Origin of the sequence: Chryseobacterium sp. KLBC 52, assembly GCF_003347605.1 — a bacterium.
Classification (GTDB): Bacteria; Bacteroidota; Bacteroidia; order Flavobacteriales; family Weeksellaceae; genus Chryseobacterium.
In genome coordinates this window covers 229807-287477 of the sequence record NZ_QDFZ01000002.1, presented here as the reverse complement: position 1 = coordinate 287477, position 57671 = coordinate 229807, and the positions used below count along the sequence as shown (strand labels likewise).

Here is a 57671-nt window from a genome sequence, read left to right as displayed (position 1 = left end):
TCCGGGATCTGCCCCAATGGGAAATCTCATTACCCAGGCTTCTATTTTAGCTACTTTCCAGAAACTAACTACAGCTGAAGTTTTGGCAGGGATGACTTTCCGTGCTGCTTATGCCCTTAATCTTGAAGACAGAGGACAATTGGAAGCAGGAAAAAAGGCAGATTTTGTCACTTTCAAAACCAACAATTTCCAGAATGTACTTTACAATCAGGGAAGCTTGAACGCAGAACATGTGTACATTGATGGTAGTCAGATTTAAAATTATAAATTAACCATACTTTGTTATTGAATGAGAAGATCATAACTATTTCATTCAATGACATACAATAGGCAAATGACTGAATAATGAGTAATATTTGGCAAGGCAGATTGGACGGAGAAGAACTTCTCTATCACAGATTATTTCAAAGAGTAAAAGAAGAACGTAATTACGACAATATTTCTACAGGAGATTTTGCATTGCATGGTTTTGCTGTAGATGAAGGAGTAAGGAGAAATAAAGGCCGTCAGGGAGCGAAAGATGCTCCGGATGTGATCAGGAAAAATATGTCTAATTTTCCGGTAATTCTTCCTGACTTTTCAATGCTTGACTTTGGGAATCTTACCTGTGAGGATGGTAATCTTGAAAATACCCAGAATAATCTTGCCAAAAATGTCTCAAAAGTACTTTTGAAAGGAGGAAAATCTCTTGTTTTGGGTGGAGGTCATGAGGTAACTTACGCTCATTATCTAGGTGTTAAAACAGCCTTTCCGGAACAAAAAATTGGCATTATTAATATCGATGCTCATTTTGATAACAGACAGCCGGAAAATGGAGTAGGACCAAGCTCAGGAACCGGATTCTGGCAGATTGCTCAGGAAGGTCCTATCAATTCTTTACATATTGGAATTCAGAGAAACTCCAATACTTTGAAACTTTTTGATACGGCTCATCAGTATGGGATGAAATATATCCTGGCAGACGAATTATTTTTTGAAAATCTTACATCTATCTATCAACGTATTGATGAGTTGCTGGAGAGCGTAGATTATGCCTATCTTACCATTTGTATGGACGTCTTTAATGCTTCCGTGGCTCCCGGAGTCTCAGCTGCAGCATATAATGGTATCTTTGCAGATGCAGCCTTTATGCATTTTTACAAACATATCTTAAAAAATAAAAAATTGGTGGCACTGGATGTGGCAGAAGTTAACCCTTCTTTTGATATCCAGGACAGAACAGCAAGACTGGCAGCATGTCTTGTGAATGAATGGCTAATGATGTAAGATAAAGTTATATTCTTCCGATAGAGAAAATCATTATTTTATTGACCCTTAAGGAATGGAATTTGCTCATTTCACCGTGCTTTTAAAATAAAAGCGCTCATAAATTCATTAGCTGAATTTAAAACAGAAATTTATATTATGGAACAATTAATTGAAAGCAAGCTTATTAAAGCAGATAAAGCGTTTTCAGTGTGGAGAAAAGTGCCGTTTGAGGAAAGGCAGAAGTTAATTGCAAAAGCAGCGGAAATTTTAAAGAATAATTCGGAGAAATTTGGGAAAATAATTACTACAGAAATGAATAAACCCATTTCAGAATCTATTGCTGAAGTGGAAAAGTGTGCTTTAATGATGAATTATTATGCTACTGCTGAAAATATATTAAAACCAGAAAAAGTTGATTCAGAATTTGCTTATTCTGAAGTTCATTATGCTCCGAAAGGGGTAATCTTAGGTGTAATGCCGTGGAACTTTCCTTTTTGGCAGGTGCTGAGATTTGCTACTCCTGCAATTTTAGCTGGAAATACAATCGTTTTGAAACATGCTTCAATTTGTTTCGGAAGTGGAAATGCCATTGAAGAAGTTCTTCTGGAAGCTGGTTTTCCTGAAGGTATTTTTCAAAATCTTGAAGTAGGACATAAAGCGGTAAAAGAAATCCTTGAACATGATGCTGTAAAAGGAGTAAGCCTTACAGGAAGTGGAAAGGCAGGAGGTGAAGTGGCTTCAATTGCTGGTTTAAATATTAAAAAATCTTTACTTGAATTAGGAGGAAGTGATGCTTTCATCATTTTTGATGATGCAGATCTTGAAGCTGCAGCAAAAGCAGGAGCAAAGTCCAGACTTCAAAACTGTGGACAAACCTGTACTGCAGCAAAAAGATTTATCATTGATGAAAAGATTGAAGATGCATTTTTACCTATATTCATTGAAGAATATAAGAAATATGAGATCGGAGATCCTTTGGATAAAGAAACCAAACTGGCAGGGATGGCAAGACCGGATCTTGCTGATGAATTGGAAGCTCAGTTCAACAGAGCATTGGAAAACGGTGCTGAAATCATTATTCCTTTAGAAAGAGTTTCTGAAAATGAATTTAAACCAGGTTTAATCAGAGTTCAGGAAGGAAATCCAATTTTAAAAGAAGAACTTTTCGGACCTCTTGGAATGGTTATGACTGCAAAAACTAATGACGAGGCTTTACAGATGGCCAATGATATTCCTTTTGGACTTTCCAATTCTGTATGGACTAAAGATAGAGACCGTCAGTTATTCTTCATTGAAAATCTTGAATCTGGAACAGTCAATATCAACCGTATGACAAGTTCTGATCCACGTTTTCCATTTGGAGGATCAAAAGCTTCAGGATATGGAACAGAACTATCCTTATTAGCTTTAAAAGAATTTGTTACAGCTAAGACTATTGTTGGTAACTAAATTAGGTATCATGTCATTCCGGGGAAACGAGGAATATCTGAGATTCTTCACTTCACTCCGTTTCGTTCAGAATGACAAACTACCGTTTAAAAGTTAACAGTGTACTTTTACATAATAAATAAAAACTCCCGAAAATCAATTTTCGGGAGTTTTTTTATGCTTTGACAAAAAGTAATTTTGCTTATTGCTTATTGCTTATACCGTAGTCAATCTCAATGTATTCGTTTTTCCACCTTCATAGGATGGAGTAGCATTGATGTTGATTACGAAGTCTCCGGTTTCAATATAACCATAGTTGTGCGTCAGCATATTGACCTGAATGATCGTTTCGTCAGTAGATTTTTTCATATCATAGTAATAGGCATGTACACCCCAAAGAAGGTTCAGCATGGTAATTACTCTTCTGTTACCACTATATACAATGATGTGAGAGTTTGGTCTGTGTGCTGCAAGCTGGAAGGCTGTATATCCTGAATGAGTAAGGGTTACAATAGCAGAAACGTTGGTTGTTTTAGCAATTCTTACTGCTGCAAGACAAACCCTGTTGGTAATGAATCTTTCATCAATACAGTTATAATCTTTCTCGATAGGCTCATTTTTGTGTTGGTAGAAATGAGTAGTTTCGATATTCTTTACAATTTTAGCCATGTTTTCCACAACCTGTACCGGATATCTCCCTACAGAAGTTTCTCCGGAAAGCATTACGGCATCAGCTCCATCCAATACAGAGTTCGCAACGTCATTTACTTCCGCTCTTGTTGGCGTTAAGCTGTTGATCATGGTTTCCATCATCTGGGTAGCAATAATTACCGGCTTGGAATAGAATCTTGCTTTTTCTACCAGGTTTTTCTGGATCGCAGGAACTTCTTCCATTGGAACTTCTACTCCAAGATCTCCACGTGCAACCATTAATCCGTCGCATTCAAGAAGGATTTCATCAATATTTTTAACACCTTCAGGTTTTTCAATCTTCGCAATAATAGGAGTCTTGAATTTACCGTTCGGATGGTTGGCAATTAATTCTTTCAGGTCAATAATGTCCTGTGCGTGACGTACAAAAGAAAGAGCAATCCAGTCTACCTCCATGTCAAGCATGAAATTAGCATCCTGAACATCTTTTTCTGTCAATGCAGGAAGAGAAACATTTGTATTAGGAAGATTAACTCCTTTTTTAGAACTCAACGGACCTCCCTGAATAGTTTTTGCTTTTACAGTATCTTTTTCATTGGTTTCGATAACCTCCAGCATGAGTTTCCCATCATCAATAAGGATTCTTTCCCCTACTTTTACATCCTGCGGAAACTGTTGGTACGTCATATACACCTTGGTGGAATCTCCCTCCATCTTTTCATTGGTGAAAGTAAGAATATCACCCGGATTCAGGTAAGACCCTTCTTTTACAACTCCCACTCTCAGCTTAGGTCCCTGAAGGTCTCCAAGAATTCCTACAGAATAACCATACTCATTGTTTAGCTCTCTAATTATTTCAATATTTTTTCGAACTAAGTCGTAATCTGCATGTGAAAAATTTATTCTGAAAATATCAACACCCGCTTTCATTAAATCTAACATTACCTCCTTCGACGATGAAGCAGGCCCTAGTGTTGCGATAATTTTTGTCTTCTTTAAATACTTATTCATAATACTGGATAATTTGATAAAGTTCCTCATCAGAACTCAGTGTATAATCTTGAATTGGAAACACAAGATTTTCAGGGAGCAAAATTACGGAAAAATCAGGAAACTGTTCCGAACTATGCAGAATATATTCCACATCTACCTGATTATTTAATAAAAATTTAATGTTTTCTTCTTCTGTAAAGAGTTCTGTCTGAATTTTTTTTTGCTTACTTTCAGAAGATTTATTGGAAATGAAGGTAAAACAGGTCTTCGTATACTTGTGGTACGCTTCAAATCTTGGAAAAAAATAATCATAATAACCTCCATGAAAGACAAGATCTTTCTTCCTTGAAAAATTGAGGTTGTTGATTTGATTTATTTTGTAGAAAAACTCGTGAGCAGGTACATCTTTGGCTAATCTTACCAATCCTATGGCAATATCTTCAAATTCTATATCATCAAGATCATAAAGTTTTTGAATTTCCAAGTATATTTTCTTTTTTGTTTAAAATATAAAATGCCCTCTGTGCTGCTTTTTCCTCTGCTTTCTTCTTGGAAGTCTCTGTTGCATTAGCAATTTTCTCGTCTCCCAGCCATACATGGCACCTGAATACGACAGATTTATTAGCCTGTATTTCCTCGCAGGTTTCGTATTTTATATTGACCTTCTTCTTTTGGCTCCATTCGAGCAGGAGACCTTTATAACTTACAATTTTGTTTTCAAGCTTATTGATCTCGGAAGGGGTCAGCAATTTTTCCAAAATAATCCTTTTGCAGGCATCATAATGGAAGTCTAAATAAACGGCACCGATTAAGGCTTCAAACAAATTTCCAGAGATATTTTCTCCCAAAGCTGATGAGCTGTTTTGCTTTTGCAAAAGGCTGGTAAGCTTGAGATCTTCTCCTAATTTATTGAGGTTTTTCCTATTAACAATCTTAGATTTCATTTGTGTCAGATATCCCTCATTGGCTTGAGGATAAGTCTGGAACAAATGACAAGAAATAATTGTACCCAAAACAGAATCTCCCAAAAATTCAAGTCTTTCGTAATTGCTGTCTTGATTTTTAGAAGAATTTTTCAAAGAAAAAGCTTCGCGGTAAAGAGCGATATTCTGTACCTCTGTACCCAAAACTTTTCTAAGCTCGGTACTGAGAAAATATTCTCTCTCCGTTAATTGTCTTTTTCTTTTTTTGAGAAGGAATTTAGAAAAGTATTTCTGTAACTCCATTCATTGAATTTAGATTTTCTTAAATAGAACGCAAGCGTTGTGCCCGCCAAATCCAAAAGTATTGCTCATGGCTACTTTTACATCTTTCTTAACAGCTGTATTGAACGTAAAGTTCAGTCGGCTGTCAATATTTTCATCATCAGTAAAATGGTTGATGGTTGGAGGAACAGTACCATGAATAATAGTTCCCAATGCAGCGATAGCTTCAATAACACCTGCAGCACCTAAAAGGTGGCCTGTCATTGATTTTGTAGAATTAATCTGAATGTCATAAGCATGCTCGCCTAATAATTTTGAAATTGCATTGGATTCTGCGATGTCTCCTAATGGAGTAGATGTACCATGCATGTTGATATGATCTACTTCATCAGCAGTTAAGCCTGCATCTTCCAAACAGTTTTTCATTACCAGATAAGCACCAAGACCTTCAGGATGTGGAGCTGTCATGTGATGTGCATCAGCACTCAGACCTCCTCCCAGTAATTCTGCATAAATTGTAGCACCACGTTTTACAGCGTGCTCGTATTCTTCAAGAACGATACATCCTGCTCCTTCTCCTAATACAAATCCATCTCTGTCTTTGTCAAAAGGTCTTGAAGCTGTTTTAGGATCATCATTTCTTGTAGAAAGTGCCATCATTGCGTTGAATCCACCGACACCACTTGCTGTAACGGCTGCTTCAGAGCCTCCGCATACAATCACGTCTGCTTTTCCTAACTGGATCAGCATTTTGGAATCAATTATAGCATTTGCTGAAGATGCACACGCAGATACAGTCGTATAGTTTGGCCCGTGGAATCCATATTCGATTGAGATATGTCCGGGAGTGATATCTGCAATCATTTTTGGGATAAAGAAAGGATTGAACCTCGGAATTTCCGTATTGGCCCATCCTAAAACTTCCGTTTCAAAAGTCTCTAATCCTCCGATTCCGGAACCCCAGATTACACCAACTCTGTTTTTATCTACATTGTCTTCAATAATGCCGGAATGCGTTACAGCTTCTCTTGCTGCAACAAGTCCCAATTGAGTATTTCTATCCATTTTTTTAGCCTCTTTCTTATCGAAATGCTGTAACGGATCGAAATTTTTTACCTCGCAAGCGAACTTTGTTTTAAAGTTTGTGGCATCAAAAAGAGTAATCGGAGCGGCACCGCTCTCACCTTTCACAAGATTTTCCCAGTATTCTTTTGCATTATTTCCTATTGGTGTTATTGCTCCAAATCCGGTTACAACTACTCTTTTTAATTCCATAAACTTTGTTTAATTTCTTTTGTTGAAGAATATTATTTATTTACTACTTCTTCGATGTAAGCGATAGCGTGTCCTACAGTAGTAATTTTTTCAGCTTGATCATCAGGGATCTGAATGTTAAATTCTTTTTCAAATTCCATGATTAACTCAACTGTATCTAGTGAATCAGCTCCTAAATCGTTAGTGAAGCTAGCTTCAGGAGTTACTTCTGTTTCTTCAACGTCAAGCTTATCAGCGATGATAGCTTTTACTCTTGATGCAATGTCTGACATAGTAAATTATTTTTTTAATTGTTAGATGGTGCAAATATATAAAATTCTTTACGATAAAACATTTTTTTAGTCTTTTTTGTGGACCAGAAGCTTTTATTTTAGATTGTTTTGCTTTAGTCTTTTCGTTTTCAGGTGGTTATATTGCTGTTGCTGCAAAGGTGTAAATTGTCATGGTGAACTAAGAGATATATCACACAAATTTCATTATTAATAGCTTTGTATTCTATGGAGGGTAGTGTATTTATGTATAGTTATCACCGAAAAGGTCTTAAATCTGTGGCTTATGGTCAATTTTTGTAATTTTTTTTAACCATAATATAATATTAGGCACATTGTTGTATAATGTTGATTTTAGTGTTTCCTTTATTATATAAGCTCTAACAGTACTTGTCGTTGCAGGACTACTCCCATTAAAGGTCTTCTTCTAAATGTATTTGAATATATCCTCCTTACTGTAGACAATACACAGATTCAAAATAAAATTTAATGATTATAGAGTTTTTGATAAGAGTTGAATTCCCAAATACAAGTGTGTTTATTTTCTTTCTGTTGCATTCTATTCAGATATATATCTGCTATTATTTGTACCTCGATTTATCTGCTTTTTTTGACACATTTTACATTGAAATTTTAAATTATTTCTATAGACGTAGATATAATTAATTTTTAATTCTGTAATTTTTTTTCTGAGAGATAATTTCAGAATTTGTCTAATATTCCCAAAGCCTTTGCAGATACTTGACGGTTTAAAATTTTAATTCACATAAATGAGAGTACGTTTGTAACAAATGTATTTAATTGTTATTTTTATTAAAAAAAAACTCACAATCAGTGGAATACTTTAATTTTTTTTTAATACTTTTAGAAAAGTTTTGATTTAAGTTAAATTTTTAATTGTGATTGAGTGCACGCAGTTTAAATTAAGAATGATCTTTAAAGAAAACTAAAAAACATTACAAAATATTAAATTTTTACACTATGAAATTAGAAAGTTTAAACAGCGAGAAATTTGGTAAGTATTCAAAAAACACTTTGGAAATCACTGAATTAATTAAAGGAGGTTTAGCAGGCAACACGAGCACATCAAGTTCTGTAACCAATGAGAGTACTTTTGATACTGATAGCGCATGCCCAGATTGTGAAAAGGATCCAAATGGAGGAACAAATGTTGGCTTAGAACCTGGCTTCGGTCTTGGTAGGTCAGCTAAATAATTTTTAAATTATCCAGCCTTAAATATCTAGCTTATTTAATATAGTTAGTATTTAAGGCTTTTTATTTTTAATAGTAAAAATAATTTTAAGTTGAAAAAAACTATTTTAATATTAAGTCAAAAATCTGATATCTCTACTAATAGAGTAATTGATTATCTGATAGCTTCTCAAAAAGACTTTTACAGGGTAAATGTAGATTCCGACAGGCTGATTGATGTACGATTGGATTTCGAAAACGGAGAAGTGACAAAATTTATACTTTATTTTGAAAACAAAGAACCTCTGGATTTAAATGATGTCTATTCATGTTGGTACAGGAGAGGCGGTATTCCCATGTTTCCTTTACCGGAAATGAAAGATATATATGAGTTATTTAAAAGTGAAAAAGTATCACTTAAATCAAGAGAACATCTGTATGCAGAGTCCCGTGAATTGCATGAATATATACATTGGTATATAGAGAACAATACAGAGAAGATTATTGGAAGTCAGTCAACCGCTCATATTAATAAATTAAAGCAGCTTAGCCTGGCGAGCAGCTGTGGCTTGCCAATTCCTGAAACTAAGATTTTAACCAATTTTAAAAATACAGCGAGAGCTAAACTTATAACTAAAAGTATCCAAGACATTCTTCATGCCCAGGATGAAGTCAATAGATATATGTATTTTACTGAAGATGTTCCGGCAGATGATATGAATGATTCTATCCAATTTTATCCTAGCTTATTTCAACACAAGATTGAAAAGGAATATGAAATCAGGATTTTTTATCTTCATGGAACTTGTTATAGTATGGCTATTTTTAGCCAGTCTGACGCTAAGACCCAAACTGATTTCAGAAAATACAACTTCGAAAAACCCAATCGGAATGTTCGCTATAAATTACCTGTTGATGTGGAAGAAAAAATAATTTCATTCATGCATAAGATAAATTTAAATTGTGGTTCACTCGATTTAATATATACAAAAGGACAATATTATTTTTTAGAGGTAAATCCAGTAGGGCAGTTTGGAGCAGTGTCTCAATCATGTTCTTATAATCTGGAATCAAAAATAGCAGAGTATCTATCTAATTAATTTTCAAGATGACAAAACTACCATACGTATATAAATATTTAACCAAAATAAAATTAAATATTGATAAGAAAAAACAAGAAGCATTTCCAATAAATGATTATGATAGCACCTATTGTGTGCCCGAAGGAGGGGCAAACAAACCTATCAGTAAAATTATTGATTTAAAAAAACTAAATGAAGACATCAACCTGAAAACTAAATAATGGATTATACAATTTTAAAGGATAAATTTTTACAATTATACTCAGTATGTCTTATGACAAAAGGTGTGAAAAGATCTGTGATCGTAGATACCCAAAGAGAAGAATGGTATCATATCCCAAATTCTTTACATACTATTCTTTTAACCTATAATAACCAAAAACTAGAAAAGCTATTCGATGATTTCAAAGGGGAAGAAGAGGTTTTAGTGGAGTACTTGGATTTTTTATATGAAAATGATTTGATATTTTATTCTGATTTCGCAGATAACTTCCCATTGCTGGATAATTATATTGAAAGTCCTTCAATCATAGAAAGTGCTATTATTGATTTTGACAGCAGTTCGCAAAATTTACAGCATCTTGAGGAAATATTTTCTGATCTGGAATTGCTTGGGTGTAAAAACTGTCAGTTCAGATTTTTTCATTCCCCATCAAAAGCAGAAATAATTAAAATTGTGACACTTCTTAGCCACTCAAGAATTACTTCTCTGGATTTTATTATCAAATATGATGAATCCTATAATGTTGACTTTTTAATAGATTTAACTAAACAGCACTTAAGAATTAAAAGTGTTTTTATTCATTCAACTCCTTTTAATAAAATAGAAGTCATTAATTCTGAATATTTCTCATACATGGGAAATGTGGTTTTTATTATGCAGGAAATTAAAGATGAGACGCACTGTGGTAAAATCTCTACTGAATATTTTACGACAAACTTTAGGATGTTTAATGAATCCATAAAATACAATTCATGTCTGTACAAGAAAATTGGTGTAGATACCAAAGGTAATATTAAGAATTGTCCAACATTGGCATCGTCTTATGGTAATATAAAACAAGAGAGATTAACTGAAATTGTAATTAAAGAATCATTTTCTGATATCTGGAATATTAATAAAAACCAATTGAATACTTGTAAAGATTGTGAATACAGAAATATATGCAGTGACTGTAGAGGGTTTTTAGATGAAAGCCAAATTCACAGCGCAAAACCTGCTTTATGTAATTATGATCCTTACCATAATGTCTGGCACGAATAATGAAAAAAATAGCACTTAATTTTATTTTTAAAAATGAGGAGCATGTTATCGAACGAATGTTAAACAGTAATTTATATTTAGCAGATTTGGTAGTGTGTGTAGATACGGGATCAACAGATAATACGGTAGAGGTGATTCAGCGGTGGGCGGAAGCAAATAAAAAACAATTGTTTATATTTTATAAAGCTTTTGATTACTTTGACAGTTGCCGCAATTTCGCTTTACATAAATTAAAAGAAGTTATTAATACACTGGGATGGGACGAAAAGAAAACTTATGGATATTGGCTGGATTGTGATGAAGTTGTGGTACATAAAGATTTTAATAAAAATGAGCTGACGGAAGACTCATACCTGAGCAAAGCGCATTTAAATGGTGACGTCTTTTCAAGATTAACATTTTTCAGAACAGATATTCCTTTCTTTTGGGATGGCCCTGTTCATGAATATTTAAAGTGTGATTCAGCATTTACGTGTGCCGTAATTGAAAACTTTGAAATCAACGTTTATAACGATGGTAACTCATGGCAAAGCAATTTGACAGGAAAATATTTAAATCACGCAAATATATTAGAAAGACATCTGGAGAAAAGTGATATAAGCGATAGTGCGCGATGGCTTTTTTATTTGGCTCAAAGCTACTATTTTTCAGCATTGTTTACATTTAATAATGATGACCGTATCGATAAATTAAATAAGGCATTAAAAGCATATCAAGAGAGAATTGCTATTGCAGATAGCGGGTACAGTGAAGAAATATTTTATTCACATTATACGATAGGGCGTATCTTGAGCTTATTAGAAAAAGATTGGGATATTGTCTTACAGGAATATACAAAAGCTTATGATATTGATCCTGTAAGAGCTGAGCCTGCATACAAAATCATTTGTCATTATTATGACAATGAGGACTATGCGTTAGCTTACAAGTATTCGAAAAAGTTTCTAAACTTATATCATGGTAAAAGTCCATTTCCTCAAAGATTATTATTTGTTGAATTAGAATTGTATAACTGGAAATTACTATATAAACATTTGAGAATTTGCATAAAAATAAGCCATATGGATGAAGCAAAAATTGTTGCTGAAAAGCTGAATGTGCTAATTGATGATAATCCGGAATGGTTTGATTCAGAATCTCTTAATGATATCAATGAAGTGAATCACTTTCTAATGTATTTTTAGCACGGGTTTTCTGCGAAAGTCTGTAAAAAAAAGTTCAATAATTAAAACATTTTTTAACTTTTTTATATTAAATATTTTAGGTAAAATACTAAAAATTAAAACTGTATTTTTTTTCGAATTCTATTAGCATCGAAAAATTCTATAGATTTATCATATAGTAGTAAATATGCGAAGCTATTTTTCCTATTAAAAAAACTACCAATCACTATGTTAAACCGAATATTTCTTCTTCTATTGATGAGCTGTGTTTTTACTTCCGCACAAACTCATCGTTTTATTTACGAATTACAATTCAAAATAGATTCAAGCTCTACAGATTACATTAAAACCAATATGGTTTTGGATATTAATCCCAAGGATGTCAAATTTTATGAATATAAATTCCTTAGGATGGATTCAATCAATAAAGCTAATCAGAATTACCGCTTTCGAACATGGGGTTTTCAAAATATTATTACACGGGAGCGTAATTCCTTCAAAAATAAAAACTTTGAAAATTTGGATGATTTGTTTGTTTATCAAACAGATGATTCAATGAAATGGAATTTAAGCAATGAAACAAAAATGGCAGATCAATATCTTCTGCAGAAAGCTACTACATTTTTTGGAGGAAGACTTTGGACGGCTTGGTTTTGCAAAGAAGTTCCTTATAATGAAGGGCCTTATAAGTTTAGAGGATTGCCTGGGTTAATATTTCAAATTTATGATTCAAAAAGTCAGTTTAAATATAACATGTTGCAGTCAAAGTCATTGGATGCTACCTATGATACGAGCGGTTTTATAGAAAACTATGCAGGAACCAAACCTTTAGAGGTTAGTGAGGAAATGTTTCGGAAAAAGAAATTAGAAAAATTCAATGAGCCATTTAAAGATTTTATGGTACAGTTTGATAAGCAGCCGGATGCACAATATTTTTACAGAGGTACTCAAATTACAAGTAAAGATCAACTGAAAACCTTTGAAAGACAAGCACAGGATGAAATGATGAAAGAAAACAATCCGATTGAAATTAGCAAGGTAATCCGTTATCAAAAAAAATAATTACATAACTATTTGTTAATTAAATGAATGAGGTTTTGTTGCGGACTATGTAATGCATACTCCGAATAATAAGCTAAGAATGTATTGGATTAACAGAGTTATTCCTAGTTTTGATACCATGTGAAATTAAATCTTCAAAATGCTATTTAATTTCACATGATTTATTGTTTTAGTTATGGAAATTGCCTGGAGCGTTTTAAACTGAATTCTAACCTTGCTGTAGTAGCAATGCATTCTATATTTAACTTAATCTCTGGTAAGACATATTGATTACTTTTTCACTGATTAATCTTGTTTAAAAAGTACAAAGGCCTTATTATCAAATGTGTTTATAATAGGGTTTAATCTTTAAGTGTTTGCCTGCAGGTAATCAAATTATTAATATTAATTTGTAATAAAGACTAAATGAAATTTTTTTTTAAATGCTTTTTAATTATTACGGCTATGATATCTAACCTTTTGTCTTCACAAAATAAGTCTGTGATAAGTGATACTGTAGTAAATACTAAGAACGCTAAAATAATTGTTGATCTGCCCGCAGCTAAAAATTCTTCAGAGAAAAATAAAAAGTATCCTGTGTTTTTTATATTAGATTCTCAGGAAAAAAATATTGTTGATATAGTTAAATCAAACATATATTATTTACAAAATTTTGGTAAAGAGATTCCTGAGGTAATATTCGTAAGAGTGGAGATATATGACCGCTCTAAGTTATATTTTGGTGAAGGGGTAAATGAGTTAGCAGAGATGTTGAGAAAAACAATTGTTCACCTTAATCAATATAATGCATTGAATTATAATATTATTTTAGGTCATTCTAATTCTGCATCCTTTGTTTTAGACATTGCAAACAATTTAAACTTCAGTAAGCTGTTCCATGCGTATATTGCGTACTCTCCATCCAAGACCGTCGATAAATTAAATGTTCCGGCACAGGATATAAATTTATACTTATCCCATGGAGGTATGGGACAATATGAAAACTCGTTTAAAAAAGAAACGGAAGCGTATAAAGAAAAAGTTGATAGTATAAATAGTCCCAGTTTTAAGGTGAAATATGATTATTTCCCCAATGCAAATCACAATACCATAATTCCTATGTCTATTTACAACTCCATAAACTATGTTTTTGATCCTTGGATTATAAGCAGTTTAGAGACTGATTTTATTTTAAACAATAAATATGATATTTTAGGAAATTTAAAAAGGAAATATCATTTGCTTGAACGTATTACGAATTCAAAGTACAAGATATCTCCTAACGAGTACGTGTATATAGCTAATCTGTATTACGATATCAAAGACTATAGCAGAGCTATATCTATTACTGATGAAGCTTTAACCAATTCCTCACGACAAGATCCTGATTATTATAAAATTTATTTTAATAGGGCATTGTATTATTTTAAAATTGAAAACCTCTCAAAAGCCAAAGAAAATATAGTTCTGGCCCAGAAATACATAACTAAAGAAACGGATGAATATAATTATGCATATCCAATGATATTGTATTATGATAAATTTCTAGACATTTATAGCACTACTGCTGGTAGTACTGATAAAGAAAAGAAGATCACTCAACTTCTTCAGTTAATTAATGATGAAAAGAAAATTAGTAATAACAATCTTCTGGTGAATTTTATAAAGGAAAATTTGCTGGAAATGAAAAAGTAGATTAGAAAAATGTTTCACACTACCTTTCCCTTCTACAGACAGCCTGATGCAAAAGACTGTGGTCCGACTTGTTTGCGAATAATAGCTAAATACTTCGGTAAAACACTTTCTATAGAACAAATACGTCTTCTTTCAGAGACAACCCGGGAAGGAAGTAGCCTTAAAGGGATAAGTACAGCGGCGGAACAGGTAGGTTTTAAAACTATGGCAGTCAAAATTAACTGTAATATGCTGGTTGATGATCCTCCACTGCCATGCATTCTCCACTGGGATAAAAATCACTTTGTTGTTTTATACAAAATAGAAATAAAAAATAATAAATATTACTTTCATATTTCTGATCCGGGATTTGGTATTCTTAAATATGAGCAGGAAGAATTTCTTAAACGTTGGATTGATGAAGATGCTACCGAAGAAACAGAAGAAGGAGTTGTCTTATTTTTAGAACCTACATCTGATTTCTCAAAAAGAAGCCTCGATAAAAAAGACCATAAACCCAGCCTTAAGTTTCTATCTAAATACCTGTTTGAATACAAATTGCTGGTTGCGCAATTAGTGATAGGACTTTTAGCAGGAAGTTTGCTGTCACTTATTTTCCCATTTCTTACCCAAAGTATTGTGGATGTTGGGATACAGAATCGGGACTTAAACTTTATTTATATAGTTCTCCTTGCTCAGGTTATGCTTTTTTTAGGAAAAACGGGAATTGAAATTACTCGCAGCTGGATTCTCCTTCATCTTTCTACACGCATCAATATTTCTATCATTTCTGAATTCTTCATTAAACTGATGAAACTGCCCATTAGTTTCTTTGATACAAGAATGACAGGTGATATTATGCAGAGGATTAATGATCATCACAGAATAGAACAGCTGCTCACCACTTCTTCACTCAATACTTTGTTCTCATTAGTCAATCTAATCATTTTCAGTATTGTTTTGCTGTACTATGATTACAGGCTTTTTATAGTATATCTGATAGGGGCAGGTTTATATGTCGGTTGGATCACTTTTTTCCTTAAAAAAAGAGAAAAACTGGATTATAAAAGATTTTCACAGATTTCACAGGAACAAAGTACAGTGATTGAACTTATCAATGGTATGCAGGAAATAAAAATGCATAACGCTGAAAAGAAAAAGCGTTGGGATTGGGAAGATGTACAGGCCAAATTATTTGACATAAGGATTGAGTCTCTTTCATTAGAACAATGGCAGTCTGTTGGCGGAAATTTCATTAATCAGATGAAAGATATTTTCGTGAGTTTTTTATCTGCAAAATTAGTGTTGGATGGGAATCTCACGTTAGGAATGATGCTTTCCGTACAATATATTGTTGGTCAGCTTAATAGCCCGTTATTACAACTCATCGATTTTATTAAGCAAACTCAAGATGCTAAGATTTCTTTAGAAAGGCTGGGGGAAATACATGAAAAAGAAGATGAGGAGCTCACCACCGAGAAATATGCAGAAAAGATTCCTCCAAAGGACATTGAAATTAAAGATATATCATTCAGATATGTAGGTTCAAAGCAATATGTTTTCGAAAACTTAAACCTGATTATTCCTTATCAAAAAACAACAGCAATTGTTGGATCTAGTGGAAGCGGGAAAACTACCCTTTTGAAACTGATTATGAAATTCTATGAACCTGAAACAGGAGAAATAAAAATTGGTAATACTGATTTGAAAAACATTTCACCAAGATTTTGGCGGGAGCATTGTGGAGTGGTAATGCAAGATGGATATGTTTTTAATGATTCAATTGAAGAAAATATTGCTGTAGGAGAAGAAGAAATAGATCAGGAAAAATTGCTGAAAGCGGTAGAAATTGCTAATATCAAAGACTTTATTGAAGAATTGCCTCTCGGTTACAATACCCGGATAGGTAACGAAGGTATAGGGATCAGTGGGGGACAGAAGCAAAGACTTTTTATTGCAAGAGCTGTTTATAAATCTCCTGAATATATTTTCTTTGATGAGGCTACTTCATCTTTGGATGCTAATAACGAGAGGATAATCATGAAGAATCTGGAGCAGTTTTTCAAAGGTAAGACGGCAATAGTCATTGCGCATCGACTTTCTACGGTAAAAAATGCAGATAAAATTATTGTTTTGGATAAAGGATGTGTGGTAGAAGAAGGCAATCATGCTGAATTAGTTGCAAAGAAAGGAGAATATTATAGACTTGTAAAAAATCAATTAGAACTTGGAAGCTAAAAAAAAGATATCAGATAAACTAAAACTTCATTCAGACAGTGTTCAAAAGATACTTTCTACCTCACCTCATTGGATGATTCGATGGGGAAACACTATGGTATTTATTGTTTTACTGCTCCTTATTTTGATAGGTTATCTCATTAAATATCCAGAGTATATCCGTGAATCCATTGTTCTTACGTGTCAAAATTGTCCTGAAAAAATACAAGCGAAAACCACTTCCAAAATTGAAAAAATTTTCATTAAAAATGACCAATATGTAGATAAAGGAAAAGTTTTAGTGGTGCTGCAGTCTTCAGCAAGGTATCAAGATGTTTTTAAACTAAAAAATAGTATGGATTCTTTATCTTCTGACCAGATCCATTCTTTTCCTATCCAGGAAGTTTCTCATTACAAATTGGGGGAATTACAAGACGATTTTAATGCTTTTTCAAAAGTTTTCATTAATGAAGGGCAATCTGTCAATCTAAAATCCAATAGACGATTTAATATGGAGGGACAGGGAATCCAACATACTCAATCATCACAATGTGTAAAGTTATTGGAAAAATTAAAAAAATCTCTGAAGCAATGGGAGTCTAAGCATTTGGTAATTGCATCTAAGGCTGGAATAGCAAGCTTCTCTCAAGTGTGGAAAGAAAATCAGTTGATTAGAACGGGAGATACTCTATTGTCCATTTTGCCCCAAGAAAAAGAAGAATATGTAGCGACTGTACCCATTTCATTAACTGATGCTCGTAAAATTGCAGCAGGTCAAAAAGTTTTAATAAAATTAGACAATTACCCTTATCAAGAATATGGGGTTGTAGAGGGAAGGGTGCAAAGCATAACTACGGTTCCTGATAAAACAGGTGAGTATGGGGTGAGAGTTAATCTTCCTGACGGCTTAAAAACCTCTTATCACAAAAAGCTTCATTTTGATCGGGAGCTTAAAGGGGAAGCTGAAATTATAGTAAAAGATGTAAGATTAATTGAACGATTCTTTCATGAAATTAAATGAATGAATCAATAGCTTATTTATGGTCTCTCTGATTAAATAATATCCCAAAATTAAAAAACCTTAAATTATTGATTTAAATAATTTAAGGTTTTGTTTTGTGGAGTTGGAGGGATTCGAACCCTCGTCCAAACAAGCAATACATAAGCTTTCTACATGCTTATTCTACCATTGTTTTTCGACTGGAAGCAGAGGATAGACACCCAACTACCAGCTTATCTTCTGAGGTTTTCGAGCTTTAGCCAAAGCTTCTAAAGCCTTATTTCTGCATTCCTATATCCCAGGATCAAACGCCGCAGAACAGAGCATTTGTGGAATATCTTGCTTCCCTACTGAAATCTTCAGGAAAACGCTTGATCTACTATACTTCGATATTAAGCTGCAAGAGCGAACTCTTCGTTGCCAGTTAAAATTTTGTAGCAAGGGATTATAGAGATCGCGCTACGGTTCTCTGCATGCTTACTTACCCATTGGTCTTGCTGTCGAAACCAGTCAACCCCATGAATAAAGTGAATGCAAAGATAATGCTTTTTGTTTACATTTCATTAATGTTGGTGGTTTTAATAGAAATTAGGAAACAAAATGAGTAACCTGAAGTTTTAAGAATTGAATATCCGGTCATTGTGGATAAAAATATTATTGTTTGTTAACAGGCTTTAATACGGGGTTTTTTAAGGGACTTAAGGTGGAGCAGCGATTGTTTGTTGCAATATATTTTGTGTTCTCATAAAAATTGTCTAGTTTTGCAATCCAAAATGAGATGTAAAATATGTTAATAATTCCAGTAAAAGATGGTGAATCCATCGACAGAGCTTTAAAAAAATACAAGAGAAAATTTGATAAAACAGGAACTGTTCGTCAATTAAGATCTAGACAACAGTTTATTAAGCCTTCTGTAACTTTGAGACAAGCTAGACTAAAAGCGGCTTACAAACAAAGAGCGCTTAGCAAAGAAGAGCAGGCTTAAGATTTTTTCTTAACCATATATTAATTCACTTCTTAAATTCTTATATTTGAGGAGTGAATTTTTATTTTTATACCTATGATGCTGGAAAAGTTTTTAGAATACTTACAATTCGAAAAAAGATATTCTCCTCATACCATCACAAGCTACAAAAAAGACCTTGAAGACTTTTCCCATTTCTTTCTCCGAACAGAATCTTCCGACAATTTAGCCAAGGCAGACAAAAAGATTATCCGGAATTTTATTGTTGAACTCAGTGAAAATGACATTTCCAAAAGAAGTATCAACAGAAAATTATCCTCGCTCCGTAGCTTCTATCTTTTTCTTTTAAAAATAGGGGAGATTAAAGTTTCTCCTACCGAAGGTATTTCTTCTCTGAAGTTTTACGCTGAAAAACAGATTCCTATATCTAAAGAGGAAATGATAGATCTCAATCAAAGAATTTTCGAACAGGTACATGATGTACTTGAAGAATGTATTATGGAGGTTCTTTATCAGACCGGAATGCGAAAAGCGGAACTTTGTGGCCTGATATTTGAAAATGTTGACTTATATGAAAATGAATTAAAAGTAATAGGAAAAGGGAATAAAGAAAGGGTAATTCCTATTTCCTGTGAACTGTCTGAACTCCTTAAAAGTTATCTGGAAATAAGAAATCCACAGACAGAATTTAAATCATATTTTTTCGTAAATAAGAAAGGGAAAAAACTCAATGAAAAATTTGTTTATGTGGTAGTTAATAAGTACCTTAGTCTTATAACAACGAAAGAAAAAAAAAGTCCTCACATCCTTCGGCATAGCTTTGCTACTCACGTTTTGGATAATGGGGCGGAGATCTCCAAAGTGAAAAAAATATTAGGGCATTCCAGCCTTGCCAGTACTCAAGTCTATACGAATGCTAATATTGAACAATTGAAAAAAGTGTTTAATCAGGCTCACCCTCGAGCATCAAAAAAAGAAGAATTATGAAGATTTCAGTTCAATCAATCGGTTTAACACCACACGAACCACTAGAGTCACACATCGACAAAAAAGTTAGCAAATTGGATACCTTCTATGACAAGATTCAGGAATGTAAGGTATTTTTGAAAGTAGAAAATAATGCTGATAAAGCAAATAAAACAGCCGAGATTATTTTGGCGGTTCCGGGAGACGATATCGTAGTAAAGAAGACTTCCACCAGTTTTGAGGAAAGTTTGGACCTTTGTGTTGATACTGCTAAAAAGCTACTAATCAAGAAAAAAGAAATGGCATAGAAAAAAAAGTTAAAAAAAGTTTATAAAATATTTGAGAATTCAAAAAATCCGTTCTATATTTGCACTCGCAAAAAAGGAACAGCGATCTTTTGAATTCTTTTTTATATTTGCCTCCATAGCTCAGTTGGCCAGAGCACGTGATTTGTAATCTCGGGGTCGTGGGTTCGAATCCCTCTGGAGGCTCATAAAATATAAACTTTTGGGGAGATTCCAGAGTGGCTAAATGGGACTGACTGTAACTCAGTTGCTTCGGCTTCGTAGGTTCGAATCCTGCTCTCCCCACTTTATATTTTTATAAAAAAAACTTGCAAGATTAAATAAGTTTTCTTAGTTTTGCACAGCGTTTACCAATAGTTTTGGAAACAAAATTGCGGAAGTAGCTCAGTTGGTAGAGCGTCAGCCTTCCAAGCTGAATGTCGCGGGTTCGACCCCCGTCTTCCGCTCAAAGAAATCACACCATAAAGGTGATTTTTTTTAACACTGAAATGTGTAGAGTAGAGTTTCTCGATCAGTTTCAGTCCTTTATTAAAATGCCTCCATAGCTCAGTTGGCCAGAGCACGTGATTTGTAATCTCGGGGTCGTGGGTTCGAATCCCTCTGGAGGCTCATAAAATATAAACTTTTGGGGAGATTCCAGAGTGGCTAAATGGGACTGACTGTAACTCAGTTGCTTCGGCTTCGTAGGTTCGAATCCTGCTCTCCCCACTTTATATTTTTATAAAAAAAACTTGCAAGATTAAATAAGTTTTCTTAGTTTTGCACAGCGTTTACCAATAGTTTTGGAAACAAAATTGCGGAAGTAGCTCAGTTGGTAGAGCGTCAGCCTTCCAAGCTGAATGTCGCGGGTTCGACCCCCGTCTTCCGCTCAACAAAAAATCATGCTGCTTAGTATGATTTTTTTAGTTGATGCCGACTTAGCTCAGCGGTAGAGTGCTTCCTTGGTAAGGAAGAGGTCACGGGTTCAAGTCCCGTAGTTGGCTCTCGATTTTCCCGAATTTTCTTCGGGATTTTTTTATACCCAAATTTGGTGTTAGAAAATTAGAGGGAAACAATTCTGCACTTCAAGAGATCTTATCGTTAAACATCTGCTTAGATAAAATGCTCAATTGATCTATCCAAACATTTTCGCCTGAAATTTTTAAAGATCAAATGGAGATGGGCTATGAATTTTACTTCCGCTTTACAATCACAATCATAAAATTTTCGTTAAATTCGTGTAAAATAAATTTTTGATGAATATTCTTTTACTGGAAGATGATCTCATTCTGTCTGCAGAATTGTGCAGATTTTTAGAATCAAATAATTTTAACTGTGATAAGATCTATGACGGAGAAACTTTTCTCCGCCAGATAAAAAACAGTAGTTATGATCTGTATTTACTCGATATTAATGTTCCTAAAATAAATGGGCTTGATGTCTGTCAGACGATCCGTTCTTTTGACAAAAATACTCCCATCATTATCATTTCTGCCTATGGAGATATTTCTGATAAAAAAGATGCCTTCACAAGGCTGGCCGATGATTATCTGGTAAAACCTTTTCAGTTTGAAGAACTTCTGTTAAGAATCAATTCACTGCTAAGGAGAAAAGCGCCTTCTGATAATTCCGATCAGGATATTCTAAGAATTGATGACCTTATTATCAACAAAACAGAGCAGAAGGTGTATCGCGGAGGAAATGAAATAACGCTTACCCTTAAAGAATTCCAGCTGTTGGTTTATCTTGCGGAAGCGCAGGGAAGAACGGTTTCCAAGCAACAGATCACCGAACATGTATGGGAACACAATTTCAATACAAATACCAATACGGTGGAAGTTTATATCAATTTCCTGAGGAAGAAGATCGACAAAGATTTTAAAATAAAACTTATCCACACCCGTTCAGGTTTCGGATACTATCTAAGCCCACTATAAATGTCTTTAAAAAGAAAGATCGCTTTAACGATAAGTATTGCCTTTTCATTATTATTTGGAATGGTGATGGCGGTCATTTATTTATCTTTTAATGACTTCAGAAGAGATGAGTTTAAAGAAAGATTCAGGCAGAGGCTTGAGTTTACTTCTCATTTCATCTCAAAATCTAAAGACTTTGAAGAAGAAGCTCCCGTTTTTTTCAATGAAAATTCAGATAATATTCTTTTGAATGAAAAGATTTTAATTTTCAATGAGAAAAAAGAACTGATCTACAGTACAATAAAAGACCGAAATGTCATCTGGGATAGTGCCATGCTTAAAGAGCTGGATAAAAAGAAGATTATCTATACAGAAAAAACTGTCCCCGAAATCTATGCAGCACTCAGGAATATTAACGGTGAAAATTATTATATCCTTACCAGTGCTTTTGATACCAATGGGAAATCGAAGTTAGGATATCTTAAATATCTTTTGATTACAGCGTATGTGATGAGTACCATGCTTATTGGTTTCTTCAGTTATTATTTTGTGGAAAAGTTCCTCCGTCCTCTGGAAGATCTGAACAAAGAAATTTCTGAAGTTACAGCTCATAAACTCACCACGCAGATTCCGGTAGAGCAGTCCAATGATGAAGTAAGTGTTCTTGCCAAATCCTTTAATACAATGATTGGAAGGCTGGATGATGTATTTCAGTCACAGAAAGATTTTACGGCCAGTGCTTCGCATGAGATCAGAACTCCTATTACAAGAATGGCATTTCAGTTGGAAAACCTTATTAAGTTTGAAGAACATTCTCCGGAAACCCTGTCTTCCTTAAAACAAATTCAGAGGGATGTATATCAGCTGTCAGATCTGACCAACTCACTTTTACTGCTGACCAAATTTGATAAAGAAAATATTCAGAGTATTTATGAGGAAGTGAGAATCGATGAAGTTATTTTTGAAGCTTTTGAAGCGGTGGAGAAAAGTTATCCACAACTTAAGCTGGATTTTCTGATCAATGAAGAAAGTTCTGAAAATGCTTTTCTGACTATAAAAGGAATTCAGTCGCTAATGGTAATTGTATTTATCAACTTGTTTAAAAATGCAGCAGTGTATTCAGATAATACCGAAGTGAATGTTCTGATCACTGAAACCAATGATAATCTTTCCATCGAAGTTATTTCCCATGGTAATACTATTTCTGAAGATGAGCAGGCTAAACTGTTTGAAGCTTTCACGAGAGGAAATAATGCACAGAATATAGCGGGGTCAGGATTAGGTCTTAGAATTGTCAAAAGGATTCTGGAATATCATGATGCAGATATTATATACTCTTCACCTGAAGATAATATGAATAAGTTTACCCTATTTTTTAAAAAATAAATGAAAAGCAACTGATAGGAAAACAGTTGCTTTTTTGTTAAACTCTTGATTAATTTTTTTAATAAAAATTCAATAGTTGGAGAAAAATTAACTGATTTTATCTGGTGATTCATTGTATAAATGGCCTGTTCAAGCCTATTTTAATATTTTTTTAAGCGTCATTTAAGTTTCTTTTAATCGCATCAAAGCAATTTTGTAATTTAAAAAGAAAAATAATGAACAGAATTGCAGTGCTGTGCCTCGCCGTTTCCTCATTCATGGCGGCACAACAGCAAATGTCTCTTTTGGAATGCGAAGAAGCTTTTCAGAAGAACAACCTCCAGCTGCTCGCCGAACAATACAACATCAATATGGCTGATGCAGATATTCTGCAGGCTAAAATCTGGGAGTTGCCTCAATTGAGCGGGCAATTCAACGCTTACAATCCTCAGGACAAAAAATTTTTTGATGTAGGACATTCTAAAGGAGCAGGTATTACTCAATTGATTTACATGGGTGGCAAAAAGAAAAACGAAATCGCTTTTGCCAGATCCAATAAAGAACTTGCTCAACTTCAGTTTTCACAATTGCTGGTAGATTTAAGATCCCAGCTCCGTTCTGCCTATTTTAATCTTTACTACGAAAAATTAAAGCTGGAGAATACCAACAGGCAGCTAGGGTATATGAATGATCTTTTAAATGCCTATCGTGTACAGTCAGCAAAAGGAAATGTTTCCCTTAAAGACGCCGTAAGGCTGCAGAGTATTGTAATTCAGCTTAATCATGATAAACTGGAGATCAATAAAAATATTCTTGATTTTGAACAGAATCTGAAAGTTCTGACAGGTGTTTCTGAAGAAATAGAGCCTACGATGTCCGAAACCGAAGCTAAAGAAGCGCTTGCTGCGCAGCCTTTTGGAGATGAAGAAGAACTGAAAAGCAAAGCCCTGGAAAATAATGCAGATTATCGGTATAATTTGAAGCTTATTGATAACAGTAAGCTGTATGCACAGTGGCAGAAATCATTGAATGTACCGGATGTTACCGTAGGTGCTGCATGGGACCAGGCAGGAGGAACCTTCAATAACGAAGCCAATCTTACGTTGGGAATTCCTTTACCGCTATGGAAAGCCAATCAGGGGAATGTAGTAAAAGCAAACTATGCTATCCAACAGAATCAAAAAAATGCAGACTTTCAAAAACTGACTCTCGAAACTAAAGTTCAATCTGCCTATAAAACCTGGAAAGCACAATATGACCAGCTTCTTGATGTGAAAACGACAGACCTTCAGAATATGGAGCTTGTTTACAACGGAATGCTGAACAATTTCAGAAAAGGAAATGTCAACCTGATCGAGTTCACAGACTTTATGGACAGCTACAGGGAGACCGCTCTTCAGATCTATGATATGAAAAATGAGATCATGCAATCTGCAGAACAGCTTAATCAACTAGTACAAACGAAAATCTTCTATTAAAATGATGAAAACATATATTATCCCCGCATTAATGATTCTTTCATTAATGGCCTGTTCCAAAAAAGAGGAAGACAAAAATATTCACACAAAAAAAGGATTTGAGCTCAGTAACACCATGCTGAATTCTATTTCCCTGGCAAAAGTTGAAAAAAAGAATATAGAAGATGAATACAGCTTTTACGGAAAAATTTCAGCAGACAAAAACAGCTATATAGACGTATACCCTTTGGTAGGAGGAAATGTGATGAGTGTCAATGTAGAATTGGGGGACTATGTGAAAAAAGGGCAGGTATTGGCAACCATCAGGAGTACAGAGCTGGCAGAAATTCAAAAGGATGTAAGTGATGCAAAAACAGATCTTGTAGTGGCCAAAAATAATCTCCGTGTAGCAAAAGAGCTCTACGAAGGAAAGCTTAATACAGAAAGAGATGTTCTGGAAGCTAAAAGTCAGTTACAAAAAGCAGAAGACCAGTTGCAGAGAGCCGCAGCTGTAAGTACGGTTTATAATGTGAAGACCGGAAATATATACAGTGTGGTAGCACCTATCAGCGGTTATATTGTTCAGAAAAGTATCAATAAAGACATGCAGCTGAGAAGTGACAGAAGTGATAATATATTTGATGTGGCCAATACTACCAATGTGTGGGCCATTATGAATGTTAATGAATCTGATATCGATAAGATTAGTCTTGGAATGAAAGCTCAGGTATCCACACTTTCTTATCCGGACAAAGTTTTTGATGGAAAAATTGATAAAATATTCAAAATTATTGATCCGCAGACCAATGCCATGCAGGCAAGAGTTGTATTGGATAATGCCAATGGACTTTTGATCCCAGAAAGTAAAGCCACAATAAAAGTTTCCAGTCTGGAAAGCAACTCTACACTTACCGTTCCATCCAAAGCAGTGATTTTTGATGATAATAAAAGCTTTGTGGTGATTTTCAAATCCAGAACAGATGTAAAGATCAGAGAAATCAAAGTTTTAAAGCAGGTGGGTGATGTCACCTATATTGCAGACGGTCTGAAAGAAGGAGAAGAAGTGATTACCAACAACCAGCTGCTGATCTACCGTTCGCTGAACAGCTAGTCTTATTAAACCATTAAGAATATTCACTTTTTTCTTTAACGGCTTTTTTAGGTCAACAATGTATCTATCATGAATAAATTCATAAAAAATATAATCGCTTTTTCATTAAAAAATAAAGCATTTACCTTTATCTGGGTAGCGATTTTAGCCATCTCCGGTTTTATAAGTTTCAAAAATATGCCTATTGAAGCTTTTCCGGATGTAACCAACACCCAGATTGTAATCATCACCCAATGGAATGGACGTAGCGCAGAAGAAGTAGAACGTTTTGTCACGACACCCATCGAATTGGCGATGAGCCCGGTTCAGAAAAAGACAAGTGTAAGAAGTACCACCATGTTTGGGCTTTCTATTGTTAAAATTCTGTTTGACGACGGGGTGGATGATACTTTTGCCAGAAATCAGGTTAATAACCAGTTAAGAACCATTAGCCTTCCTGATGAGGTAGACCCTGAAGTACAGCCACCCTACGGGCCAACCGGTGAGATTTTCAGATATACGCTGGAAAGTAAAACCAAAGATTCACGTGCATTGCTTACCCTGCAAAACTGGGTAATAGACCGTGCTCTGAGAGGTGTTCCCGGAGTAGCGGATATCAACGTTTTCGGAGGACAGGATAAAGTTTTTGAACTCAGTATTGATCCGAGAGCATTGGATAAATACAATCTGACACCCCTTCAGGTTTATGATGCGGTAACAAAGAGTAACCTGAATGTAGGAGGTGATGTTATTGAAAAAAATGGCCAGGCTTATGTCGTAAGAGGGATTGGTCTGGTAAAATCTGTAGCCGATATTGGAAATATTACCATTCAGAATGACAGTGGAAATCCTGTTTTGGTAAAAAATGTAGCAGAAGTTCATGAAAGCTCTATGCCTAGAGTAGGACAGGCTGCACTGAATCATCATGACGATACAGTAGAAGGAATCGTTGTGATGAGAAAAGGAGAGAATCCAAGAGAAGTACTGGTAGGAGTGAAGGCTAAAATTAAAGAACTTAACGAAAAAGTACTTCCCAAAGATGTTAAAATGGTCACTTTCTACGACCGCGACAATCTGATGGATTTCACTACGCATACTGTAATGCATAACCTTATTGAAGGAATTGTACTGGTAACGGTAATCGTTTTAATCTTTATGGCCGACTGGAGAACTACGCTGATTGTTTCCATCATCATTCCTCTATCCTTGCTGTTTGCATTTTTATGTTTAAAACTTGCCGGGATGAGTGCCAACCTGCTTTCGTTAGGTGCCGTAGACTTCGGGATTATCATAGACGGAGCCGTCGTCATGGTGGAAGGCCTCTTCGTAATGCTGGATCATAAAGCGAAGCGGTACGGAACGGAGAAGTTTAATAAACTGGCAAAAGGAGGCTGGATCAAGCAGACCGGAACCGGACTGGGAAAAGCAATCTTCTTTTCGAAATTAATTATCATCACTTCCCTGATTCCTATTTTCTCATTTCAGAAAGTAGAAGGGAAAATGTTCTCTCCTCTGGCATTTACCTTAGGATTTGCATTAATGGGAGCGTTGATATTTACCTTAACATTAGTACCTGTTCTTTCCCATATCCTTTTAAATAAGAATGTAAGAGAAAAAAATAACCCGTTTGTTAATTTCTGGGACAGAATCGTTTTGAAAGGCTTTAATCTAACTTTTAAGCACAAAAAAATGAGTATGATCGTGGCGATCTCTTTCCTGGCAGTTACATTGTTTTCCGGTAAATTTTTAGGAACGGAATTCCTGCCTCAGTTAAATGAAGGTTCATTGTGGATCACTGCCGAAATGCCAATGAGCTCCTCATTAAAAGAATCTCTGAAAACAGCAGATCTTTTAAAGAAAGACATCATGAGCTTCTCCGAAGTAACAGATGTTCTTGCACAGACGGGAAGGAGTAATGACGGAACTGACCCCAACGGATTTGGATTTGTACAGTTTGCGGTGAACCTTAAGCCAAGAGAAGAATGGAAGCGTAAGATTACTTATGATGAACTGATCAATGAAATAGACAAAAAGCTCAGAAGTTATCAGGGAATTACCTTCAACTATTCTCAACCGATTTCCGATAACGTAGCAGAAGCCGTGGCTGGTTTTAAAGCTGAAAACGGAATTAAAATCTACGGTGATAACCTGGAAACCCTAGACAAATTAGCTCATGAAGTTTTATTAAAAATTAAAGATGTGAAAGGGGTAAAAGATCCGGGAATTATTAAAAATATTGGGCAACCGGAAGTGAGCGTAGTTTTGGATAGAGATAAGATGGCTGCTTACGGAGTAATGCCTGCGGATGCACAAGCTGTGCTGGAAATGGCATTTGGAGGGAAAACAGCCTCTGAAATGTTCGATGGGGAAAGAAAATTCCCGATTCGTCTTCGTTATTCTCAGGAATACAGAACCAATGAAAACGATATCGCTGCTTTAATGGTGCCTACACAAGATGGAGCAAAAATTCCGTTAAAAGAAATAAGTACCATTGTTAAGGATAACGGAGCTGCATTTATCTACAGAGACAATATCAAACGATATATAGGGGTTAAATTCTCCATTCGTGACAGAGATTTGGGAAGTACGATTGCCGATGCCCAGAAAAAAGTAGAAACTATTGAGCTTCCTGACGGCTATTCTGTAGGATGGACAGGTCAGTTTGAAAACCAGCAGCGTGCCTCGCACAGGTTAGCACAGGTTGTACCCGTGAGTATTCTGATGATTTTCTTCCTGTTGTTTATTCTGTTCGGGAATATGAAAGATTCTCTTTTGGTATTAGCAAATGTACCCTTTGCTTTGATTGGAGGAATTATTGCCTTACATGTTACCGGAATCAATTTTGGAATTTCCGCCGGAGTAGGGATGATTGCTCTTCTGGGCATTTGTATTCAGAACGGTGTTATTCTCATCACAGAGTTTCATCAGAATGTTAAAGACGGAATGGATATAGATACGGCCATCTTAAATGGAGTGAAATCCAGAACCCGGCCTGTCATTATGACAGCGCTTATGGCTTCCATCGGATTGATGCCGGCAGCCTTGTCTACAGGAATCGGATCGGAGTCTCAGAAACCTCTGGCCATTGTCATTATCGGAGGGCTGATTACCGCAACTGTGCTTACCCTGCTTATTTTCCCGATTATCTTCTGGATCTTCAACAGAACAAAAAGCTCAGTCAGATTTAATTAATCTTTCATTTATATATTAGTTAGAAGCGCGGAAAACAAAGTTTTCCGCGCTTCTCCATTATTGAAATAAAAAAAGGATGAGTTTAAAATCCTAATCCCACTGCAAAAGCTTTTACAGGATTTGGATAGTCAGAAACGGAAGTGGCAGCGCCTGTCATTGTATTAACAGTATAAATTTTTGTAGATGAACCTACCGATGCCATTAAGTAGGCTTTCTGGCTCATACTTCCGATGTCAAAACCATTAGTACTGGTAATATTGATTCCTAAAGAACCTGTCTCAACTAAAGTCCCGTTATTGGGTGGGTTTTGCTGATATAATTTATCTGTGTTATGATCAATGACGAACAGGGTTGTAGCAGTAGCTCCTGCAAAGTTATTGGTGTAGGCTGCGGCACTTATCATTGGGCTTCCCGGATTCAATACTAAATCTGTAGCGGCAATAGTTCCGTCATTAGGATTAATCCGAAGATTCTGGCCCGTATTGCTTACCACTCTTATTCTGTCCACCGTGGGATTAAAATCAAAGCCGAAATCTGTTCCGGAAAGTAAGGTTACAAAAGGAGAACTGCCGACAGCGGTAGCAGCACCTGTACCTAAATTAATAGTATAAATCCTGCTTGAACTTCCCAAAGCATACAACTGTCCGTTGGCAGGACGGAAATCTATTCCTAAAATATTCTCACCACTTTGTAGTCCTGCCATAGTCTTGGAAACAGGCATTGGACTATTCGGATTGAAAATCTGAAGATTATTCGAATTGTCAATGGCATAAGCTACTGGTTCTGTAGGAATGGCAATATCGATTATTCCCTGCTGGAGTGATCCTATGGAAGTTGCTTTTCCATTATTCAGATCAAGAATATGCAGTTTGTCATTGAAAGCTAAGAGAGCAGTACTGTTATCATATTTGATATCAAAAGCTGCCTGTCCTGTAAAAGTGGTTCCAAGACTTCCAACCTCTACCAAAGTTCCATTGTTGGGAGGATCCTGTTTGTATAATTTCCCCAACATCGGATCAATATCATATAAAATAGTTGTAGCAGCTCCTGCTTTACTGTTGGTATAGGCTACTCCTGTTATGGAAGGACTTCCTGTTCCATTAATAGTAATATCAGTAGCAGCAACAGCTGCGGTTTCCGGATGTAAACGCAGATTTTGTCCCGAATTACTCACCAGACGAATTCTGTCAACGGTAGGATTGAAATCAATAGAAGCTATTGTTCCGGAGATCATAGGCGTAAATGCTGTTGAGCTTACTGTTCTTGCTGAAGCATTGGAGGTATTGATGATATATAATTTGCTGGCATTGGATAATGCATACAATTCCCCTGTGGCAGGTCTGAAGTCTATACTTAATAGTTTTTCTCCTGAGGCAATACCGGTTACAGCTGTTTTTGAAGTAAACATTTTGGGGTTGTTGGTATTAAAATAAACAAGTTCGTTCATTGCTGTAATTCCATATACCATAAGATCCGGTCCTTGAGGTATATTTTCTGACATACTGTTTTCATCGGAATGATCACATGAAAATAATGTTGTAATAGCAAAGAAGGCTAAATACATGTGTAATAGTTTTCTCATAATATTAATTTTAGTTGTTATCTTTATATGTACGAGAAAAAACTTCATTGGGATTTATGGATATAGGTAATGATCAATATTTTTTTTGTCTGTATATCCTGTTCATAATTAATGAGATAGTTTATATTTTTAATAAAACGTTTCTAAGGATTTTTTCTATTCGGAAAAATGTGTAAATTTGCAGTCTCAATACGTTAAATATAAGGTTTGTCCTTCACTGGATGAGAATATTGAAAGTTTTTTTAATAAAAAGTTTTTGGTATTTAAAAATTCATTATATTTGCACACCGAAAATTTGAAAAACAATAAATAAATAATTTTAAATCATGGCAAAGGAAACGTTTAATCGTAACAAACCACACTTGAACATTGGTACTATTGGTCACGTTGACCATGGTAAAACTACACTTACTGCAGCTATCAGTAGTGTATTAGCTAACAAGGGTCTTGCTGAGAAGAAAGATTTCTCTTCTATTGACTCTGCTCCAGAAGAAAAAGAAAGAGGTATCACTATTAATACAGCTCACATCGAGTACGAAACTGAAAACAGACACTATGCACACGTTGACTGTCCAGGTCACGCCGACTATGTTAAGAACATGGTAACTGGTGCTGCTCAGATGGATGGAGCGATCTTAGTATGTGCTGCAACTGATGGACCAATGCCTCAAACTAGAGAGCACATCCTACTTTGCCGTCAGGTAAACGTACCAAGAATCGTTGTTTTCATGAACAAAGTTGATATGGTGGATGATGCTGAGCTTTTAGAGCTTGTTGAACTTGAACTTAGAGATTTATTATCTACTTACGAATATGACGGAGATAACTCTCCAGTAATCCAAGGATCTGCTCTTGGTGCTCTTAACGGAGACGAGAAGTGGGTTAAGACTGTTGAAGAATTAATGGATGCAGTTGATACATGGATTGAGCAGCCTGTTAGAGATCAGGATAAGCCATTCTTGATGCCAATCGAAGACGTATTCTCTATTACAGGTAGAGGTACTGTAGCAACTGGTAGAATCGAGGCTGGTGTTATCAACACTGGTGATCCAGTTGATATCGTAGGTATGGGTGATGAGAAATTAACTTCTACTATTACAGGGGTTGAGATGTTCAGAAAAATCCTAGACAGAGGTGAAGCTGGTGATAACGTAGGTCTATTGTTGAGAGGTATTGAAAAAACTGACATCAAGAGAGGTATGGTTATCGCTAAGAAAGATTCAGTTAAGCCGCACAAAAAATTCAAAGCTGAGGTTTATATCCTTTCTAAAGAGGAAGGCGGACGTCACACTCCATTCCACAACAAGTACCGTCCTCAGTTCTACGTAAGAACTACTGACGTTACAGGTGAGATCTTCTTACCAGAAGGTGTAGAAATGGTAATGCCTGGTGATAACTTAACAATCACTGTTGAATTACTTCAGCCAATCGCTCTTAACGAGGGTCTTAGATTCGCGATCAGAGAAGGTGGTAGAACAGTAGGTGCAGGTCAGGTAACTGAAATCATCGACTAATCAACATCTAAAACAATATAAAAAGCTTCCGTAAGGAACACTCTTTACGGAGCTTTTTTTAACTACGGGCATCGTCCAATGGTAGGATACCGGTCTCCAAAACCGTTGATCAGGGTTCGAATCCTTGTGCCCGTGCAAATATAAATTATGAGTTCATTTGTCGATTTTTTAAAAGGTTCTTATAACGAATTCAGACATAAAGTTGAATGGCCAAAATGGGCTGACCTTCAGTCTTCTACAATTGTAGTGACTATTGCGACAGTTATTCTGGCTTTATTTACCTTTGGAGTTGATGAATTGTTTTCAAAAGCAATCAGCAACATCATAGGAATGCTAATCAACTTGTTCAATTAATAATTAAGTATTTTCCATAATGAGCGAATTGAAATGGTATGTGCTGAAAGCAATCAGCGGACAGGAAAATAAAGTGAAAAACTATATTGAGACAGAAATCAAACGCCTAGGGTTTGAGCAGTACGTTACTCAAGTGGTTATTCCTATGGAAAAGGTGATCCAGATTAGAAACGGTAAAAAAGTTCCTAAAGAGAGACCTTACTATCCTGGCTACCTGATGATTGAAGCTGACCTGATGGGAGAGATTCCTCACGTTATTAAAAATATCCCGGGAGTTATTTCTTTCTTGAGTTTAACAAAAGGAGGTGACCCTGTTCCAATGAGAAAATCAGAGGTTAACAGAATGCTTGGAAGAATGGATGAACTTTCAGAATTTGCAAGCGATGTTGAAATTCCTTATGTAGTAGGTGAAAACGTTAAAGTAATCGATGGACCTTTCAACGGATTCAATGGTACAGTTGAGAAAATTCTTGAAGACAAAAAGAAAATTGAAGTTTCTGTATTGATCTTCGGTAGAAAAACTCCAATGGAATTAAGCTATATGCAAGTAGAAAAAGTATAATACATTACTTAGAAAATATAAAAGACTGCTTTTAAAGCGGTCTTTTTTCATATATATACTTTTCAAATATAATTTCTGGTGATGAATTTTCTATTCATTTTTTTTCATAGCCCTATTTATTCATAATGAAATATAGGCATGTAGTTTTTATATTTTTTCCCTGTTGTTAGAGTTTTTTTAAGTTTATTAATATTATTTTGTCGATTTTCAAATTTCACAACTCTGTTGGTTACTTCTATAGTGTACTTTGCTTTAATTTAATTATCACCATTCAGTGATCATATTTTCTTTTCAAGCATTGAGTTTTTTTTAATTGGTTAATTCACCTTCAGATGGCATACTTCTTGCAACCAAGCTGTTAACTAATCCACAAAATTTTATATTTTTTTATTTCATACCCTGGTTACAGAGGTATAAGCAATGTATATTGTTTAAATAAATATAAAATCCGGATTAGCTAAACAAAACACAAGTCTTATATAAACACATAACCCAATGACAAAAATTATTTCGATGATCACTCTGGTGGGTACATCTGTACTCATGAGTGCGCAGGTTGGTATCAATACTGCGACACCGGAAAAGGAGCTTACCGTGAATGGTACAATGAAGACATCAGGAATTGTTTTCAAGCAACCTCTGGAAAAACTGAAAGCGGACGAGAATTACACTTTCATTATTAAGTCTCCGGCTCCGGAAAACAAAATTACAGCGTACAATGATTCTTTTGTACCTAATTCACCGGCACCTATTAATCTTATTCAGTTCAAAATTACCTGTGATCCTACAGACAAGGATTGGGTAAATCAATTTGACACAAAGATCAATTCCAGCAAGTTTTTGGTGGTAATTTCTTCTTTTGGATTTACACAGCCTACGAGAACGTATTCTGCAGACTGGCTTACTCCAATGCCTCAGATCTTTGCCTACTCTTCAGGAGGGACATGGAAGCTTAAGGCAGATTACCAGGGATTTGCTCCTGATAATTCTTTCCCTACAGGTGTCTGGACACTGAACTTATTGGTGTTTGACAGATCGTATGCCAAAGATTTTAATTCAACACAAAGCCTTAGTGGGGCATCTACTGGTGCTGCAACAGCTCCATTAATTCAATAAAAACATAAACTCTATGAAAAAAATTATTGCGATACTCTTTACGGGTTTTGCTGCTTTAAGCATAAATGCACAAGTAGGAATCAATACTACAACACCTAAAGGAACGTTGGACGTTGAAGGGGAAACATTAGTAGAATCCTATTTAATAGATACTGAAAATACAAAGGCAGGCGGAAATTATCTTCTTCTTACCCGATCAAAAGATTCTTCGCCGGTAGGTAAGGTAAAGCTGCTGGATATATCGCTCCGTAATGTAGCACCTGTAAATATGTATAATGTTGTATTGAAAAATGTGAGACAGGATGAAGTGGTAAATCTCAATACAGGATTAGATGCGGGTAAATATGTGGTGGCTATTACAGGTGCTGTTTTTACAGGAGCGGTTTCGGCAGCGAATACCACCACCAGCCCAAAATCGTATGGTTCCTACGCCACTGAAATTACCCAGGTAACCAGTGGAGGTAAAAAATACCATGCTATTAATTTGGCTTTTAAAGGAGCGGGAACTGTTTCTTCCATCAATGGAACCTGGACACTTACTCTAAATGTATTTGAAAAATCATTAGTGAAAGACTGGGGAACTTTTAACGGTTCTGTTTCAGCATCTGCTTCACCGGGATATTCGGGAGTATCAACCAATACGCCTTTAGGGCTTCAATAAAAAACTATGAAAAGAAAAATTTATATCACAATAATCATGTGCCTTGGGATATTTTTGAATGCCCAGAAAGGAAAAGTAGGGGTGAATACAGCCAATCCTACAGAAACCCTTGATGTTAATGGAAAAACCTATACGAATTCTCTGTACTTAAGAAATCCAGGAGAACCTACCATGACAGGAGGTAGCTTTTTAGCAACTTCACAGAATGCTTTACAGTTGTATGATCCGGCTCTGGAAAGCAGCGGATTGTTCAATTATCTTAAACTTACCCTTACCGGCGTACCTGGGACGGGAATTACAGATTATGACACGAAAATTGATGCCACCAACTTTTTGGTTATACTTCACAACTACTCATTTAAGCTGAATGATGGAAATACCAGCGTCATGCTTGATTACGGAGACAATGGTGTGAATGACAATAAACAGGGATCACCGGATGTTGTGGCTTTCAAAAGTAACGGAACATGGCACGTAAGAGCAAGATTTACGGATAGCAGAATGATTGCTACCAACACCTCTACACCATCAAGAACTTATAACAACTTCACGGTTGACCTTTACCTGATGGCCTACAGAAGATTGATTGAAAAACAAAATATCAACGACATCAATGATGATCTTGGAGGAAATGACGGTTCTACAAAAACAATTAATAAACCTTCCGGTTTTTAATCAGTCTTTCCTTTTAAAAAAATTGTAAAACGGTTATTGAATGCAAATAACCGTTTTTTATTTTTTGGCTGTATTTTAAATTGTAGAATAATAAGCAAAGATTTATTTTTCTAAAACTTTTTAAAAATCAGCAATTTCCGTTTGCTATTTCAAAAATATTTTATACTTTTGCAGTCCAAAAAGTAGGTTTATTGTTATGTGAGTGCATAACCTACTGAATAATAAATGCTTCCAAACTCATTAATTATTCAAATTTAAAAAACAAACAATGGCTAAGAAAGTCTTTAAAATGGTAAAGCTTCAGGTGAAAGGTGGCGCAGCTAACCCTTCTCCACCAGTAGGTCCAGCATTGGGTTCTGCAGGTGTGAACATCATGGAGTTTTGTAAGCAATTTAACGGAAGAACCCAAGATAAGCCAGGGCAAGTTTTACCTGTAGTAATTACAGTATACGAAGACAAATCTTTTGAATTCGTTATTAAAACTCCACCTGCAGCAATCCAGTTAATGGATGCAGCTAAGATCAAGGGAGGTTCTGGTGAACCAAACAGAAACAAAGTAGGTTCTGTAACTTGGGAACAAGTAAAGAAAATCGCTGAAGATAAAATGGCGGATCTTAACTGTTTTACAATGGACTCTGCTCTTTCTATGGTTGCAGGTACTGCTAGATCTATGGGATTAAGAGTAACAGGAACTAAACCCACTAACGCTTAAAACTTAAAGAAATGGCAAAATTAACTAAAAAGCAAAAGGAAGCTTTAAGCAAAGTAGAAAAAGGAAGAATCTATAACCTTGAAGAAGGTTCAGCTCTTGTAAAAGAAGTGAACACTACAAAGTTTGATGCTTCAGTAGATATCGCTGTAAGATTAGGTGTAGACCCAAGAAAAGCAAACCAAATGGTAAGAGGTGTAGTATCTCTTCCTCACGGTACTGGTAAAGATGTTAAAGTATTAGCTCTTGTAACTCCAGATAAAGAAGCAGAAGCTAAAGCTGCTGGTGCTGACTATGTAGGTCTTGACGAATATTTACAAAAAATCAAAGAAGGTTGGACAGATGTTGACGTTATCGTTACGATGCCAGCTGTAATGGGTAAATTAGGTCCATTAGGTAGAGTATTAGGTCCAAGAGGTTTAATGCCAAACCCTAAATCAGGAACTGTAACAATGGAAATTGGTAAAGCAGTAACTGAAGTTAAAGCAGGTAAAATTGATTTCAAAGTAGACAAGTATGGTATTATCCATGCGGGTATTGGTAAAGTATCTTTCGATGCTGCTAAGATCAAAGAAAATGCTCAGGAATTAATCCAGACATTGATCAAAATGAAACCAACTGCTGCTAAAGGAACTTATGTGAAGAGCATCTATTTGTCTTCTACAATGAGCCCAGGTATTGCAATTGATACTAAATCTGTTAACTAATAATAATCCTTAAGACAATGACAAAAGACCAAAAAGTTGTAGCAATACAAGAGATCAAAGATTTGCTTCAGGATGCAAAAGTAGTATACGTAGCAGATTTAGAAGGTTTGAACGCTGGTAAATCTTCAGATTTCAGAAGACAGGCTTTCAAGCAAAATATCAAAGTGAAAGTGGTAAAAAATACACTTTTACAAAAAGCAATGGAGCAAATTGAAGGAGTAGATTACTCTGAAATGTTCCCATCTTTCAAAGGAAATTCAGCGTTAATGATTGCTGAAACAGCAAACGCTCCTGCGAAATTAATCCAAGGATTCAGAAAGAAAGAAGAAAAGCCAGCTTTAAAGTCTGCTTTTGTTCAAGAAACTTTCTACGTTGGTGACAATAACCTGGACATGTTGGCTAACATCAAGTCTAGAGAAGAAATGATCGGTGAAATCATCGGATTACTTCAGTCTCCAATCCAGAGAGTTGTTTCTGCTCTTCAAAACAAACCTGAAACTGTAGAAGCTAAAGCTGAAGAAGCTGCTCCTGCGGTAGAGGAAACTCCTGCTGCTGAAGCTCCTGAAGCTGCTGCAGAAAGCACTGACGAAACGCCAGCTGCTGAATAATTACACTCAAAAAATTAAATAAATAATCAACAAAAACATTACAACAATGTCAGATTTAAAAAATTTAGCTGAAACGCTAGTAAACCTAACTGTAAAAGACGTAAACGAATTAGCTGCTATCCTTAAGGATGAGTACGGAATTGAGCCAGCTGCTGCTGCTGTAGTTGTTGCTGCAGGTGGTGCAGGTGATGCTGCTGAAGAAAAGACTGAATTCGACGTAATTCTTAAGTCTGCAGGTGCTTCTAAATTAGCTATCGTTAAATTAGTAAAAGATTTAACTGGTGCAGGTCTTAAAGAAGCTAAAGATATCGTAGACGGAGCTCCTGCTGCAATTAAGCAAGGTGTTTCTAAAGACGAAGCTGAAGCTCTTAAGAAGCAATTAGAAGAAGCTGGTGCTGAAGTAGAATTGAAATAATTTCAATTGTATTATAAATATAGAAGCCCGGGCATTGGCCCGGGCTTTTTTTGTATGTAAGTCTTTGTAAATGTGATTCTTATTTTGTAATTATATTTTATTATTATTACTTCTAATTTTAATATATCTTTTTATGATTATAAATTATCTGGTAATTAACATAATATTTTAGTAATATTTTGTTTATTGTTTGTTTTGTGTGAATTTTTATTAATAAATATTTGTTTTAATTGAAAAAATATTATATTTGTATCGAAAAAACACAATATAATTGGATAGAAATTATTTTCTTTCCTACGGCGGCAAGATTACACTTTTGTTACTTCTGGCAGCGGTAGGAAAAATAAACACTAAGTTGATATCTGTAATGAGAACAAAATCTGAGTTGTCATGTTCTACAGATAGTAAAAATCATTTGCAGGGTTGCTTAGCTGATGTTTCTGTTCATCTGTGTGCTGAAACAAAAGATAATAGTTCTGTTCTCCACTGTCTTCCTTCCCGTCAGGAAAAAACGCCTTTATCTTACGATAAAGATCCTCAATCTATACTCTCTTTCTTTAATACTATAAAATCTGCTGCCATACCCAATAAATGGAGCTATTCATACCAGAAATATAAAGAACACGTTGGCCTTACCTGTAAAGACATTAATACGTTCTATAGTAATTCCGTTAAACTGGTTGATGGTTTTAAATATATTATCAAAATTCCCGATAAACTGATTCTTTCCCTTATTCTAAAATATTCCTTACAATTTTAAACGTATTCTTACAGTATAAACTGTTATTTCATTTATGATTTAGATGAGAATGCCTGAGAATTGCCCTTTTAAAAAAAACACATTTACATAAAAACAGCAAACACCATTAGAAATGAAAAACAAATTATTAACCGTCACTCTTTTATCATTTAGTTTAACCGCAATAGCTCAGGTAGGGATTAATATTGACCAGCCGCAAGCCACTTTTGATATCGTAGGATCACCTGCCAATACAACTAAACTTGACGGTTTGATTGCACCAAGACTTACAGGAATGCAATTAAAAGCTAAAAACTATACTGCAGCCCAAACCGGAGCAATAGTATATGTCACAGCAGCTGAGACTACCCCTACGGGACAAACTACGGATGTTGTTTCACCAGGCTACTATTATTTTGACGGTAGTAAATGGGCAAACATAAGCGGAAACTGGCGAACAGTTGGAAATACTGGCACAACAGCCACTACAGCAGCTTTAGGAACAAACATCGGAAGCGGAAATTACCTGGGAACAAATGATAGCCAGAATCTGGTTTTGTCTACCCAGAAAAACGTAAAAGGAATCCTGGATATCAACGGAACCTTACAAGGTGGAAATTCTAATTCTGCGTCAGGTCCTTATGCTTCCTTGACATGGGGATCAAACAATACTCTTACAAACAGCACTTCCTCCAACATTGCACTGGGAAAAGATAATACAGTTTCTGCACAGGGAAATTTTCCTGCGGTTGCTATCGGGCTGAATAATACAGCTAACAACGGAGCCAAAGTAATAGGAAATAATAATAGTGCTACGGGCGCTAATAACCTTGTCTTTGGAAACCTGAATACAGTAACGGGACTGACAGGACTAACCATTGGAAACAATCATACTAATAGTGGCGGGATTTCCATTGGAAGCGGAAATACCACCTCATTAAACAATATAGCTGTTGGTTCGGCAAATACAGCGACAGGTACAGAAGCTTTTGCGATAGGATTTTCAGCTCAGGCAGCAGCGGGGCAAATGGTGTACGCCAATAAGGAACATGTGTTCTTCAATAAAGGAAACGGAACAGATACCATACTGGGAATTAATATGGCTCCTACAGCAGCTACCTCTACAGGAGCGGCGCTGCAGATGAAAGGAATTGCTTCCGGTGCCAACGCAGCATGTACAGCAGCTGAAGAAGGTGCAATCCGATATAATACAATTGCTAAAGTTCACGAAGGCTGTAACGGTTCCAACTGGAAGGCGCTTTACTAATCCAATAAAAAACACAAACCTTAAAAAAATAAAAAATGACCAGAAAATTATTCGAAAAGTTAGCTGCGCTGCTCATGACATTGATGATGTCTGCAGGAGTATTGGCACAGCAGGGCTATGAACCGATCCGTGGGATGGGTGTGGAGGCTAAACCAGTCAACAATTCAGGGATATGTCTTGCCTGCTACAACGGAAGTATGAATCCCGTAGTGGATGCAAGTCTGGACAACAGTGTAAGCATGGGTAATTTCGCTTCTCTTTTAAGTGGAAACGGAATCTCTGTAAAGAATAAAAATACAACTTATCCTGGGGGATATATTACAGGATTCAATGTAGATCTTGGGACAAGTTTTATTACTGTTGATCTCTTAAGCTCTTTGAGAATCAGCACCTATAGAAATGGTGTTCTTCAGGAAACGACTACCAGCAGCACACTTTTGTCAGTGCCTGCATTTGGAGGAAGTAAAAACAGAATCTTTCTTCATTTCAAAACTTCAAAAGAATTTGATGAAGTAAGGTTGTATCAAACTAACGTTCTTTCTGTATTCAGTGCAATGAATGTATATTATGCCTTTGCATTTGATCCTGCAAAAGTTCCTACGGATAATAATGGTATTTGTGATGATATCATTGCGGGAAGTGGTGTGGATGGAAATATATCCGGAAGCAGCAGTTTTCTGGCTCCACTTTCCTATGTTCAGAATAAAGAAAAAATAGGAGACGGGAACAAAAATTCTTATGGATCAATTGTTCTGCCGGTAGGATTACTGGGTTCTTATTCGGTAGGCGTTTTAGACAAAAACCAGACCTACCCGGCAGGAAACAGAACAGGTTTTGTAATAGAACCGGATGATCAGGGTAAACTGTTAAGTGCAGAGTTTTTAAAAAATATTACCATAGAAACTTATCTTTTTGGCCAGCTTCAGGATTCAAAACAGTTGTCTGACGGAGGAGGCTTAATTAATATCAAAGTATTAGGTTATGGCTCAGGAAAACAAAAAGTTACCTTAACGACTACTAAACCTTTCAATGAAGTAAGATTAAAAGTGACTCAAACGCTGGGATTTAATTTAGGAACATTGAAAGTATATTATGCTTTCGAAGAACCTGTTACCTGTGAGTGTGATGATAAAATCCAGACCACCGGTTCATCAGTACCGGGAAATTTGGTTGCAGGAACTCCATGGACTTCCGGACCCGGATTTCTTGGCCTTATTTTAGCTAAAATGACCAGTCCTGAAGCGATTGTAGATAATAATCCTTCCAATTATGCCACAGCTACAGTTCCGGCTGCCTCTATTTTCAGCCTTTTCTCAGCATTTGCCACGGTAGGAACTAATGCGGTGCTTCCTGCCAATACAATGGCCGGATTTACGGTAGAAAAAGCAGGAAACCTTCTTGGAGTAAGTGTTCTGGAAAATATCACTGTGACATTGTACAACGGAAATACTTTGACAGATACTTTTACAAGTTCAGGAAGCCTTATCAGTGGAAATTTTTTCACAACGAATTCCAATAAATTTTATGTTGGAGGGAAATCAACAAAACCTTTTAATCGTATTAAAATCACTTTCAACAGTGGAACGGCCATTCGTATTCCTCAAAACTATTATATCTACAATGCTTTTGCAAGCAGAGATGATGATAATGATGGAGTCCCGAACTGCTTTGATCAGTGCCAGGGAGGAGATGACAGTATAGATAATAACGGAAACGGAATTCCTGACTGTGCAGAAGGATGTACAGCCGTAAATGACAAATCTCCTGCGCTCGATACAGATGGTGACGGAATTGTAGATGCCTGTGACCTGGATTCTGATAATGATGGAATTCCGGATGCTGTAGAAGACTTTGATAAAAACGGCAAGTTCCAGGATGATGATAATGAAGGAGATATTCTTTTAACACCTGTATTGGGAGATTCTGTTCCTAATTACCTTGATCTTGATTCTGATAATGATGGTATCCTGGATTTATTTGAATCTGGAATTCCGACCTCTGTCATCAATCAGATTGATTCTGATCATAACGGTATCATTGATGCGAATGTTCCGGTAGGTAAAAACGGAATTGCAGATATTCTGGAAACTTCACCTGATTCAGGCGTATTGAAATATCCAATCAAAAATACAGACGGAGATGATAAACCAGACTTTCTGGATATAACTTCCAATGGTTCGGAACCTGACCTTTATAAGATCGGAAAAGCAAATCTTGATACCTTAGGAGGAGGATTCATTTCTACCATTAATGATAAAGACAAAGACGGAATTCAGGCTGTGGTAGATACAGATCTTGTAAAAAGAGGTTCTCCGGATTCCCCGTTTTCACCTTATGCTTCATTATTGAAAAATGCATCCAATGCGGCGAAAACTACCTCCGCAGAAATTATTGAAACAGCAAATGATGTAAAAGTATATCCGAATCCGGTAAAAGCAGGGGAAAACCTTAGAATTATATCAGAGGAAGAAGGAGCGTATACTTTGTTCTCTGCACAGGGACAGGTTGTTAAGACAGATCATTTTAATGCCCATACAGGTATTGATACTTCTTCACTTCCTGCAGGAGTGTATATTATTAAAATAGAAACTAAATCAAAAATAAAATCTTATAAGGTTATTGTGAAATAATCATAGGATTAGCTTGTGTTGTGGAGGGGTTGCTCATGTTTGGGCAGCCTCTCTTGTTTTTAAGAGTCTCAAAATGAGAGGTTTTATTTGTTTTTGTGGATAACTTTTTGTATCTTTGCCCCTCTTTTGGCGCGAAAAATTGTTTGTAAATTTATAAAATACTGAAAATCAACTCTTTCATTGTGTAAAACATGAAAGGGATTTCGTGTGTATAAATACTGCGGTAATACTGCCTCAAAAGTAATAAAAATATTTTGCATTACGCTGTGAAAAGATATACCAGCGTTGCAGTTAGAAAGAACGTATACAAAGTTTAAAAGAGCTTAAGGTCCTTTGTGAGCGCCAAAAACACTTTTACCTTTTACTTTTATCTTGTTTCTTGTTCTTTTCTGATATTTTTTAATGAATCAAAATATTTTTTAACCCTTTCTTAAAAGTTTTATGAGTAAAACAAAATCAACAACTCAAGGAAATCCGAGAATTAATTTCTCATCAGCGAAAGGAAAAATCATCACTCCGGACTTTTTGGATATCCAAATTGAGTCTTTCAGAGAATTTTTCCAGCTTGATACACTTCCTGAAGCCAGAAAGACAGAAGCTCTTTACAAGACTTTCCAAGAGAATTTCCCAATTACGGATTCAAGAAACCAATTCGTATTAGAATTCTTAGACTATCTGGTAGATTCTCCACGTTATTCAATCGATGAGTGTGTGGAAAGAGGACTTACTTATTCAGTTCCTCTAAAAGCTAGACTTAAATTGTATTGTACTGACCCGGAACACGAAGATTTCCAGACAGTGGTTCAGGACGTATACTTAGGTCCGGTTCCTTATATGACGCCAAGTGGTTCTTTTATCATCAATGGTGCTGAAAGAGTTATCGTTACGCAGCTTCACCGTTCACCTGGTGTATTCTTCGGACAAACTTACCACGCAAACGGAACCAAACTTTACTATTCAAGAATTATCCCTTTCAAAGGATCTTGGATGGAATTTACAACAGATATCAACAGCGTAATGTACGCGTATATCGACCGTAAGAAAAAATTACCATTAACAACTCTATTAAGAGCGATCGGTTATGAATCTGACAAGGATATCCTTCAGATCTTCGACCTTGCTGAAGAAGTGAAAGTTTCTAAAGCTGCCCTTAAAAAAGTGGAAGGGAGAACATTGGCTGCGAGAGTATTGAACACTTGGTTCGAAGATTTCGTAGACGAAGATACAGGTGAAGTAGTTTCTATCGAAAGAAACGAAATCATCCTGGATAGAGAAACTATTCTTGAAAAAGAACACTTAGATCTTATTCTTGATGCGGGTGTGAAATCAATCCTGATTCACAAAGAAAACAGCAACGAATTCTCTATCATCCAGAATACATTACAAAAAGACCCTACCAACTCTGAAAAAGAAGCGGTAGAGTATATTTATCGTCAGTTAAGAAATGCAGATCCACCAGATGAGGAAACTGCAAGAGGAATCATTGAAAAATTATTCTTCTCTGAGCAAAGATATTCATTAGGTGAAGTAGGACGTTACAGATTGAACAAAAAGTTAGGTCTTAATATTCCAACGACAACTGAAGTTCTTACAAAAGAAGATATCATTGCTATCGTAAGACACCTAATCGAGCTTGTCAACTCTAAAGCTGAGGTTGATGATATTGACCACTTATCAAACAGAAGAATTAAAACTGTTGGTGAGCAATTAGCTGGACAGTTCGGAGTAGGTCTTTCAAGAATTGCAAGAACAATCAAGGAAAGAATGAACGTTAGAGATAACGAAATCTTTACTCCGCTTGACCTTGTAAATGCTAAGACATTAACATCTGTAATCAACTCATTCTTTGGTACCAACCAGCTTTCTCAGTTCATGGACCAAACCAACCCTCTATCAGAAATTACTCATAAGAGAAGATTATCTGCACTAGGGCCTGGTGGTTTATCAAGAGAAAGAGCAGGTTTCGAGGTTCGAGACGTTCACCATACTCACTACGGAAGAATTTGCCCGATTGAAACTCCGGAAGGACCAAACATCGGATTGATTTCATCCCTTGGTATTTATGCTAAAATCAACAGACTAGGTTTCATCGAAACTCCATATAGAAAGGTAGAAGGTGGTAAGATCGAACTTAACGCAGATCCTATCTACTTAAATGCAGAAGACGAAGAATCTAAAGTAATTGCTCAGGCAAACGTTGAATTGAGCGACAATGGTGAATTCGAAACAGACAGAATTATTGCAAGATTGGATGGTGATTATCCGGTAGTAGAGCCTAATCAGGTAGACCTTATCGACGTAGCGCCTAACCAGATTTCCGGTATTTCCGCTTCATTAATTCCATTCCTGGAGCATGATGATGCGAACCGTGCATTGATGGGATCCAACATGATGCGTCAGGCCGTTCCTCTATTGAAGCCACAGGCTCCAATTGTGGGTACAGGGCTTGAGCAACAAGTTGCAAGAGATTCAAGAATTTTAATTAACGCTGAAGGTACAGGTACAGTACAGTACGTAGATGCTGACAGAATCGTTATTAAATACGAAAGAAGCGAAGACGAAGATTTAGTACAATTCGAGTCTGCTACTAAAACATACAACCTTACTAAGTTCAGAAAAACGAACCAGAGTACAACCATTACCCTAAGACCAAACGTAAGAGTAGGTGATGTAGTGGAAAAAGGACAGGTACTTTGCGACGGTTATGCTACTGAAAAAGGAGAATTAGCTCTTGGTAGAAACTTAGTGGTAGCGTTCATGCCTTGGAAAGGATACAACTTCGAGGATGCCATCGTAATCAACGAAAAAGTTGTACGTGAAGACTGGTTTACTTCAATCCACGTGGATGAATATTCTCTTGAAGTTCGTGATACTAAATTAGGTATGGAAGAGCTTACAGCAGATATTCCAAACGTATCTGAAGAAGCTACTAAAGATCTTGACGAGAACGGTATGATCAGAATCGGTGCTGAAGTGAAGCCTGGAGATATCATGATTGGTAAAATTACTCCAAAAGGTGAATCTGACCCGACTCCTGAAGAAAAACTTCTTAGAGCAATCTTTGGTGATAAAGCTGGTGATGTGAAGGATGCTTCATTGAAAGCTGACTCTTCATTAAGAGGGGTTGTTATCAACAAGAAATTGTTCTCCAGAAACATTAAAGACAAAAAGAAAAGAACTGAAGAAAAACTTAAACTTGAAGAAATTGAAAACACTTACAAGGCTAAGTTTGACGAGTTGAGAAATACTTTAATTGAAAAATTAAACACACTGGTAAGCGGTAAAACTTCTCAAGGGGTACAAAATGACCTTGACGAAGAAATCATCGGTAAAGGTGTGAAATTCACTCACAAACTATTAACTTCAGTTGAAGATTATGTAAACGTTAGCGGTTCAGACTGGACAGTAGACGCTGACAAGAATGAATTGATCAAACAATTGATTCACAATTACAAAATCAAATATAACGACATCCAGGGAGTTAAAAACCGTGAGAAATTTGCAATTTCAATCGGAGATGAGCTTCCGGCAGGTATTATGAAGCTGGCTAAAGTTTACATCGCTAAGAAACGTAAACTGAATGTAGGAGATAAAATGGCAGGACGTCACGGTAACAAAGGTATCGTTTCAAGAATCGTTCGTGAAGAAGATATGCCATTCCTTGAAGACGGAACACCAGTAGATATCGTATTGAATCCACTAGGGGTACCTTCTCGTATGAACATCGGTCAGATCTACGAAACCGTTCTTGGATGGGCTGGTAGAAAATTAGGATTGAAGTTCGCTACGCCAATCTTCGACGGAGCAAGTCTTGATCAGATTACTGAATATACTGAGAAAGCAGGTCTTCCTAAATTCGGTCACACTCACCTTTATGATGGTGGTACCGGAGAAAGATTTACTCAGGCCGCAACAGTAGGTATCATTTACATGTTGAAACTAGGACACATGGTAGATGATAAGATGCACGCACGTTCTATTGGTCCTTACTCACTGATTACTCAGCAGCCGTTAGGAGGTAAAGCTCAGTTCGGAGGTCAGAGATTCGGAGAGATGGAGGTTTGGGCACTTGAAGCATTCGGTGCATCTAACATCCTTAGAGAGATCCTTACTGTGAAGTCGGATGACGTGATTGGTAGAGCAAAAACTTATGAAGCAATTGCAAAAGGTGAATCTATGCCTGAACCAGGTATTCCGGAATCATTCAACGTATTACTTCACGAGTTACAAGGTCTTGGACTAGACGTAAGACTTGAGGAATAAATTCCATTTGAAATTAATTTATTTGAAATTTGAAATTCTGTAAGCAGATTTCAAACAAAAATCAAAATAAAACTTTTAGAGATTCATGAATCTCAAATTTCAAATGTCAAATCTCAAATAACAAAAAATGTCAAATAAAAATAAATCAAGTAGATTTAATAAAATAACCATCGGTTTAGCTTCACCGGAGTCTATTTTACAAGACTCAAGAGGGGAGGTTTTAAAACCGGAAACTATTAACTACAGAACTCACAAGCCTGAAAGAGACGGGCTATTCTGTGAGAAAATCTTTGGTCCTGTAAAGGATTACGAATGTGCTTGTGGTAAATACAAGAGAATTCGTTACAAAGGGATCGTTTGTGACCGTTGTGGAGTAGAAGTTACTGAGAAAAAAGTAAGAAGAGAGAGAATCGGGCACATCAACCTTGTAGTTCCAATTGCACACATCTGGTATTTCCGTTCATTACCAAACAAAATCGGATACCTTTTAGGAATTCCTTCTAAGAAATTAGACATGATCATCTACTACGAAAGATATGTAGTGATTCAGCAGGGTATTGCTAAAAAATTAGACGGTTCTGATTTTGAAAATATGGAATTCCTTACAGAAGAAGAGTACCTTGATATCATGGAAACTCTTCCTGTAGAAAACCAGTATCTTGATGATTCTGATCCAAACAAATTCATCGCCAGAATGGGTGCTGAAGCTGTAGAAGATCTGTTAAAAAGAATCGATCTTGATGCATTGTCTTTCGACTTGAGACACAAAGCTCACAACGAAGGTTCAAAACAAAGAAGAACAGAAGCTCTTAAGAGATTGAACGTTGTAGAAGCATTAAGAGGTGCTAATACAAGAATGATCAACAGACCGGAGTGGATGATCATGCGTGTACTTCCTGTTATCCCACCAGAACTAAGACCATTGGTTCCATTGGATGGAGGACGTTTCGCTACTTCTGACCTGAATGACCTTTATAGAAGAGTTATCATCAGAAATAACCGTTTGAAGAGATTATTGGAGATCAAAGCTCCTGAAGTAATCTTGAGAAACGAGAAGCGTATGCTTCAGGAATCAGTAGATTCATTATTCGATAACACAAGAAAATCTTCTGCAGTAAAATCTGAATCAAACAGACCATTGAAATCACTTTCTGATTCATTGAAAGGTAAGCAAGGTCGTTTCCGTCAGAACCTACTAGGAAAAAGGGTTGACTACTCTGCGCGTTCGGTAATTGTTGTAGGTCCAAACTTACAGCTTCACGAATGTGGTATTCCTAAAGATATGGCAGCTGAACTTTACAAACCGTTCATCATTAGAAAACTAATTGAAAGAGGTATTGTAAAAACAGTAAAATCTGCAAAGAGAATTATCGACAGAAAAGAACCGGTAGTTTATGATATCCTTGAAAACGTGATGAAAGGTCACCCTGTTCTATTGAACAGAGCACCTACGCTTCACAGACTGGGTATTCAGGCTTTCCAACCTAAGATGATCGAAGGTAAGGCAATCCAGCTACACCCATTAGTAACTACGGCCTTCAACGCCGATTTCGATGGTGACCAGATGGCGGTACACTTGCCACTAGGACCAGAAGCGATCCTTGAAGCTCAGTTATTGATGTTAGGTTCTCAGAACATCTTGAACCCTGCAAACGGTTCTCCAATTACAGTACCATCTCAGGACATGGTTCTTGGTCTTTATTTCATGACTAAAGAATTAAGCTCTACAGAGACAATGAAAGTAAAAGGAGAAGGTCTAGCATTCTATTCTCCTGAAGAAGCAGAAATTGCTTATGCTGAAGGTAGAGTATCTTTAAATGCTAAAGTAAGATGTAGACTACCTATCAAAGAAGATGGAGAAATCGTTACAAGACTGATCGAAACTTCTGTAGGTAGAATCCTGTTCAACCAGATTGTACCTAAGCAGGTAGGATATATCAATGAACTTCTTACGAAGAAATCATTGAGAAACGTTATCGGTAAGATCCTTGCTGATACAGATTTCCCTACCACTGTGAAGTTCCTTGATGCAATGAAAGACTTAGGGTATTCAAACGCATTCAAAGGAGGTCTTTCTTTCTCACTAGGGGATATTGTAGTTCCTGTTGAGAAAAAGCAGATGATTGCACAATCAATTGAAACTGTAGACGAAATTAGAGCTAACTATAACATGGGTCTAATTACCGATACAGAACGTTATAACCAGGTAATCGACGTTTGGACAAACACCAACGCAGGATTAACTGAAATGATCATGAGCAGAATGAAAACTGACCAAGGTGGTTTCAACTCTGTATATATGATGCTTGACTCTGGAGCGAGGGGTTCTAAAGAACAGATCCGTCAGTTATCAGGGATGAGAGGTTTGATGGCAAAACCGCAGAAAGCCGGTTCTACCGGAGCGGAGATCATCGAAAACCCGATCCTTGCCAACTTTAAGGAAGGTCTTTCGATTCTAGAGTACTTTATCTCTACCCACGGTGCTCGTAAGGGTCTTGCGGATACCGCTCTTAAGACTGCCGATGCTGGTTACTTAACGAGAAGATTGGTAGACGTTGCACAGGACGTTATCGTTACAGAAGACGACTGTGGAACATTGAGAGGTACAGAAGTTACTGCACTTAAGAAAAATGATGAGATCGTTGAAAGAATCTCTGAAAGAATCTTAGGTAGAGTATCTCTTCATAATATTTACGATCCTGAAACTGATGAGCTTATTGCAAGCGCAGATCAGGTGATCATTGAATCTTTGGCGAAGAGAATCGAAGAAGCAGGATTAGAAGCTGTGGAGGTTCGTTCACCATTAACTTGTGAAGCTAAGAAAGGTATCTGTGCGAAATGTTATGGTAGAAACCTGGCAACAGGTAAAGTGATCCATATGGGTGAAGCGGTAGGTGTAATTGCAGCACAATCCATTGGGGAACCAGGTACTCAGCTTACGTTGAGAACCTTCCACCAGGGGGGTACTGCAGGTAACGTATCAGAAAACCCATCTATCGTTGCAAGAAGAGATGGTATCGTAGAAATGGATGAGGTAAGAACAATTACTTCTGAAGATGAAAACGGTAATACAGCTGAAGTTGTAGTTTCCCGTTCAACAGAATTCAGATTAGTTGCTGATAATGAGTCCAGAACTCCATTAATGGTAGCTAACGTACCTTACGGATCTATATTATCTGTAAAACCAGGTGATAAAGTGAAGAAAGGAGATACAATCTGTAGATGGGATCCGTATAACGCGGTTATCATTGCTGAAACTTCAGGTAAGGTAGAATACGAGGATATCATCCAGGGTATTTCATTCCAGCTTGAAATTGACGAACAAACAGGATTTGAAGAGAAAGTAATCTCTGAATCCAGAAATAAGAAAGCCGTACCTACCTTAAAAGTGGTAGACTCTAAAGGAGTTGAGCAAAAAGCTTACAACTTACCGGTAGGAGCCCACTTAATGGTTAACGATGGTGAAAAAATTAAGGCTGGTAAAGTCTTAATCAAAATCCCAAGAAAATCTGCAAAAGCAGGGGATATCACCGGAGGTCTTCCGAGAGTTACCGAATTATTCGAAGCAAGAAACCCTTCAAACCCAGCGGTTGTTACTGAAATCGACGGGGTAGTTTCTTACGGAAAAATCAAGAGAGGTAACCGTGAACTTATTGTTGAGGCTAAAACTGGAGAAAGAAAAATTTACTTGGTAAAACTTTCTAACCAGATTCTTGTTCAGGAGAATGACTTCGTAAGAGCAGGTTCTCCACTTTCTGACGGTTCTATTACACCGGAAGATATCTTAAGAATTAAAGGTCCAACTGCCGTTCAGGAATACTTAGTAAACGAGATTCAGGAAGTTTACCGTCTACAGGGGGTAAAAATCGACGACAAGCACTTCGAAATTATCGTAAGACAGATGATGACGAAAGTATCTATCGTAGATGGAGGTGATACTCAGTTCCTTGAAGGAGCCCTTGAACATAAGTATGATTTCTTGGAAGAAAACAACAGAGTATTTGGTCTTAAAGTAGTAGTAGATGCTGGTGATTCTAAAGAATTCAAGCCAGGTCAGATGATTACTGCAAGAGAATTAAGAGACGAAAACTCTAAGTTGAAGCGTGAAGATTTAGCATTGGTAGAAGTAAGAGAAGCTCTTCCTGCTACTGCAACTCCTGTACTGCAAGGTATTACAAGAGCGGCCCTTCAGACTAAATCATTCATGTCTGCAGCATCGTTCCAGGAAACAACTAAAGTTCTTAACGAAGCAGCTGTTGCTGGTAAGATAGACGATCTTAACGGTCTTAAAGAAAATGTAATTGTAGGTCACAGAATTCCTGCAGGTACAGGTCTTAAAGAGTATCAGAACGTTATTGTTGGTTCTAAGAAAGAATTCGAAGACCTTAACTAAAATTAATGATTTGAAATTTGGGATTTGAAATTATTTTTATATTTTCACAATCTCAAATTTCGAATTTTAAAAACATAATTTATAACAATGGACAACAATCAAAATCCACAAGACGGAAACATCAACATCGAATTAAACGAAATGGTAGCTGCTGGTATCTATGCTAACCTAGCTTTGGTAAACCACTCTCCATCTGAATTTGTAGTAGACTTTATTCAGTTGATGCCAGGTGTTCAGCAAGCTAAAGTAAGATCAAGAGTAATTCTTGCTCCACTTCACGCTAAAAGAGTATTAAGCGCTCTTCAACAGAACATCGCTAACTACGAGCAGCAGTTCGGAGAAATCAAAGAAGTTGAGCCTTTCGTATTAGGAGGAAACAACGTTCAAGCGTAAGATTTCTTTTGTAATCATATAATTGCCCCGGATTTATCCGGGGCTTTTTGTTTTTTAGTTGAAAAAAATAAGTTTTTTAATTAAAAAATAAAAAATGCTCAAATAGGTATTTGATATTTTTTTAATGATTTGATATTAATATCTGTATTGTATTGGTGTTTTTGTTGAATTTTTAATATTTATTTTTAGTATATTTGAAAAAAAACAAATGATACTGAAAATTTATCCTGTTGCAGCGGCATTACTTTGCACTTTTATTAATGCACAGCAAAATACGCTCAAAACTAATCAAAAACCTTTCAAAATTTACTGCAGGTAATTTTTCCGGTGAGTCTGCTCCTTAATACCCGATTCTTTGTACAAAAAACTATTTCCTATTGTATTGTGTCTTTCTGTTATCATATTGTTCAATAATATGATATACTCCGGTATGACTTTTCTGAAAAAAGAATTGTATAAAAAAACACAATATGATATAACCAGGAATAAATTCAAGGATTCAGAAACCATATGCTTTTCAGAAGCAGATATTGCAAATGTGGAATGGAAAGAAAAGAAGGAATTTATTCTTAAGGGATATTCTTATGATATCATCCAGATACGAATTATTAACGGTGAAAAAAAAATCTTCTGTTATAGGGATAAAAAAGATATGATCATCAATTCCCTGGTTGATCTTTCAAAAAAGCTGGCTGTACAAAATATAGATATGCACAAGCATATCGACATCCATCTGCATCATAAAAATGGATGTAAAACCTCTCTTTTTTTAGCGTCTGTTTCTTGTAATAAAGACTATATTTCTGATAATTCAGATTTCAGAATACTCCCGGATTATAATTTTCCATCAGCAAATACATCCTATATATCCATTATTCCTCCTCCTCCTGAAATGTGTAGCCCATCAAAACAATTATGAATCGTATATTAATGGTAACACAAATTTTGAATAATGAAAAAATATTTATGCATGACAGCGGTGTTAGGCTGCATTATAGCGCATGCTCAGCAAAATCAGGAGGGAGCAATTGATGAAGTTAATATCCTGGGAAGAAAAAAGATAAAACAGGAACGTGCAGAATTTAAAAGACATGGACAGTCGGTAGAAACTCTTTCCGAAGAGGATCTTAACAGAAATAATCCGGCAGCAATAGATCAGACTTTATCTACCATGGCGGGACTGCAGGTAGATAAAAGAACCAACTTTGGAGGCCAGAGACTTGTTGTCCGGGGATATGGAAATGATCAGAAATTCAACAACTGGGGAGTGAAAGCATACTGGAATAATATACCATTAACTACAGCAGAAGGAATCACTGTTCTGGATGATATGGATTTTGCTTATGTGAATAACGTAGAAGTTATTAAAGGTCCGGCAGCCACCATGTATGGAGGTGGAACAGGCGGAGCGGTCCGTTTTTATACAAGACCGGATTTTACAAAAGGAATTTCAGTTTCGGAAGATGTAATGTTGGGTGCTTTTAAAACCTTTCAGTCCAGAACACAGCTGAATGTTGCAGATGAAAACTACTCGGTAAATGCTGCATACGGACATCTTGAAACGGATGGTTACAGACCCAATGGAGGCGGATTAAAAAACTTTTTCAATGTGAATGGTACCGTGAAATTAAGCAAAAAAGATCAGTTAAGTTTCCTTGCAAGCCAGGCTTATTCATACGAACATACTTCAGGACAGATTTCATACGATGATTACTATGCAGGAATCGATAACGGAAATGCTGCTTATATCAGGAAAAATGCAGGAACAAAAATAAAATCAACCAGAGTAGGATTGAGTAATACCATAAGTCTTACCTCAAATTTGAGAAACTATACCACTCTGTTTTATTATAACGCAAACACGGAAAGTGTTTCCGCCGGAGCATATGGAGTGACAAGTTCCCCGAATGTAGGGCTTCGTTCTACTTTTACCTTGAAAAATGAATGTAAAGACTTTGAAAACCGACTGGACTTTGGGGCAGAAATACAAAATTCTGTTTCCACTACTTCGAGTTATCGTTTTACAGGCTCAGAAACAAATCCACTGCAGACAACAGGAATGTCCGGAGCATCGTATTTTAAATATAATAATAATCAATCCACCTATTTTGTGATCGATTATCTAACATATAAGCCGTGGGCATTAACTTTGCTTGCAGGACTTAGTGCCAACAGGACCAATTATGACAGGAAGGACCTTTATGCCTTACCAGATTTAGTTCCCGGACACAAAGATCAGTCATTTAATAAAAAGTATGACATGGCATTTACGCCTCACATCGCATTACAGAAAGAATGGAAACACCAGATCTTTAATCTAAGCTATAGTGAAGGATATAATTCACCCACTGCAGCCTCTTCGTTTATAACTGCTACCAACACTGTGAATGATGATTTAAAACCTGAGCGTGCAAAAATGTTCGATTTCAGTGTGCATGGGCTTTTATTGAATACAAAACTGGATTACCGTATTTCTGCTTTCAGAATAGACTATTCCGATAAACTTACACAACTGCTCTTACCAGGTAATACAAGTGGACAAACGTACTGGGCTAATACCGGAAGTCAGAAAAATACAGGTCTTGAGTTGAGTATAGGATATCAGTACAGAACTGAAAACTCTTTTATCGAGAGAATAGTTCCCTTTGTAAATCTTTCTTATTATGATACAAAATATAAAGATTTTTCAATCTATGATCCCAAATATCAAGATCCTGTTACAGGGAAGATTGTAGGGAAACTAATGGTATATGACCATAAAACTGTAGTAGGAGTTCCCAGAAATAAATATGCTGTAGGATTGGATATCTTTACCAAACCGGGATTTTATCTGGTGAATACCTATAATTATCTTGGAAATGTTTATTCTGACTTTAACAATTCGAATCTGGTAAAAGGTTTTGGATTGCTTAATTCAAAATTAGGGTTTAAAAAGTCATTCAATAAATGGGATCTCGACCTGTATGTGATGGGTAATAATCTTACCAATCAGATTAACTATACCTTTTTATTCTTAGGAAATAATATCAATGATTCCGATAAAGGAAGCAATTATACAGTTCCTACAGACCTTAATCCAGGACCTGCAAAAGCGTATTTCTTTTACGGACTCAATATAAAATACAGATTTTAGAATTTACATTATATTCATAAACAGCTTTTTTACAGCAAATAAAAACGCCACAGTTTATTACTGTGGTTTTTTTTGTTTTGATTCATGAAAATTAGTGAAATTCATAGTGAATTTGTTTGATTGTTAATCTTATTTAATAAAATAAAAAAATATGATATCAATATAGCAATTTTATATCTTTGTTTAAGGAAAGCAGAAAATATAAGATATGATTGATCACTCGTTCGCTGTAAGTAAATTTGGTTTTTTAGGTGCCGAATTTTTATCTGAGCTTGAAAAACATGCTGTTGCTATTGATATAAAAGCAAAAACTGAGATCATAAGGGAAGGACAAAAAAATAAGTTTGTTCCTTTCCTTATAAAAGGCTCTATCAAGGTATTTACTCTTAATGATGGAAGAGAGCTCATCTACTATTATATTAAACCTAAGGATAGCTGTCTGATGACCTTTTCATCTATTCTTACAGATTATACCAGCAGGGTATATGCCATTGCGGAAGAAGACTCAGAAGCCATTCTTATCCCCGTTTCTATCATGCATGAATGGCTCATAAGATTTCCGGAAATCAATAAGCTGTTTTATCATGAGTATGACCGGAGATTTTCAGAAGTGATGAATATGGTGAACGATGCCGTTTTTCACAGGTTGGATAAGAGGGTTCTGAACTATATCAAACAGCAGATTGTATCCACAGGAAATAACCCTATTAAGATTACCCATCGTGAAATTGCCAATAGTTTGGGAACTTCAAGAGAAGTGGTGAGCAGAGTTTTGAAAAAAATTGAAAGCGAAGGTGAAATTATGCAGACCAAAGAAGGAATAAAAGTTCCTGTAAATGAAAATGTTAGATCAGTCTAATTTCGATTGTTTGAAAACTTTATTTCCATCATTGATAAAAACAATTTGACTGGTGACTTTTATCACCTATTTTTGAATTGAGAACTCAATAAGTTTGTTATATCATAATTTAATTCAAATTGTATATGACAAAAACTCTCTTTTTTTTGTCAATGTTTTCTTCAGGTCTTGTCTTTGCACAGGAAGATCTGTTGAAAGATATTGACACCGTTAAAACCAATACAGAAACCTCACAACCCGCCTTCAAAGCCCTTCAGATTGTTACAGGGCAATCTACAAAACTGGCTGCTAAAAAAGAATGGTACATTATCGTTGCCCATAGATTTGGAGACATCAGCGCAGGATTTAAAGACTTTTTCGGACTGGATCATGCTTCCACCAAATTAGGCGTTATCTATGGTGTTTCAGACGCAGTATCTGTAAGTCTGTCCAGAGAGACAAATATGAAAACCTTTGAGGGAGCAGTGAAGTACAGACTGGTAAAACAAAGTGAAAACTTTCCGGTAGATATTGTGGGGTATAATGTAATGGGGGCCAATACTGAACTGGACAAAGATACTTATCCGCATCTTACATTCAGTGACAGGCTTTCTTATCTTACACAGGCCCTGATCTCAAGAAGGTTCAGTGATAAGCTTTCCGTACAGCTTACGCCTTCCTTTGTGCATAAAAACCTTTACGAACCTACCATTGAAAACAAAAACCAGTTTCTGGCAGGGTTGGGAGGACGCTATAAGATCTCAAAAAGAGTTTCTGTAAATGCAGAATACTTTGTGAATTTTGACGATCACAGTTTTTATAAAAACCCTTTATCATTAGGTGTAGATATAGAAACAGGAGGACACGTGTTCCAGCTTTTACTCACAAACTCCCAGATAAATTCAGATATCGGATATCTTACCAATGCTACCGGAGCATGGGGAAAGGGGCATATTTTCTTTGGGTTTAATCTTTATAGAGTTTTTTAATATGAAAAAGCTAACATCCTTATTGATATTGTCGTCAGCAATCATACTGACGGCTTGCGACAGCAGAACGTATGAAGAGATTTCTGATAACACACCCATCACGGCGCCCGTAAAATATACTTCAGATGTAAAACCCATTGTGGATAACAGCTGCATAGGCTGCCATTCTGCGGCAAGTTTTAAACCGCTCGTTACCTATGATCAGGTGAAAAATAATATTGACGGAATTTTAGACCGTATCCAAAGGCCTAATGGCGATCCAGGGAAAATGCCTCAGGGAGGATCTCTGTCTGCAGCCCAGATCAATATATTCATCAAATGGAAAGCTGACGGATTACATGAAAATTAAAAAAATTGATATGAAAAAATTAGCATTATTAAGCGTATTACTTCTTTCTGCGGGATACGCTTCAGCACAAAAATATAGCTCTAAAACAGGGAAAGTAACTTTTGAAGCTTCGGTACCTTTGTTTGATGATATCTTTGCTCAGGATGACAACAATATTGTTATTCTCAATGCAGACAATGGTGAAATGGCATCAGTCTCAACTGTCAAAAACTTTCATTTTAAAACAAAATTAATGGAAGAACATTTCAATGAAAGCTATGCTGAATCTGCAAAATATCCAAAAACCACTTTCAAAGGGAAGATTGCCAACTTTGATAAGACAAAACTTACTGCAAGCCCTCAGAAATATACGGTGCAGGGAACATTAAACTTTCATGGCGTAGACAAAGCCGTTACCTCTTCTGCCACTTTATATGCAAAAGACGGGAAAATCTATATGCAGGGAGGTTTTGTGGCAAGACCTGTGGATTATAAAGTAACTATTCCTAAAATGGTTACCAAGAAAGTGGCTGAGAATGTCAATATTGAATACAACTATGTAATGGTAAAACAATGAGACATTTCATCTTGATATTAGGATTGTTCCTGAGCTCATTATTATCCGCTCAGGAAAAAGGGAAATCAATATTTGATATGGCAAGAAGTGGGACAGTGGCTGAAGTACAGGAGTTGATGAAACAAAATCCGGATGTGATTAATCAGATCAACGAGAACGGATTTTCACCCCTTATTTTAGCATGTTACAGAGGAAATACAGCCGTGGCTGATTTTCTGATTGACAACGTAAAAGATGTAAACTATAAAAGTCGTGAAGGAACAGCGCTGGCAGGTCTTGCAA

49 protein-coding genes, 8 tRNA genes and 1 other RNA gene (2 of these 58 only partly in view) are annotated in these 57671 nt (G+C 36.1%); 51 read left to right on the top strand and 7 right to left on the bottom strand.

Annotated elements, in window-relative coordinates:
• The 3 genes from hutI to DDF69_RS02930 all read left to right on the top strand — a co-directional run.
• Positions 1-259 carry the final stretch of an imidazolonepropionase gene (gene hutI, locus DDF69_RS02940; RefSeq protein ID WP_114819455.1) on the top strand. It extends 965 nt beyond the left edge of the window, so 259 of the gene's 1224 nt are visible here — the last part of the coding sequence; its start codon lies beyond the left edge, outside the window; it ends in the stop codon at positions 257-259.
• An 86-nt stretch (positions 260-345) separates the two neighbouring features.
• Complete coding sequence (gene hutG, locus DDF69_RS02935) at positions 346-1266, top strand: formimidoylglutamase (RefSeq protein ID WP_114819454.1); 921 nt, start codon at positions 346-348, stop codon at positions 1264-1266.
• Positions 1267-1404: 138 nt separating this feature from the next.
• Positions 1405-2697, top strand: coding sequence for an aldehyde dehydrogenase family protein (locus tag DDF69_RS02930; protein ID WP_114819453.1), 1293 nt, complete (start codon positions 1405-1407; stop codon positions 2695-2697).
• A 195-nt stretch (positions 2698-2892) separates the two neighbouring features.
• On the opposite strand, the gene pyk is transcribed toward DDF69_RS02930, so the two are convergent.
• The 5 genes from pyk to DDF69_RS02905 are packed head-to-tail and all read right to left on the bottom strand — an operon-like array spanning position 2893 to position 7072.
• Positions 2893-4338 (bottom strand): pyruvate kinase, encoded by a 1446-nt coding sequence (pyk, locus tag DDF69_RS02925; RefSeq protein WP_062675798.1) that lies wholly within the window; start codon positions 4336-4338, stop codon positions 2893-2895.
• Entirely contained in the window at positions 4331-4804 is a 474-nt protein-coding gene (locus tag DDF69_RS02920) for an IPExxxVDY family protein (protein ID WP_114819452.1), read from the bottom strand. Before DDF69_RS02920 ends, pyk begins: the two co-directional genes overlap by 8 nt.
• Positions 4782-5546, bottom strand: a complete 765-nt coding sequence (gene rnc, locus DDF69_RS02915; RefSeq protein WP_114819451.1) for a ribonuclease III — start codon at positions 5544-5546, stop codon at positions 4782-4784. The genes DDF69_RS02920 and rnc overlap by 23 nt, the downstream gene beginning before the upstream one ends.
• 9 nt (positions 5547-5555) lie before the next feature.
• The gene (gene fabF, locus DDF69_RS02910; protein ID WP_114819450.1) at positions 5556-6800 is read right to left on the bottom strand and encodes a beta-ketoacyl-ACP synthase II; all 1245 of its coding nucleotides are present in this window, start codon (positions 6798-6800) and stop codon (positions 5556-5558) included.
• Between the two features lie 32 nt (positions 6801-6832).
• On the bottom strand, positions 6833-7072 hold the full coding sequence (locus DDF69_RS02905) for an acyl carrier protein (RefSeq protein WP_002976354.1): 240 nt from the start codon (positions 7070-7072) through the stop codon (positions 6833-6835).
• A gap of 978 nt (positions 7073-8050) precedes the next feature.
• On the opposite strand from DDF69_RS02905, the gene DDF69_RS02900 reads away from it, so the two are divergent.
• From DDF69_RS02900 to DDF69_RS02860, 9 genes are all read left to right on the top strand, one after another.
• The gene (locus DDF69_RS02900) at positions 8051-8284 is read left to right on the top strand and encodes a hypothetical protein (protein WP_114819449.1); all 234 of its coding nucleotides are present in this window, start codon (positions 8051-8053) and stop codon (positions 8282-8284) included.
• Between the two features lie 90 nt (positions 8285-8374).
• Positions 8375-9361 (top strand): grasp-with-spasm system ATP-grasp peptide maturase, encoded by a 987-nt coding sequence (gene gwsG, locus DDF69_RS02895; protein WP_162800863.1) that lies wholly within the window; start codon positions 8375-8377, stop codon positions 9359-9361.
• An 8-nt stretch (positions 9362-9369) separates the two neighbouring features.
• Entirely contained in the window at positions 9370-9564 is a 195-nt protein-coding gene (locus tag DDF69_RS02890; RefSeq protein ID WP_114819447.1) for a hypothetical protein, read from the top strand.
• Entirely contained in the window at positions 9564-10607 is a 1044-nt protein-coding gene (gene gwsS / locus DDF69_RS02885; protein ID WP_114819446.1) for a grasp-with-spasm system SPASM domain peptide maturase, read from the top strand. Before DDF69_RS02890 ends, gwsS begins: the two co-directional genes overlap by 1 nt.
• Positions 10607-11791 carry a glycosyltransferase gene (locus tag DDF69_RS02880; RefSeq protein ID WP_114819445.1) on the top strand — a complete coding sequence of 395 codons (1185 nt, stop codon included), beginning with the start codon at positions 10607-10609 and terminating at the stop codon, positions 11789-11791. Before gwsS ends, DDF69_RS02880 begins: the two co-directional genes overlap by 1 nt.
• A 207-nt stretch (positions 11792-11998) precedes the next feature.
• Positions 11999-12832 (top strand): GLPGLI family protein, encoded by an 834-nt coding sequence (locus DDF69_RS02875; protein ID WP_114819444.1) that lies wholly within the window; start codon positions 11999-12001, stop codon positions 12830-12832.
• A gap of 444 nt (positions 12833-13276) precedes the next feature.
• Complete coding sequence (locus DDF69_RS02870) at positions 13277-14506, top strand: hypothetical protein (RefSeq protein WP_162800862.1); 1230 nt, start codon at positions 13277-13279, stop codon at positions 14504-14506.
• A gap of 9 nt (positions 14507-14515) precedes the next feature.
• On the top strand, positions 14516-16723 hold the full coding sequence (locus DDF69_RS02865) for a peptidase domain-containing ABC transporter (RefSeq protein ID WP_114819442.1): 2208 nt from the start codon (positions 14516-14518) through the stop codon (positions 16721-16723).
• A complete protein-coding gene (locus tag DDF69_RS02860) occupies positions 16713-17723 on the top strand; it encodes an HlyD family secretion protein (protein WP_114819441.1) in 1011 nt (336 codons plus the stop codon). Before DDF69_RS02865 ends, DDF69_RS02860 begins: the two co-directional genes overlap by 11 nt.
• A 95-nt stretch (positions 17724-17818) precedes the next feature.
• Here the strand turns inward: DDF69_RS02860 and ssrA are convergent.
• Positions 17819-18220, bottom strand: a transfer-messenger RNA (tmRNA) gene (ssrA, locus tag DDF69_RS02855).
• A 269-nt stretch (positions 18221-18489) separates the two neighbouring features.
• Here ssrA and rpsU point away from each other — a divergent pair.
• From rpsU to DDF69_RS02780, 15 genes are all read left to right on the top strand, one after another.
• Positions 18490-18687 carry a 30S ribosomal protein S21 gene (gene rpsU, locus DDF69_RS02850; RefSeq protein WP_034693154.1) on the top strand — a complete coding sequence of 66 codons (198 nt, stop codon included), beginning with the start codon at positions 18490-18492 and terminating at the stop codon, positions 18685-18687.
• A gap of 78 nt (positions 18688-18765) precedes the next feature.
• A complete protein-coding gene (locus tag DDF69_RS02845) occupies positions 18766-19653 on the top strand; it encodes a tyrosine-type recombinase/integrase (protein ID WP_114819520.1) in 888 nt (295 codons plus the stop codon).
• Positions 19650-19940 (top strand): HPF/RaiA family ribosome-associated protein, encoded by a 291-nt coding sequence (locus DDF69_RS02840; protein ID WP_047435429.1) that lies wholly within the window; start codon positions 19650-19652, stop codon positions 19938-19940. The genes DDF69_RS02845 and DDF69_RS02840 overlap by 4 nt, the downstream gene beginning before the upstream one ends.
• 109 nt (positions 19941-20049) lie before the next feature.
• Positions 20050-20123, top strand: a tRNA-Thr gene (locus DDF69_RS02835).
• A gap of 18 nt (positions 20124-20141) precedes the next feature.
• Positions 20142-20222: transfer RNA gene (locus DDF69_RS02830), tRNA-Tyr, on the top strand.
• 88 nt (positions 20223-20310) lie between these two features.
• Positions 20311-20383 (top strand) — tRNA-Gly (locus tag DDF69_RS02825).
• An 89-nt stretch (positions 20384-20472) separates the two neighbouring features.
• Positions 20473-20546: transfer RNA gene (locus DDF69_RS02820), tRNA-Thr, on the top strand.
• A gap of 18 nt (positions 20547-20564) precedes the next feature.
• Positions 20565-20645 (top strand) — tRNA-Tyr (locus DDF69_RS02815).
• Positions 20646-20733: 88 nt separating this feature from the next.
• Positions 20734-20806: transfer RNA gene (locus tag DDF69_RS02810), tRNA-Gly, on the top strand.
• A gap of 42 nt (positions 20807-20848) precedes the next feature.
• A tRNA-Thr gene (locus DDF69_RS02805) sits at positions 20849-20920 on the top strand.
• A 252-nt stretch (positions 20921-21172) separates the two neighbouring features.
• Positions 21173-21853, top strand: a complete 681-nt coding sequence (locus DDF69_RS02800; protein ID WP_114819440.1) for a response regulator transcription factor — start codon at positions 21173-21175, stop codon at positions 21851-21853.
• Positions 21854-23218 (top strand): ATP-binding protein, encoded by a 1365-nt coding sequence (locus tag DDF69_RS02795; protein ID WP_114819439.1) that lies wholly within the window; start codon positions 21854-21856, stop codon positions 23216-23218.
• A 215-nt stretch (positions 23219-23433) separates the two neighbouring features.
• On the top strand, positions 23434-24675 hold the full coding sequence (locus tag DDF69_RS02790; RefSeq protein ID WP_114819438.1) for a TolC family protein: 1242 nt from the start codon (positions 23434-23436) through the stop codon (positions 24673-24675).
• A gap of 4 nt (positions 24676-24679) precedes the next feature.
• On the top strand, positions 24680-25765 hold the full coding sequence (locus DDF69_RS02785; protein ID WP_114819519.1) for an efflux RND transporter periplasmic adaptor subunit: 1086 nt from the start codon (positions 24680-24682) through the stop codon (positions 25763-25765).
• A gap of 69 nt (positions 25766-25834) precedes the next feature.
• Entirely contained in the window at positions 25835-28936 is a 3102-nt protein-coding gene (locus DDF69_RS02780; RefSeq protein WP_114819437.1) for an efflux RND transporter permease subunit, read from the top strand.
• An 82-nt stretch (positions 28937-29018) separates the two neighbouring features.
• On the opposite strand, the gene DDF69_RS02775 is transcribed toward DDF69_RS02780, so the two are convergent.
• Positions 29019-30518 (bottom strand): DUF4394 domain-containing protein, encoded by a 1500-nt coding sequence (locus tag DDF69_RS02775; RefSeq protein WP_114819436.1) that lies wholly within the window; start codon positions 30516-30518, stop codon positions 29019-29021.
• A gap of 326 nt (positions 30519-30844) precedes the next feature.
• Between DDF69_RS02775 and tuf the strand changes: the two genes are divergently transcribed.
• From tuf to DDF69_RS02655, 24 genes are all read left to right on the top strand, one after another.
• Entirely contained in the window at positions 30845-32032 is a 1188-nt protein-coding gene (gene tuf, locus DDF69_RS02770) for an elongation factor Tu (protein ID WP_114819435.1), read from the top strand.
• 64 nt (positions 32033-32096) lie between these two features.
• Positions 32097-32167: transfer RNA gene (locus DDF69_RS02765), tRNA-Trp, on the top strand.
• A 12-nt stretch (positions 32168-32179) separates the two neighbouring features.
• Positions 32180-32386: a preprotein translocase subunit SecE gene (secE, locus tag DDF69_RS02760; RefSeq protein WP_002976410.1), complete on the top strand. Its 207-nt coding sequence runs from the start codon at positions 32180-32182 to the stop codon at positions 32384-32386.
• Positions 32387-32405: 19 nt separating this feature from the next.
• Entirely contained in the window at positions 32406-32948 is a 543-nt protein-coding gene (gene nusG, locus DDF69_RS02755) for a transcription termination/antitermination protein NusG (RefSeq protein ID WP_002976412.1), read from the top strand.
• Between the two features lie 495 nt (positions 32949-33443).
• Positions 33444-34064, top strand: coding sequence for a hypothetical protein (locus tag DDF69_RS02750; protein WP_114819434.1), 621 nt, complete (start codon positions 33444-33446; stop codon positions 34062-34064).
• 13 nt (positions 34065-34077) lie between these two features.
• Positions 34078-34725 (top strand): hypothetical protein, encoded by a 648-nt coding sequence (locus tag DDF69_RS02745; protein ID WP_114819433.1) that lies wholly within the window; start codon positions 34078-34080, stop codon positions 34723-34725.
• Between the two features lie 6 nt (positions 34726-34731).
• A complete protein-coding gene (locus tag DDF69_RS02740; protein ID WP_114819432.1) occupies positions 34732-35400 on the top strand; it encodes a hypothetical protein in 669 nt (222 codons plus the stop codon).
• 268 nt (positions 35401-35668) lie between these two features.
• Complete coding sequence (gene rplK / locus DDF69_RS02735; RefSeq protein ID WP_047435399.1) at positions 35669-36112, top strand: 50S ribosomal protein L11; 444 nt, start codon at positions 35669-35671, stop codon at positions 36110-36112.
• 11 nt (positions 36113-36123) lie between these two features.
• Positions 36124-36816 carry a 50S ribosomal protein L1 gene (rplA, locus tag DDF69_RS02730; protein WP_002976422.1) on the top strand — a complete coding sequence of 231 codons (693 nt, stop codon included), beginning with the start codon at positions 36124-36126 and terminating at the stop codon, positions 36814-36816.
• Positions 36817-36833: 17 nt separating this feature from the next.
• The gene (rplJ, locus tag DDF69_RS02725; protein WP_114819431.1) at positions 36834-37424 is read left to right on the top strand and encodes a 50S ribosomal protein L10; all 591 of its coding nucleotides are present in this window, start codon (positions 36834-36836) and stop codon (positions 37422-37424) included.
• Between the two features lie 46 nt (positions 37425-37470).
• Entirely contained in the window at positions 37471-37839 is a 369-nt protein-coding gene (gene rplL / locus DDF69_RS02720; RefSeq protein WP_062675820.1) for a 50S ribosomal protein L7/L12, read from the top strand.
• 367 nt (positions 37840-38206) lie between these two features.
• Positions 38207-38599, top strand: coding sequence for a hypothetical protein (locus DDF69_RS02715; RefSeq protein ID WP_162800861.1), 393 nt, complete (start codon positions 38207-38209; stop codon positions 38597-38599).
• 112 nt (positions 38600-38711) lie between these two features.
• Positions 38712-39845, top strand: a complete 1134-nt coding sequence (locus DDF69_RS02710; RefSeq protein WP_114819429.1) for a hypothetical protein — start codon at positions 38712-38714, stop codon at positions 39843-39845.
• A 35-nt stretch (positions 39846-39880) separates the two neighbouring features.
• On the top strand, positions 39881-42475 hold the full coding sequence (locus DDF69_RS02705) for a T9SS type A sorting domain-containing protein (protein ID WP_114819428.1): 2595 nt from the start codon (positions 39881-39883) through the stop codon (positions 42473-42475).
• Between the two features lie 441 nt (positions 42476-42916).
• Positions 42917-46738, top strand: coding sequence for a DNA-directed RNA polymerase subunit beta (rpoB, locus tag DDF69_RS02700; RefSeq protein WP_114819427.1), 3822 nt, complete (start codon positions 42917-42919; stop codon positions 46736-46738).
• Positions 46739-46865: 127 nt separating this feature from the next.
• Complete coding sequence (gene rpoC, locus DDF69_RS02695) at positions 46866-51131, top strand: DNA-directed RNA polymerase subunit beta' (protein WP_110008212.1); 4266 nt, start codon at positions 46866-46868, stop codon at positions 51129-51131.
• Positions 51132-51218: 87 nt separating this feature from the next.
• On the top strand, positions 51219-51524 hold the full coding sequence (locus tag DDF69_RS02690) for a DUF3467 domain-containing protein (RefSeq protein WP_027375539.1): 306 nt from the start codon (positions 51219-51221) through the stop codon (positions 51522-51524).
• Between the two features lie 430 nt (positions 51525-51954).
• On the top strand, positions 51955-52443 hold the full coding sequence (locus tag DDF69_RS02685) for a hypothetical protein (protein ID WP_114819426.1): 489 nt from the start codon (positions 51955-51957) through the stop codon (positions 52441-52443).
• A 33-nt stretch (positions 52444-52476) separates the two neighbouring features.
• Positions 52477-54657 carry a TonB-dependent receptor gene (locus tag DDF69_RS02680; protein WP_114819425.1) on the top strand — a complete coding sequence of 727 codons (2181 nt, stop codon included), beginning with the start codon at positions 52477-52479 and terminating at the stop codon, positions 54655-54657.
• Between the two features lie 208 nt (positions 54658-54865).
• On the top strand, positions 54866-55516 hold the full coding sequence (locus DDF69_RS02675; RefSeq protein ID WP_114819424.1) for a Crp/Fnr family transcriptional regulator: 651 nt from the start codon (positions 54866-54868) through the stop codon (positions 55514-55516).
• A 125-nt stretch (positions 55517-55641) separates the two neighbouring features.
• The gene (locus DDF69_RS02670) at positions 55642-56484 is read left to right on the top strand and encodes a DUF5777 family beta-barrel protein (RefSeq protein WP_114819423.1); all 843 of its coding nucleotides are present in this window, start codon (positions 55642-55644) and stop codon (positions 56482-56484) included.
• 1 nt (position 56485) lies between these two features.
• Positions 56486-56833: a hypothetical protein gene (locus DDF69_RS02665; protein ID WP_228411911.1), complete on the top strand. Its 348-nt coding sequence runs from the start codon at positions 56486-56488 to the stop codon at positions 56831-56833.
• Positions 56834-56843: 10 nt separating this feature from the next.
• Entirely contained in the window at positions 56844-57389 is a 546-nt protein-coding gene (locus tag DDF69_RS02660; RefSeq protein ID WP_114819518.1) for a YceI family protein, read from the top strand.
• A protein-coding gene (locus DDF69_RS02655) for an ankyrin repeat domain-containing protein (protein WP_114819421.1) crosses the window boundary here: on the top strand, positions 57386-57671 show its 5' portion. The gene runs 239 nt beyond the window's last position; 286 of the gene's 525 nt are visible here — the first part of the coding sequence; the start codon lies at positions 57386-57388; the stop codon falls past the right edge of the window. Before DDF69_RS02660 ends, DDF69_RS02655 begins: the two co-directional genes overlap by 4 nt.

Bases quoted from the DNA above. Each gene is read 5' to 3' on its own strand.
- rplA (WP_002976422.1), top strand. From the start codon at position 36,124: ATGGCAAAATTAACTAAAAAGCAAAAGGAAGCTTTAAGCAAAGTAGAA.
- rpoB (WP_114819427.1), top strand. From the start codon at position 42,917: ATGAGTAAAACAAAATCAACAACTCAAGGAAATCCGAGAATTAATTTC.
- nusG (WP_002976412.1), top strand. From the start codon at position 32,406: ATGAGCGAATTGAAATGGTATGTGCTGAAAGCAATCAGCGGACAGGAA.
- gwsS (WP_114819446.1), top strand. From the start codon at position 9,564: ATGGATTATACAATTTTAAAGGATAAATTTTTACAATTATACTCAGTA.
- hutG (WP_114819454.1), top strand. From the start codon at position 346: ATGAGTAATATTTGGCAAGGCAGATTGGACGGAGAAGAACTTCTCTAT.
- rplK (WP_047435399.1), top strand. From the start codon at position 35,669: ATGGCTAAGAAAGTCTTTAAAATGGTAAAGCTTCAGGTGAAAGGTGGC.
- rnc (WP_114819451.1), bottom strand. From the start codon at position 5,546: ATGGAGTTACAGAAATACTTTTCTAAATTCCTTCTCAAAAAAAGAAAA.
- DDF69_RS02890 (WP_114819447.1), top strand. From the start codon at position 9,370: ATGACAAAACTACCATACGTATATAAATATTTAACCAAAATAAAATTA.
- DDF69_RS02705 (WP_114819428.1), top strand. From the start codon at position 39,881: ATGACCAGAAAATTATTCGAAAAGTTAGCTGCGCTGCTCATGACATTG.
- DDF69_RS02930 (WP_114819453.1), top strand. From the start codon at position 1,405: ATGGAACAATTAATTGAAAGCAAGCTTATTAAAGCAGATAAAGCGTTT.
- pyk (WP_062675798.1), bottom strand. From the start codon at position 4,338: ATGAATAAGTATTTAAAGAAGACAAAAATTATCGCAACACTAGGGCCT.
- DDF69_RS02715 (WP_162800861.1), top strand. From the start codon at position 38,207: ATGAGAACAAAATCTGAGTTGTCATGTTCTACAGATAGTAAAAATCAT.
- DDF69_RS02870 (WP_162800862.1), top strand. From the start codon at position 13,277: ATGATATCTAACCTTTTGTCTTCACAAAATAAGTCTGTGATAAGTGAT.
- tuf (WP_114819435.1), top strand. From the start codon at position 30,845: ATGGCAAAGGAAACGTTTAATCGTAACAAACCACACTTGAACATTGGT.
- DDF69_RS02690 (WP_027375539.1), top strand. From the start codon at position 51,219: ATGGACAACAATCAAAATCCACAAGACGGAAACATCAACATCGAATTA.
- rpsU (WP_034693154.1), top strand. From the start codon at position 18,490: ATGTTAATAATTCCAGTAAAAGATGGTGAATCCATCGACAGAGCTTTA.
- DDF69_RS02905 (WP_002976354.1), bottom strand. From the start codon at position 7,072: ATGTCAGACATTGCATCAAGAGTAAAAGCTATCATCGCTGATAAGCTT.
- rplL (WP_062675820.1), top strand. From the start codon at position 37,471: ATGTCAGATTTAAAAAATTTAGCTGAAACGCTAGTAAACCTAACTGTA.
- DDF69_RS02775 (WP_114819436.1), bottom strand. From the start codon at position 30,518: ATGAGAAAACTATTACACATGTATTTAGCCTTCTTTGCTATTACAACA.
- DDF69_RS02780 (WP_114819437.1), top strand. From the start codon at position 25,835: ATGAATAAATTCATAAAAAATATAATCGCTTTTTCATTAAAAAATAAA.
- DDF69_RS02665 (WP_228411911.1), top strand. From the start codon at position 56,486: ATGAAAAAGCTAACATCCTTATTGATATTGTCGTCAGCAATCATACTG.
- secE (WP_002976410.1), top strand. From the start codon at position 32,180: ATGAGTTCATTTGTCGATTTTTTAAAAGGTTCTTATAACGAATTCAGA.
- DDF69_RS02785 (WP_114819519.1), top strand. From the start codon at position 24,680: ATGAAAACATATATTATCCCCGCATTAATGATTCTTTCATTAATGGCC.
- DDF69_RS02795 (WP_114819439.1), top strand. From the start codon at position 21,854: ATGTCTTTAAAAAGAAAGATCGCTTTAACGATAAGTATTGCCTTTTCA.
- DDF69_RS02710 (WP_114819429.1), top strand. From the start codon at position 38,712: ATGAAAAACAAATTATTAACCGTCACTCTTTTATCATTTAGTTTAACC.
- rpoC (WP_110008212.1), top strand. From the start codon at position 46,866: ATGTCAAATAAAAATAAATCAAGTAGATTTAATAAAATAACCATCGGT.
- rplJ (WP_114819431.1), top strand. From the start codon at position 36,834: ATGACAAAAGACCAAAAAGTTGTAGCAATACAAGAGATCAAAGATTTG.
- DDF69_RS02680 (WP_114819425.1), top strand. From the start codon at position 52,477: ATGAAAAAATATTTATGCATGACAGCGGTGTTAGGCTGCATTATAGCG.
- DDF69_RS02790 (WP_114819438.1), top strand. From the start codon at position 23,434: ATGAACAGAATTGCAGTGCTGTGCCTCGCCGTTTCCTCATTCATGGCG.
- DDF69_RS02845 (WP_114819520.1), top strand. From the start codon at position 18,766: ATGCTGGAAAAGTTTTTAGAATACTTACAATTCGAAAAAAGATATTCT.
- DDF69_RS02800 (WP_114819440.1), top strand. From the start codon at position 21,173: ATGAATATTCTTTTACTGGAAGATGATCTCATTCTGTCTGCAGAATTG.
- DDF69_RS02675 (WP_114819424.1), top strand. From the start codon at position 54,866: ATGATTGATCACTCGTTCGCTGTAAGTAAATTTGGTTTTTTAGGTGCC.
- fabF (WP_114819450.1), bottom strand. From the start codon at position 6,800: ATGGAATTAAAAAGAGTAGTTGTAACCGGATTTGGAGCAATAACACCA.
- DDF69_RS02880 (WP_114819445.1), top strand. From the start codon at position 10,607: ATGAAAAAAATAGCACTTAATTTTATTTTTAAAAATGAGGAGCATGTT.
- DDF69_RS02670 (WP_114819423.1), top strand. From the start codon at position 55,642: ATGACAAAAACTCTCTTTTTTTTGTCAATGTTTTCTTCAGGTCTTGTC.
- DDF69_RS02865 (WP_114819442.1), top strand. From the start codon at position 14,516: ATGTTTCACACTACCTTTCCCTTCTACAGACAGCCTGATGCAAAAGAC.
- DDF69_RS02745 (WP_114819433.1), top strand. From the start codon at position 34,078: ATGAAAAAAATTATTGCGATACTCTTTACGGGTTTTGCTGCTTTAAGC.
- DDF69_RS02900 (WP_114819449.1), top strand. From the start codon at position 8,051: ATGAAATTAGAAAGTTTAAACAGCGAGAAATTTGGTAAGTATTCAAAA.
- DDF69_RS02660 (WP_114819518.1), top strand. From the start codon at position 56,844: ATGAAAAAATTAGCATTATTAAGCGTATTACTTCTTTCTGCGGGATAC.
- DDF69_RS02685 (WP_114819426.1), top strand. From the start codon at position 51,955: ATGACTTTTCTGAAAAAAGAATTGTATAAAAAAACACAATATGATATA.
- DDF69_RS02740 (WP_114819432.1), top strand. From the start codon at position 34,732: ATGAAAAGAAAAATTTATATCACAATAATCATGTGCCTTGGGATATTT.
- DDF69_RS02840 (WP_047435429.1), top strand. From the start codon at position 19,650: ATGAAGATTTCAGTTCAATCAATCGGTTTAACACCACACGAACCACTA.
- DDF69_RS02875 (WP_114819444.1), top strand. From the start codon at position 11,999: ATGTTAAACCGAATATTTCTTCTTCTATTGATGAGCTGTGTTTTTACT.
- DDF69_RS02750 (WP_114819434.1), top strand. From the start codon at position 33,444: ATGACAAAAATTATTTCGATGATCACTCTGGTGGGTACATCTGTACTC.